The sequence below is a fragment of the Leifsonia sp. Root112D2 genome (genome assembly GCF_001424905.1).
GTDB lineage: Bacteria > Actinomycetota > Actinomycetes > Actinomycetales > Microbacteriaceae > Root112D2.
On the sequence record NZ_LMCU01000001.1, the window covers coordinates 2842418 to 2898635 of the forward strand.

Below are 56218 nucleotides of genomic sequence, written 5' to 3' on the forward strand. Positions count from 1 at the left end.
GTACGCGGGGCGGAAGGTGTCCGCCGCGTTGGCGACGTCCGTCGTCGTGATCTCGAAGACCGCCTCGTCAAGGCTCGCACCGGCTGCCGCCAGCTCACGAACCTGGGCGTCGTACGCCTCACCCTTGGAGAGCGCGTTGGCGAAGATCGTCGGATTCGTCGTCACGCCGACGACGTTGCGGTCGTCGATCAGCTTCTGTAGCCCGCCGGATGCGATGCGCTCACGCGAGAGGTCGTCGAGCCAGATGCTGACGCCTGCGGCAGAGAGCTGGGCGGTCGGAGTGGATTCAGTCATGTTCTTTTCTTCTTTCGTCAAATCAATCAAACGCGTGATGTCGATCGAACCCGCCTAGAGCGCGGCGATCGATTCCCTGGCGGCCGAGACGACGGCATCCGTCGTCAGGCCGAACTCACGGTAGAGCGTCTCGTAATCCGCGGATGCGCCGAAGTGCTCGATCGACACGCTGCGACCTGCGTCACCGACATAGGCGCGCCAGGTGAGGGCGATTCCGGCCTCAACGGAGACCCGCGCCTTCACCGCCGCCGGCAGCACCGACTCGCGATACGCGGCATCCTGCTCCTCAAACCATTCCAGGCTCGGGGCGGAGACGACCCGCGCGTTGACGCCGTCTGCCTTCAGCGCCTCGCGCGCCTCGACGGCGAACTGCACCTCGGAACCGGTGGCGATCAAGATCACGTCCGGCGTGCCGCCGGGCGCCTCGGCGAGCACATACGCTCCCTTGGCAACGTTCGACGCCGCGGCGAAAGTGTCACCGGATGCCGCCCCGTCACCGCGCTCGAACACGGGCAGGTTCTGCCGACTCAGCGCGATTCCCGCCGGGCCCTGGCGGCGCTCGAGGATGGTCTTCCAGGCGTACGCCGTCTCGTTGGCGTCGGCGGGGCGAACCACGTCGAGTCCCGGGATGGCGCGCAGCGAGGCGAGCTGCTCGATCGGCTGGTGCGTCGGGCCGTCTGCGCCGAGCGCCACCGAGTCGTGCGTCCACACGAAGATCGACGGCGCCTTCATGAGCGCCGCGAGACGCACGGCCGGGCGCATGTAGTCGCTGAAGATCAGGAACGTTCCGCCGAACGGGCGCGTGTTGCCGTGCAGCACGATGCCGTTGAGAATCGCGGCCATCGCGTGCTCGCGAATGCCGAAGTGCAGCACGCGACCGTACTTGTTGCCCGTCCACTCGTGCGTGGAGTGTTCGCTCGGTACGAAGGAGGCGGCCGATTCGATGGTCGTGTTGTTCGACTCGGCGAGGTCGGCCGAACCGCCCCACAGCTCGGGAATGACGCCGGCGATGGCGTTGATGACCTTACCGCTCGCCGCGCGGGTGGAGACATCCTTGCCGGGCGCAAAGACCGGCAGCGCCTCCTCGACACCCTCGGGCAACTCGCCCTTGAGCACGCGGTCGAGCAGCGTCTTGCGCTCGGGGTTTGCCGTTGCCCACGCCTCGAACCGCTCGTTCCATTCGGCATGCGCTGCCTGGCCGCGCTCGACGGCCTTGCGCGTGTGCGCCAGCACCTCGGGGGCGACGTCGAAATTCTTCTCGGGGTCGAAGCCGAGCACCTCCTTGACGGCGGCCAGTTCCTCGGCGCCGAGCGCGGATCCGTGGATCTTGCCCGTGTTCTGCTTCTTCGGGCTGGGCCAGCCGATGATCGTCTTGAGAATGATGAGGGAGGGCTTGTCCGTGACGCCCTGGGCTGCCTCGATGGCGTCGTTCAGCGCCTGCACGTCTTCGACGTACTGGCCCGTCTTCTTCCAGTCGACCACCTGCACGTGCCAGTGGTACGCCTCGTAGCGCGCCTTGACATCTTCGGTGAAGGCGATGTTGGTGTCGTCCTCGATGGAGATCTGGTTGCTGTCGTAGATCGCGATCAGGTTGCCGAGCTGCTGGTGGCCGGCGAGCGAGGACGCCTCGCTCGTGATGCCCTCCTGCATGTCGCCGTCGCCGGCGATCACGTAGACGAAGTGGTCGAACACGCTCGTGCCGGCGTCGGCGTCCGGGTCGAACAGGCCGCGCTCGAAGCGCGAGGCGTATGCGAAGCCGACGGAGGAGGAGATGCCCTGGCCCAGTGGGCCGGTCGTGATCTCCACGCCGTCGGTGTGGCCGTATTCGGGGTGGCCCGGAGTCTTCGAACCCCAGGTGCGCAGTGCCTTGAGATCATCGAGCTCGAGGCCGTATCCGCCGAGATAGAACTGCGTGTACTGCGTGAGCGAGCTGTGCCCGGCCGACAGGATGAAGCGGTCGCGGCCGATCCAGGTCGAATCAGACGGGTCGCGTCGCATGACCTTCTGGAACAGCAGGTACGCGGCAGGTGCGAGGCTCATGGCGGTGCCCGGATGCCCGTTGCCCACCTTCTCGACGGCGTCGGCCGCCAGGATTCGTGCCGTGTCTACTGCCTTATTGTCAATGGAGTCCCACTGCAAAGCTGCCACTGGATACTGACCCTTCTGAAAATGTCGAGACGGGCCGTCTTCAACCCGCTCCTTATAGAGGTAGCGCGCGCCGTGAACATCATCGGCACCGTGCACATTCGGCGAGCATCCAGAAGTGGATGCGACACCCAAACGAGCCTCGGCTGGCGAGCACCTCTCAGCATAGTCAACAGTGGGCTCAACCGCGTTGTTCCCCGCACCGAGGCGCCGCCGACTTTCGTTGCAGCACGATGACCTAAGATTGGGCTGGGATTCAAGCGTTAGAGGAGCAATGGACGTCGCCGTAGAGAGCAGGACCACACCGCTGGTCCCTCGATTTTCCCGCAAAGTCAAGGCCTATGTCTCCCTGACCAAGCCGCGCGTCGTGGAACTCCTGCTCGTCGTCACCGTTCCGACGATGATCCTCGCGCAAGGCGGCATCCCGAACCTGTGGCTCGTGCTGGCCACCGTGGTCGGCGGTTTCATGAGCGCCGGCAGCGCCGGGGCGTTCAACTGCTACATCGACCGCGACATCGACCGCGTCATGAAACGCACCAAGGGTCGACCGCTGGTGACGGGGGAGTTGAGCGACCGGGAGGCGCTTGTCTTCTCCTACGCGCTCGGCGTCGCATCGATTCTGGTGCTCGGATTCTTCGCCAACTGGTTCGCCGCGGCGCTGTCCTTCCTCGCCATCCTGCTCTATGTGGTTTTCTACACGATCATCCTCAAGCGCCGCACCTCGCAGAACATCATCTGGGGCGGTATCGCCGGCTGCATGCCCGTGCTCATCGGCTGGGCCGCCGTCACGAACTCGCTCGACTGGGCCCCCTTCATCCTGTTCGGCGTCATCTTCCTCTGGACCCCGCCGCACTACTGGCCCCTGTCGATGAAGTACCGCGAGGACTACAAGCAGGCCGGTGTTCCCATGCTCGCTGTGGTGCGCGGCCGCGCCGTCGTGGGCCTGCAGGTCATCCTGTACGCCTGGGCCACCGTCGCCTGCTCGCTGCTGCTGATTCCCGTCGGCCACATGGGCCTCGCATACACGGCCATAGCTCTTGGCAGCGGCGGCTGGTTCATCTACGAGACGCACCGCCTCTACAACTTGGCCATCCGGCATGAACAGGTCTCCCCGATGCGGGTCTTCCACGGCTCCATCACCTATCTCACCCTGCTGTTCCTCGCGGTGGCGATAGATCCACTGCTGCCGTTCTAGCCGTGTGAACCGAACGACCGTCACCAACGATGCCTCCCGTTCTTCTCACAGCCCGGCTCGTGCTGGATGCGCCGAATGACGGCGATACACAGGCGGTGTTCGAGTTGTGCCAGGATCCCGAGATTCAACATTGGGTACCCATCGCCTCACCGTTCCGTCTCTCCGACGCTGAATTCTTCATCACGAGCTACGTGAGGCACGGCGAGCTCAGCAACAGCTACACCACGTGGGCTTTGCGCGAGGGCGCGGGGGAGCCGCTGGAAGGAACCATCGAACTGCGGCGCGACATGGCGCCGGCATCGGCGTCGATAGGATGCTGGATCGGCGCCCCGTATCGTCGCCGCGGTCTCATGAAGGAGGCCTTGAGCGCAGTGACCGAGCATGCCTTCGCCACAGACGGCCTAGGCCTCAAACGACTGCGCTGGCAGGGACTCGCCGGAAACGCCGGCAGTGCGGCGCTGGCTGGCGCGCTGGGCTTCACCCTCGATGCGGATGCCGGCACGAGCTTCGATTTTCGCGGAGAGCAGCGCGCCGCCTGGACGGCCACCCTGCGGGCCTGAGAGTGTCTCGGGCGAAGTTACCATGGAGTGTGCCCACGCCATTCTCCTTTCTCGCGGAACGCTACAGCCTGAGTAACCGCGCGCTGCGGTGGTCAACGACCGCGGCCCTGGTCGTCAGCATTCTCATCGTGCTCGGCGGCGGCGTCGTGCGCGTCACCGGCTCGGGGCTCGGCTGCCCCACCTGGCCGGTCTGTGAGACCGGTTCTCTCACACCAACACCGGCGCTCGGCATCCACGCGGTCATCGAGTTCAGCAACCGCATGCTCACCGTCGTGCTGTGCGTCGCGGTTGGCTGGGCCATCGTCGCCGCCCGGCTGCAGCGCCCCCGCAATCGCATGATGACCCGACTGGCGTGGTCACAGTTCTGGCTCGTCGTGGCCAACGCCCTCATCGGCGGGGTCACCGTGCTCACCGCCCTCAATCCCTACATCGTCGCGTTCCACTTCGTCGCCGCGATAGCCCTGCTCACGACCTCCGCCCTGACCTGGCATCGCGCCCACCTGGGCCAGCACGCCGAGATCACCGTTCCCCGAGGCGCCCGCACGCTCAGCTACACGCTGCTGGTCGTGACCTTCGTTCTCATCGTCGTCGGCACCCTGGTCTCCGGTTCCGGTCCGCACTCCGGCGACTCGGCCGATGTGCCGCGGATGGCATTCAACTGGGTCGACATCACCGTGCTGCACGGTGTTCTCGGCACTGCGACGCTCGTGATAGCCGTGGCCCTGCTGCTCGTGTTGCGCCGCGTCGCTGGCGCCGCAATAGCCAGGCGTCGCACCGTGGCGTTCGTCGTCATAGTGATGCTGCAGGCGGTTGTCGGACTGGTGCAGTCACTCACCGCTCTGCCCGAAGCCCTCGTCGCGGTGCACCTGCTGGGCGCGGCGCTCGTCTGGGTGGGAGTGCTGCGGGTGCTGCTCGACGTGAACCCGGGTCTGTTCCCCACCGTTTCGGTCGACGCACCGGCGACACGCGAACCCGTCGTCGCATAGAACCCGACCCCGTAGCCGCATCCTGCTGACAATCTCGTGCGACTTCCTCCCACCATCGCGAAGGCACCCTGTAGAATGGTGATGTTCGAGATACGCGCTTCGGTGCGCGTGCCGCTATGTCAGTTCGTCGTCATGCGGCCGGGGCAGCGTCGCCCACGTTTTTGGGCATCTATTAGGTACGCATACCAGCCACTCGCATCATTCGTGGGCTGCCGCCTCGCCGCCCGGTGAGTGCGATGGACCGCGAGCCGGATGATAACCGGTTGCCGTGGCAGGAAACGAGGTAGATATGTCAGACATCCTGATCGACCGTCCCGAACTCGAGAGCCTGGGGCAATACGAGTTCGGCTGGGCGGACTCCGACGCAGCTGGAGCATCCGCGCGTCGCGGAATCTCGCCGGAGGTGGTTGAAGACATCTCGCGGCTGAAGAACGAGCCGGAGTGGATGAAGGCACGCAGGCTCAAGGCGCTGCAGATCTTCGAGCGCAAGCCGATGCCCGCCTGGGGCGCCGACCTCTCTGAGATCGATTTCGACAACATCAAGTACTTCGTGCGGTCCACGGAGAAGCAGGCCCAGACCTGGGAAGACCTGCCCGAAGACATCAAGAACACCTACGAGAAGTTGGGCATCCCCGAGGCCGAGCGCTCGCGCCTGGTGGCCGGCGTGACCGCCCAGTACGAATCCGAGGTCGTCTACCACCAGATTCGCGAAGACCTGGAGGCCCAGGGCGTCATCTTCACCGACACCGACACGGCCCTGCGCGAGCACCCCGAGTTCTTCGAGGAGTACTTCGGCACCATCATTCCGGCCGGCGACAACAAGTTCGCCGCGCTGAACACTGCTGCCTGGTCGGGCGGATCGTTCGTCTACGTGCCGCCCGGCGTGCACGTGGAGATTCCGCTGCAGGCCTACTTCCGCATCAACACCGAGAACATGGGCCAGTTCGAGCGCACGCTGATCATCGCCGACGAAGGCAGCTACGTGCACTACATCGAGGGTTGCACCGCCCCGATCTACACCTCGGACTCCCTGCACTCCGCCGTCGTCGAGATCGTCGTGAAGAAGAACGCCCGGGTGCGCTACACGACGATTCAGAACTGGTCGAACAACGTCTACAACCTGGTCACCAAGCGGGCCATGGCCCACGAGGGCGCGACCATGGAATGGGTCGACGGCAACATCGGCTCCAAGGTCACCATGAAGTACCCGTCGATCTACCTGGTGGGCGAGCACGCCAAGGGCGAGACGCTCTCGGTGGCCTTCGCCGGCCCCGGCCAGCATCAGGATGCCGGCGCCAAGATGATCCACATGGCTCCGTACACGCAGTCCTCGATCGTCTCCAAGTCGATTGCCCGCGGCGGCGGCCGTTCCGGCTACCGCGGCGAGGTGCGGGTGGATGCCACGGCGCACCACTCGGCGAACACCGTGCGCTGTGATGCGCTGCTGGTCGACACGATCTCGCGCTCAGACACCTACCCGTCCATCGACATCCGCGTCGACGACGTGCAGCTCGGTCACGAGGCCACGGTCTCCCGCGTCAGCGAAGAGCAGCTGTTCTACCTCATGAGCCGCGGCATGCCCGAAGACGAGGCCATGGCCATGATTGTGCGTGGTTTCATCGAGCCGATCGCTCGCGAACTGCCCATGGAATACGCACTCGAACTCAACAAGCTCATCGAAATGGGCATGGAAGGATCCGTCGGTTAAATGTCATCCGCAGCCACTGAGACTGTAAAAACTGCGACTGTGACGACGGATTCCACGGCGCAGCACGGACTGAAGAAGCACAGCGACGGCGGATGGGGACTCGTTCCCGTTCAGACCCGTTCCGAGCGATTCCGCTCGCGCGACGTCGCCGACTTCCCCGCCGTCACCGGTCGTGAGGCCGTCTGGAAGCTCACGCCTGTCGCCCGCATCGCCGAACTGCTCTCCGGTGATCTCGACGGATCCCCGTATCCGATCGAGGCACCGGCCGTCGACGGCATATCGCTGTCGTGGGTCGATCGCGACGATTCCCGCGTCGGCAGCGCGGGGGAGCCAGAGGAGCGCGCATCCGCCAACGCCTTCAGTGCCTTCGAGAAGGCACTTCTCGTCTCCGTCACCGGCGAGTCGAGCAGTGAATTCACCGTGACCCGCTCGGCGCTCGGATCCGGCGCACGCGGCGCACACACGATCATCGAGGCCGCCCCGTTCAGCCGAGGCACCGTCGTGATCCGCAACCTGGGCGAGGCACACCTCACCGAGAACGTCGAGATCATCGTCGGCGACTCCGCCGAATTGACGGTCGTCTCGGTGCAGGAGTGGAACGACGCCGCGCTGCACGTCGCCAGCCACTTCGCCACGGTGGGCCGTGACGCCAAACTCAAACACGTTGTCGTCTCCCTCGGCGGCGGCGTGGTGCGCATCAACCCGTCCACGCACCTGGTCGGCTCGGGCAGCGACACGGAGATGTATGGCGTCTACTTCGCGGACGCCGGCCAGCACCTCGAGCAGCAGGTCTACGTCTTCCACGACGCACCGCACAGCCGCAGCAGGGTCTCATACAAGGGCGCGCTGCAGGGCGAGGGCGCGCGCACCGTGTGGATCGGTGACGTGCTCATCGGACGCAATGCGCCGGGCACCGACAGCTACGAACAGAACCGCAACCTCGTGCTCACCGACGGCACCCGTGCCGACTCCGTTCCGAACCTCGAGATCGAGACCGGCGACATCCTCGGTGCGGGTCACGCCAGCGCGACGGGTCGTTTCGACGACGAGCAGTTGTTCTACCTGCAGTCGCGCGGCATCGCCGAAGACGAGGCCCGCCGCCTGGTCGTGCGCGGATTCCTCTCGGAGATCGTGCAGAAGATCGGCGCACCGGCTCTCCAGGAGCATCTGCAGGCCGCCATCGAAGCCGAGCTCACCGTCGGTGCGCCCACGGGAGCACAGTCATCGGGAGCACTGGCATGAGCACGGGAACCCGCATCTGTGCCGTTGACGAACTCGTCACCGACCAGGCCGTGCGCGTGCTCATCGATGAGGTTCCCATCGCCCTGGTGAAGGACTCGGCCGGCGAGGTGCACGCGATAGGCGACACCTGCACCCACGGCGATATCTCACTCTCAGAGGGCTTCGTCGAGGGGGAGACGCTCGAATGCTGGGCACACGGCTCCAAGTTCTCCCTCGTCACGGGCCAGGCCCTCAATCTGCCCGCCTTCGAACCCGTGCCGGTATACCCGGTCGAGGTGGTCGACGGCGACGTTTACATCGACTCGACAACAACGAAAGAATTCTGACATGTCTGTACTTGAAATTCGCGACCTGCACGTCACCGTCCAGGTGGAAGACGGCACCAAAGAGATCCTGCGGGGTGTCGACCTGACGATCCGCGAGGGCGAGATCCACGCCATCATGGGCCCGAACGGCTCGGGCAAGTCCACTCTCGCGTACACCATCGCCGGGCACCCGAAGTACACCGTGACGGGCGGCACCATCACCCTCGACGGCGAAGACGTTCTGACGATGACGGTGGATGCCCGCGCCCGCGCCGGCCTGTTCCTCGCCATGCAGTACCCGGTGGAGATTCCCGGTGTCACGAACACCAACTTCCTGCGCACCGCCAAGACGGCCATCGATGGCGAGGCTCCGGCCATCCGCGGCTGGATCAAGGACATCCGCGAGACCATGGGCAAGCTGCGTATGGACAAGTCCTTCGCCGAGCGCAATGTGAACGAGGGCTTCTCGGGCGGCGAGAAGAAGCGTAACGAGATTCTGCAGCTCGAGCTGCTCAAGCCCAAGTTCGCGGTGCTCGACGAGACCGACTCCGGCCTCGACGTCGACGCGCTCAAGGTCGTCTCAGAGGGTGTGAACCGCGCCCACGAAGCCACCGGGCTCGGCATCATGCTGATCACCCACTACACCCGCATTCTGCGTTACATCACGCCGGACTTCGTGCACGTCTTCGTCGCGGGTCGCGTGGCAGAAGAGGGCGGCCCGGAGCTTGCCGAGCGGCTGGAAGAAGAGGGCTACGATCGCTTTCTCACCGACACGGTCGTAGGCTAAAGCCATGGTTTCCACGCTCGCACCCGCGCGCTTCGACGAAATCGAAGAGGCGCTGAAAGACGTCATGGACCCCGAGCTCGGGGTCAACATCGTTGATCTCGGCCTGATCTACGATCTCGGCTGGGACGACGAGAACGATGCCCTCGTCATCTCGATGACGCTCACCTCGGCCGGCTGCCCGCTGACCGACGTGATCGAGGAGCAGACTGCGCAGGCGCTGGATAGTGTCGTCGACGCCTTCCGCATCAACTGGGTGTGGATGCCGCCGTGGGGTCCCGACAAGATCACCGATGACGGCCGCGAGATGATGCGCGCCATCGGCTTCGCCATCTGAAGACCGGCCTTCCCAGCACAACACAGGGGCGCATCGCCTAGGATGGAAAGGTTGCGCGTCGGCTCGTCTCCTTCAGACGGAGATGACGGCGCACGAAACCCTCCTTCCCCTTCATGATTGGAATAGTGCTGTGCTCTCGGTGCAAGGTCTCTCGATCCGCATCGGTGCGCGCACCCTCATGGAGGACGTCAGTTTTCGTGTCGCTGCCGGCGACAAGATCGGTCTTGTCGGTCGCAACGGCGCTGGCAAGACCACGCTGACCAAGGTGCTGGCAGGGGAGACCCTGCCGACAGAGGGCACCGTCTCCCGCGACGGCGAGATCGGCTACCTGCCGCAGGACCCGCGCTCGGGCAACCCTGAAGACCTGGCACGCACCCGCATCCTGGATGCTCGCGGTCTGGGCTCGACGGTGCTCGGCATGCAAGAGGCGACCCTCGCGATGGCCAGCGACGACGCATCCGTCAGCGCCGCCGCCATGAAGCAGTACGGCGCGCTCGAGGAGCGCTTCCAGATGCTCGGTGGCTATGCCGCCGAGGCGGAGGCGGCATCCATCGCCAGCAACCTCAATCTTCCCGACCGCATTCTCGACCAGCAGCTCAAGACGCTCTCGGGCGGCCAGCGTCGGCGCATCGAGCTCGCACGCATCCTGTTCTCGGATGCCCGCACCATGATTCTCGATGAGCCCACCAACCACCTCGACGCGGACTCCGTGGTGTGGCTGCGCGAGTTTCTCAAAGGGTATTCGGGCGGCTTCATCGTGATCACCCACGATGTGGAACTGGTCGGCGAGACGGTTAACCGGGTCTTTTACCTCGACGCGAACCGCCAGGTGATAGACACGTACAACATGGGCTGGAAGCACTACCAGCGCCAGCGTGCCGCCGACGAGGAGCGCCGCAAGAAGGAGCGCACGAACGTCGAGAAGAAGGCATCCGTTCTGCAGTTGCAGGCGGCGAAGTTCGGTGCAAAGGCGAGCAAGGCCGCGGCGGCCCATCAGATGGTCGCGCGTGCCGAGAAGATGCTCTCCGGCCTCGAAGAGGTGCGCGCCGTCGATCGCGTGGCCAAGCTGCGTTTCCCGACCCCGGCCCCGTGCGGGCGTACGCCATTGACCGCGAGCGACCTGAGCAAAAGCTACGGCTCACTGGAGATCTTCGCCGCCGTCGACCTGGCCATCGACCGTGGTTCCAAGGTCGTGGTGCTGGGCCTCAACGGTGCAGGAAAGACCACTCTGCTGCGCATGCTGGCGGGCGTCGATACGCCGGACACCGGCGTTGTCGAGGCCGGTCACGGACTGCGCATCGGCTACTACGCCCAGGAGCACGAGACGCTCGACGTGAAGCGCTCGGTGCTGCAGAACATGGTGTCGTCGTCACCGAACATCACCGAGACCGAGGCGCGGAGAGTGCTCGGCTCGTTCCTGTTCACCGGCGACGACGCGCACAAGCCTGCTGGCGTGCTTTCGGGCGGCGAGAAGACCCGCCTCGCGCTGGCCATGATTGTGGTCTCCGGCGCCAACGTGCTGCTGCTCGACGAGCCCACGAACAACCTCGACCCCGCCAGCCGCGACGAGATCCTCGACGCCCTGGCTCACTACGAAGGCTCCGTCGTGCTCGTGAGCCACGACGAGGGTGCCGTCGAGGCGCTCAACCCCGAACGCGTGCTGATTCTGCCTGACGGCGTCGAAGACCACTGGAACAAGGACTACCTGGACCTGATAGCGCTGGCCTGACCTCGCTTGCCTCAATGCTGCGGCGGCCTGACGTCAGCGGCGTGAACCGCTTTCGAGCAGTTCGTCCTCGATATCGGCGTCCGTGGGTGCCTTGCGGGACGCCCGCCGCTGGCGCGCTGCCTCCTTGGCCTGCATATCGGGCTCATCCTGGTACCGGTTGCGGTATTCGGTGCGAATCGCGTAACCCAGACCGAAGAATCCAATGAGCGCGAAGATGATCCATTGGATCATGTACGACCAGTGCAGCCCCTCGTCCTGCATCGGCGGCGTCGTCACTATCGCGGTAAGACCGCCGGCACCGGCGGGCGTCTGCGATTCGAGGATGCCGTACGCGCCCGTATAGACCGGCCCACCGATACGCCTCTGCACATCGCCCAACTCAATGGTCGCCACCTGGTTACCGCTCGCCGAGCGCCCCGGCAGCCGGGGTTCGGAAGCCTTCAGCCGCGCGGTCACGCTCACGATTCCACTCGGCGCGGGCGGCACGCGATCGGGCGCGTCCTGCTTCGACCCGGTGGGAACCCAGCCGCGATCGATGATGAAGAAAGAGCCGTCGGAGAGCTTGAGCGGCGTCAGCACCTCGAAGCCGGGGCCGGCATCCGTCGGCCGGTTGCGCACGAGAAGCTCATCGGCGCTCTGGTACGTGCCGGTGGCGGTGACTCGCTTCCACTTCTGCGACGGAGCGTAGGCGGTGAGGCTGTCGAGAGCGTTCGTGAGGGCCACGGCGGGGGCGTTGAAGTTCGCATCGAGCAGCGCATTGGCCGCGGCCGCCTCCTTGCTGCGAGCGAGTTGCCAATTGGACAGGAAACCGCAGGCGATGGCGAAGATGATGGCAAAGGCCAGGTAGCCGAGCCAACGACGAGAGAAGGCGAAGCGCCAGCGGTTCATGCCTGGCTCTCCGCTGTGTTTGTCGCCCCTGTGTTTATCGCCGCTGTGTTTGTCTCCGCTGTGTTTGTCGCCGGCAGGTGAATCTCTGCGACGCGCACCGGAAAGTCGCGAGCGGCGAGAAATTCGCGCAGGTAGTCCACGTGCTCGTCGCAGGCGAGCCAGACCTTCACCCGGTCGGCCGTGTGGATCTTCGGGTTACGCCACTCGACGCGCCAGAGTGCAGGCTCTCCGCATGCGGCCCGTGAGCACGTGAATCGCTCGGGCTCGATGCCGAATACGCTCACGAATGCGCCCTGTCGTGCGTCGCCGACGGTGGTGAGACGATGCTCACGTTGCCGGGGCGCTCAACGCTGTTGCCACCGGGATTGATCGCGGCATTGGCAATGACTACGGCGAAGTAGGGCAGGAAAATCGCCCCGACGGCCGGAATCACCAGCCACCAGCCGTGTACGAACAGCAGGGCGATGATGCACAGCACACGAATGCCCATCGCCACCAGGTACTTGACCATGCGGTGGTGTCTCTCGACGTCTGGCGAGAGGGGGAGTGTGGTGATCGACTGCTGCTTCATATCCGTTACCGGTACCGCGGATCGGACCCGATCCGTCTGAGACAAGCCTACGTCTGATTGACCCCCGTAAACTGAGCTGCCGTTAAACTGAACAGTATGACGACACCACGCACCGTGCTCATTACCGGAGGCAATCGGGGGATCGGCTTCGCCATCGCCGAGGAGTTCGTGGCCCAAGGCCACCGGGTCGCGGTGACCGCGCGCTCGGGCGAGGGGCCCGAGGGCAGCCTGACCGTGCGAGCGGATGTCACGGATTCCGCCGCCGTCGACGCCGCATTCTCCGAGGTGGAGAGCACGCTCGGCCCCGTCGAGGTTCTGATCGCGAATGCCGGCATCACCAGGGACACCCTGTTGATGCGCATGAGCGACGATGACTTCGACAGCGTCATCGACACCAATCTCGGTGGAGCCTTCCGCGTGGTCAAGCGCGCTTCCAAGGGCATGCTCAAGGCCCGCTTCGGTCGTATCGTGCTGATCTCGAGCGTCGTCGGACTCTACGGATCGGCCGGCCAGGTGAATTATGCGGCGTCCAAGAGCGGCCTCGTGGGCATCGCGCGTTCGATCACCCGCGAACTGGGTGCGCGCGGCATCACCGCGAACGTGGTGGCGCCCGGCTTCATTGAGACCGACATGACGGCCGAACTACCCGAGGCCACCCAGTCCGAATACAAGAAGAGCATTCCGGCGGGCCGCTTCGCCACACCGGGCGAGGTCGCGCGCGTGGTGACCTGGATCGCCGGGGACGATGCCGGCTACATCTCCGGAGCCGTGATCCCGGTCGACGGCGGCCTCGGTATGGGCCACTAGCGACTGAGATGGGCTCGTTCAGCCACGCAGGCCGAGCAGCGGCAGCACCTGGCTGAGGTCCTGCCGATCCATCACCACGTCGGCGTGCGCACGCACGCGCGGCTTCGCGTTGAAGGCGACCGAGAGAGCAGCCGCATCCATCATCAGCAGGTCGTTGGCACCGTCGCCGACGGCCACCGTGCGCTCAATCGGGATGCCGGCATCCGCGGCCCATTCCTCAAGCGCCCGCGCCTTGGCCGCGGCATCCACTATCTCGCCGGTGAGTGCGCCCGTAAGAATGCCCTCGCGTGTCTCGAGGCGATTGGCGCGCCAATAGTCGAGGCCGAGTGTTTCGGCCAGCGGGTCGAGAATCTCATGGAACCCGCCGGAGACCACTCCTATGGCGCCACCGGCCGCGCGCACTCCCGCCACGAGCTCGGTCACGCCGTCTGTCACCCGGATGCGCATCCCCACCGCCTCGAAACACGCCACCGGAAGTCCCGCCAGGGTTGCGACCCGCTGCCGCAGGCTGTGCTCGAAGTCGAGTTCCCCCCGCATGGCGCGCTCGGTGATGTCGGCGACCGTGTTCAGCGAGCCGGCTTCCTCGGCCAGCAACTCGATCACCTCGTTGTGGATGAGTGTCGAATCGGCGTCAAGCACAACGAGAAATCGAGCGGACTGGTTCATGGAACGACGTGAACTCCCTTGCCGACAACGGTGATGCCGGATTCGGTGATGGTGAAGCCTCTGGCGAGGTCGCGGGCGGGGTCGACACCGATTTTGGCTCCTGCCTCCACCACGACGTCCTTGTCCAGAATAGCCCGGCCCACATAGGCGTTCGGCTCGATGACGGCACGATCGAACACGACTGAATCGACCAGATGCGAACCCGACTCGATCTTCGCCCAGGGCCCGAGCACACTGCGTTCCAGGTGTGCACCGGAGATGACCGAGCCGAGCGAGACGATCGAATCGATGGTGCTGCCGAGATCCCCTCGGCCATCCCGAACGATCTTGGCCGGCGGGGAGTTCAGCTGTTGGCTGAAGATCGGCCATTCGCGGTTGTAGAGGTTGAAGATCGGCAGTGCCGAGATCAGATCCTGGTGCGCCTCGAAGAACGAGTCGATGGTTCCCACATCCCGCCAGTAGTAGCGGTCGCGGTCGGTCGAACCCGGCACGTCATTGTTCTTGAAGTCGTAGACTCCCGCCTCGCCCCGGGCCACGAAGTCCGGAATGATGTCGCCGCCCATGTCATGGCTCGAATCGGGCTTGTCGCCGTCGCGGATGACGGCGTCGATGAGCGCCTGCGCGTCGAAGACGTAGTTGCCCATCGAGGCGAGCACCTCGTGCGGAGCATCCGCCAGCCCGACGGGATTCTGGGGCTTCTCGAGGAATGCACCGATACGGTTCGGGTCGTTGGCGTCGAGCTCGATCACACCGAACTGGTCGGCGAGGGAAATCGGCTGGCGAATGGCGGCCACCGTTGCCGCTGCACCGGAGGCGATGTGGGACTCGATCATCTGGGCGAAATCCATGCGGTACACGTGATCGGCGCCGACCACGACAACGATGTCGGGCTTCTCGTCACGCAGCAGGTTGAGGCTCTGCAATATCGCATCCGCCGAACCGCTGAACCAGCGTTTGCCGAGTCTCTGCTGGGCGGGCACCGACGCCACATACGAATCGAGCAGACCGGAGAGACGCCACGTCTGCGAGACGTGCCTGTCGAGGCTGTGCGATTTGTACTGCGTGAGCACAACAATCTGCCGCAGTTGCGAGTTGATCAGGTTGGAGAGAGCGAAATCAATGAGGCGATACTGCCCCCCGAACGGCACGGCCGGCTTCGCTCGGTCGCCCGTCAACGGCATCAAACGCTTTCCCTCGCCACCTGCAAGGACGATCCCGAAGATCTTTGTCGATACCATGCCTCCACAGTAGAGCGAACGTGAAGGCTGTACTAGCGTTCACGTCATGCGAGTCGATCTCTTCTCCCGTGAATATCCGCCGGAGGTCTACGGCGGTGCCGGGGTACATGTTGCCGAATTGGTGCGCGCGCTGCGCCGTGATCTCGAGGTACGCGTGCGGTGCTTCGGCTCCGAGCGCCAGGAGAGCGATACCTGGGCATATGGTGTTCCGGCGGAACTGACGAAGGCGAACGGCGCAATCGCCACGCTCGGCGTAGATCTCTCCATGGCCCAGGACGCTGCAGGCACCGATCTGGTGCATTCGCACACGTGGTACGCCAACGGTGCCGGTCATCTCGCCAAGCTGCTGCACGGCGTGCCTCACGTGGTCACGGCGCACAGCCTCGAGCCGTTGCGCCCCTGGAAGGCCGAGCAGCTCGGCGGCGGCTACCGCGTCTCCAGCTGGATCGAGCGCACGGCGTTCGAGGCAGCGGATGCCGTGATCGCCGTCAGTGACGGCATGCGTCGCGACATCCTGCGCAGCTATCCCGAGTTGGATGCCTCGCGCGTACATGTCGTCTACAACGGCATCGACCTTACGAGGTGGACCCGCTCGGAGGACAGGGATCTCGCGCGGTCGCTCGGCGTCGATCCCGACCGCCCTGCCGTCGTCTTCGTCGGCCGCATCACCCGGCAGAAGGGGCTGCCGTACCTGCTGCGGGCCGCCAAACTCCTGCCTCCCGACACGCAACTCGTACTCTGCGCCGGCGCGCCCGACACGCAGGAGATCATGGACGAGGTCACCGGCCTCGTGCGCGAACTGCAGGGTGAGCGCGAGGGTGTCGTGTGGCTGGACCGCCTGCTCTCGCAGGGGGAGCTGACGGCCGTACTGAGCGCATCCACGGTCTTCGTGTGTCCCTCGGTCTACGAGCCGCTGGGCATCGTGAATCTCGAGGCCATGGCCTGCGGACTTCCGGTCGTCGGCACCGCGACGGGCGGCATTCCCGAGGTGGTCGACGACGGCGTCACCGGGCGCCTCGTTCCGATTGAGCAGAGCGATGACGGCACCGGAACCCCGCTCGATGCCGAGCGCTTCGTCACCGATCTTGCTGCCACGCTCACCGAGGTGCTCTCAGACCCCGACAAGGCCAGAATCATGGGCGCTGCGGGGCACCGGCGCGCCGAGAGCGAGTTCAGCTGGGAGAAGATCGCCGCCGAGACACGGTCGATCTATCGGTCAGTAGTGGGCTGACTCGCCCGGGTAGGCTTAGTGTTATGTCCAGCGTTCTCAAGCTCAGTGGTGTGTCGGTCGTTCGCAGTGGGAACACTATTCTCGATTCCGTCGATTGGAGCGTCGACTCCGAACAACGCTGGGTGATCCTCGGGCCGAACGGCGCCGGAAAGACCACGCTTCTGCAGATCGCCTCGGCGAGCATGCACCCCACAAAGGGCTCCGCCGAGATTCTGGATGTTCCGCTCGGCTCCGGCGACGTGTTCGAGCTGCGTCCGCGCATCGGCTACGCCTCGAGCGCGCTCTCCAGGAAGGTGCCGCGCACTGAGACGGTGCTCGACGTCGTGCTCACCGCCGCGTACGCCGTGACCGGCCGCTGGAATGAAGAGTACGAGGAGATCGACACCCGACGGGCCCGCCGTGTTCTTGCCGAGTGGAAGCTCGAACACCTCGCCGACAGGCACTTCGGAACGCTCAGCGACGGGGAGCAGAAACGGGTGCTCATCGCCCGCTCGGTCATGACAGACCCGGAGGTACTGCTGCTCGACGAGCCCGCCGCGAGCCTCGACCTCGGTGGCCGCGAGGAGTTGCTGCAGCTGCTCGGCGGCTACGCCAGCGACCCGAGGTCGCCGGCCATCGTGATGGTGACCCACCACGTGGAGGAAATCCCCCGCGGCTTCACCCACGTGCTGCTGCTCGGCGACGGTGGGGTAGTGGCATCCGGTTCGCTTGAGGAAGCGCTCACGGCCGAACGGCTCAGCGAAACCTTCGGCATCGACATCGACCTCACCGAGAACGACGGCCGGTACACGGCACGCGCGCGGCAGTAGCCTCACCTTCTGCTAAACTCGATAGCTGGCCTTCGTGCCACATCGCCTTCTCGCTCGGCTGCGCATCGATTGTGCAGCACACAGCGAAGAATGAACACACACGACGCAACAAGGAAGTCCTGATGAAGTCTGACATTCACCCCGTATACGCTCCGGTGGTTTTCCGCGACCTGGCCTCGGGCGCGACGTTCCTCACCCGTTCCACGGTGTCGAGCGACAAGACCATCGAGTGGGAAGACGGCACCACCTACCCCGTCATCGACGTGGAGATCTCTTCCGCCTCGCACCCGTTCTACACGGGCAAGCAGCGCATCATGGACTCGGCCGGTCGCGTCGAGAAGTTCAACCAGCGCTTCAAGGGCTTCGGCAAGTAGCAGCTCGCATCCACGAAGGGCGACCGACTTATGTCGGTCGCCCTTCGTGTATGTTTCGGAGTCGTCAGCGCACCGGCCACGCTCCCGATGTCGTGAAGTCCGGGTCTTTCATGCGGCGCATGTACGACTGGAAGTCGGCGGCCTGTTCGCTGCACCAGCCCACCTGGAGTGCGTGCAGCTCACCCGCCTCGATGTCGAGCACGGCCGGGTATGCACGCGCGAGAGCCTGCGCGACGCGACCGGCCGCGATGGCATCCGCCCCCGCATCGTGCGCCCCGGTGAGGCTGACGCCGTAGAACTCGCTCGTGACCTCGAGGGTGCGCTTACCCTTGCGGTACTTGTCGACGGCCTTGTCGATGACGAGCGGGTCGACGACCGGGGACGGGTCGATGAGCGGCGCGATGCCGTGCCGCTGGGCCTCCCGGTTCAGCAGGGTGAGGTCATACGCTGCGTTGTATGCCACGACCGGAATGTCGCGCTCGAGCAGCGTACGAATGGCGGCGACGATCTCCGCCACGCCCTCGGCGGCAGTGCGGCCCTCGGAGCGCGCCCGCTGCGTCGTGATGCCGTGCACGGCGGTGGCCTGCGCCGGAATCTCCACGCCGGGATCGAGCAGCCAGTCGAGACGCGAGAGCACGGCGCCGTCTGCGCCTATCACGCCGACGTGGGCGGAGACGATGCGCGCGCTCTCCACGTCGATTCCCGTCGTCTCGAGATCGAAAACACCGAGTTCATCCTGCCAATTGCTCATGCGGCAAGCCTAGGGGGAGCCGCCGACAGCGCGTGCGATGACGCGCCTCCTCACGCTGCAGGCCTCAGGAACTGGGGGAGATGTGCAGCCAATAGAAGCTCTGCGTGCCGAGCGTCAGCGTGAACCGCCCATCGTCGGCGATAGACGGGAACTGGCCACCGCCGAACAGGTCGAAGAGACTCGAGCCGGCGAATTCGGGGGCGTCGAAGGTGACCGAGATGGGGTTGTGCGCGAAGCTGAACACGCACAGCACATGCTCGGGCTGATCCCCGAACTGGCTGCCGCTGCCCTCATAGGAGCGCACGAACGCCAGCACGGACTCATGATCACTTGAGAGCACCTGGATCGAGCCGAGTCCGAAGACCGGGTGAGCCTTGCGCACGTAGATCACATTGCGAATCCAGTGCAGCAGCGAGCGCGACTGCGCCAGTTGCGACTCCACATTCACCTGGTTGAAGTGATAGACCAGCGACTGCACGACGGGCAGGTAGAGCTTGCCGGGATCGGCACTGGAGAATCCTGCGTTGCGGTCCGGTGTCCACTGCATAGGCGTGCGCGACGAGTCACGATCGGGCAGCCAGATGTTGTCACCCATGCCTATCTCGTCACCGTAGTACAGGAACGGGCTGCCCGGCAGCGAGAAGAGCAGCGCGTGGGCGAGCTCCATCTCGGCGCGGGAGTTGTCGAGCAGGGGGGCGAGACGGCGCCGGATTCCGATGTTGGCACGCATCCGCGGGTCGTAGGCGTACCAGCCGTACATGGCCTGTCGGTATTCCTCGCTGACCATCTCGAGGGTCAGTTCATCGTGGTTGCGCAAAAACACGCCCCAGCCGGCGCCGTGCGGAATGTCCGTGGTCTCGGAGAGCACCCGCACGAGTTCGCCGGCCTGCTGCGAGCGCAGCGAATAGAAAATGCGGGGCATCACGGGAAAGTCGAATGCCATGTGGCACTCGGGCTCTTCCTCGCTGCCGAAGAATGCCGCGACCTCACGCGGCCACTGGTTGGCCTCGGCGATCATCACCCGGCCGGGGTAGTCCTTGTCGACCATGGCGCGCAGAGTCTTGATGAATTCGTGCGTGGGGGGCTCACCCTCGCCGTTGCCCTCGTCGGACTCGTACAGGTACGGAATCGCATCCAGTCGAAAGCCGTCTACGCCCATGTCGAGCCAGAACCGCACGATCTCGAACACCGCCTCGTGCACGGCGGGGTTCTCAAAGTTCAGATCGGGCTGGTGCGAGAAGAAGCGGTGAAAGAAGAACTGCCGGCGTTCCGAATCGAAGGCCCAGTTCGAGTCCTCCGTGTCGGTGAAGATGATGCGGATGTCGGGCCACTTCTCATCCGTGTCGCTCCACACATAGAAATCACCGTATGGACCATCCGGATCCTGACGGGACTGCTGAAACCACTCGTGCTGGTCACTGGTGTGGTTGAGCGGAAGATCGATGATCACGCGCATGTTGCGCTCGTGCGCCTTCGTGACCAGGTCTTTGAATTCGTCGATGGTGCCGAATTCGGGCAGGATCGCGCGGTAGTCGGCAACGTCATAGCCACCGTCGCGCAACGGCGAGGTGAAGAACGGGGGTAGCCAGAGCGCGTCGATGCCGAGCCACTGCAGATAGTCGAGCTTGGAGACCAGGCCCTGCAGATCGCCGGAACCGTCGCCGTTCGAGTCGACGAACGAGCGCACCATCACCTCGTAGAAGACGGCGCGCCTGTACCAATGCGGATCGAGGGTGAGCCCGGGCAGCTGGATGGGTGCGGTGAAACTCACAAATCTCCTCCCGGCCCGCGGGCCGTCGAACTTGGCTGGCCGTCACGGACATGGTTGCAGTGCTTCAAGTCTAGGCGGCACGCGCGGAATGCCTAGACTTGAGCCGATGATCGTTTCCTCGCCGTACGCCGCCGCACTCGACCGCATTCCGGTGCGGGAGTTCAGCCACGACATCCTGGGCTCTCAGACGCACTACTGGCAGTACGGCGATGCGTCCGCTGCCACGACCATCGTCATGGTGCACGGCTTTCGCGGCGACCACCACGGGCTCGAGCCGGTCGTCGCGGCTCTCGGCGACGCCCCAGGCACCCCTCGGTTGCGGATGATCTCTCCCGATCTTCCCGGGTTCGGCGCGTCCGAGCCGCTGGTCGGCATTCGTCACGATATCGAGGGCTACGGGCGCTGGCTGCGCGCATTCGTGGCGAGGCTCGAGATAGGCGGCAGGCTCGTCATCCTCGGGCATTCCTTCGGCTCGATAGTGGTCTCTGCCGCACTGGCGGAGCAGAGCATTGCGGCCGACGATACGGCGCTGCGGCCCGAGCGCGTTGTGCTGGTGAACCCGATAGCGGCGCCGGCGCTGCAGGGGCCGCGCGGCATCCTCACCCGCCTTGCCGTGTTCTACTACTGGCTCGGTGCACGGCTGCCCGAACGCCTCGGCTTCGCCGTGCTGCGCAACAAACTCGTGGTGCGCATCATGAGCGTGGCGATGGCCAAGACGCGCGACAAGGCGCTTCGCCGGTGGATTCACAACCAGCACGACCGCTACTTCAGTGCGTTCTCGGATCGTGACGTGGTGCTCGAGGCGTTTCAGGCATCCGTCAGCAACGATGTGAGCGAGTTCGCGGCGCGCATCGGGCAGAAGACCCTGCTCATTGCCGCCGAGAAAGACGACATCACGCCGGTGGCCGCACAGGAGAAGCTGCTGACGCTGTTCCCGGATGCGACGCTGCACGTGATTGCCGCCGTCGGCCATCTGATCCACTACGAGGTTCCTGCCGAGGCTGCCAGGCTCATCGCCGCGTTCCTCGCGGAGGGGGAACCTGCGTGAGAATCGTCTTCGACGCCCGCTACACCCGCATCGGCAGGCACGACGGCATCAGCCGGTACACGGCCGGGCTGCTCACGGAGCTCGGCAGGCTGCATCCGGTCACCATGCTCGTCAGCGATCATCGGCAGTTGGAGATGCTGCCGGATCTGCCCTGGCAACTCGTCTCGTCGCCCACCAGCGCCCGGGAGCCGCTCGTGGCGCACCAGGTGAACAAGCTACGCCCCGACGTCGTCTTCACTCCCATGCAGACCATGGGATCGTGGGGCCGCAACTATCGGCTCGTGCTCACGGTGCACGACCTCATCTACTACCGCAATCGCACGCCACCGCGTGATCTGCCTGCCCCGATCCGACTGCTCTGGCGCCTTTACCACCTCTCCTGGTGGCCGCAACGCATGCTGCTCAACCGGGCGGATGCCGTCGTGACGGTGTCGCAGACCACCCGCGATCTCATCGCGCGGCACAAGCTCACCCGCCGGCCGGTGCACGTGGTCACCAACGCGGCCGATGCCGTCGCCGCGATTCCGGCGGATGCAGAGCCACGCACGGAGCCGGCCCGCCGCAGCCTGGTCTACATGGGCTCGTTCATGCCGTACAAGAACGTGGACACGCTCGTGAGGGCGGCGGCGCTGCTGCCCGGCTATGAACTGCACCTCATGAGCAGGGCCGGCGAGAAGGAGCAGGCGCGGCTGCAGTCACTGGCTCCGGATGCCCGCCTCGTCTTTCACGAGGGAGCCAGCGACGAGGAGTACGCGCAGACGCTGCGCGAGGCGACCGCGCTGGTCACGCTCTCGCACGACGAGGGCTTCGGCATCCCACTCGTGGAGTCGATGAGTCTCGGTACCCCTGTGATCGTCAGCGACATTCCCATCTTCCGCGAGATCGGGGGAGAGGCGGCACTGTACGTCAGGACCGACGACGCCGAAGCGCTGGCCGCCGCCGTCACGTCCCTCGAAGAACCCGGTGCATGGGCCGCGCGCTCGACCGCCTCGGTGCGCGAGGCGGCGCGCTTCACCTGGGAGGCATCCGCGCGGCATCTGCTCACGGTGCTCACGGCGACAGCCGCCCGCACGAAGCGCCGCCTGCGCTGAGTGGAGCCGGCGCTGAGTGGTGCCGGCGCTACTGCACCGCCGAGGTGAGCAGGTCGCGATCGTCGGGGGACTGGTTGAAGCGGTCGAGCTGAAGGCGCCCGTCGCGGTAGACGAACTCGTGCACGGAGCCGTTCGCTATCAACTGGCCCGGCCCGGGCAGGGCGTGATCGGTGACGTGGCGCACGAGCGAGCTGATCACGCCGCCGTGGCTGACGACGATGAGTGAGCGACCGGGGTTCGCCTGGGCCAGCCGCTCCAGCGCGGGCAGTGCCCGGCTCACGACCTCGGCCCGCGATTCCTGCCCCGGAATCTCGACGCCCTCGGGAAAGCGGGAGAGGATCTCCTCGCTCGTCAGTCCTTCCGCCTCGCCATACGCGCGCTCGGTGACCCCTGCAATCGGCCCGGGTTCGCCCAGTCCTGTCGCCGCCGCTATCACGCGCGCGGTCTCCATGGCCCGGCCGAGCGGACTCGCGTATGCGGCATCCCAGGCTCGCCCGGCAAGCAACGCGCCCGTCGCACGGGCCTGCTCGCGACCCGTGTCGTTCAGCGGAATGTCACTGGACCCCTGAATGCGCTTCTGCAGGTTCCAGTCGGTCTGTCCGTGGCGTACGAGGGCGAGCCTGGTCACACGCGTCCTTCCGTCTGGACGCACACGCACCTTATGCGCGGAGTCGCGCGGCGAGCGCACGAAGCGTCGGGGATGTTCCGGCATCCAGCTTAACCGTCGCCCGCGCATCCGCCCGCGTCGCGCCCCTGTTCACGATGACGATCGGCAGCTTGCGGCGCCGGGCCTGCTCCACCAGCCGGATGCCCGAGTTGACCACGAGCGACGATCCGGCGATGAGCATGGCGTCGGATGCGCGCACCAGCGCCGTCGCCTCCCGAAACTTCTGCTGGGGAATGAACTCGCCGAAGAAGACCACATCCGGCTTCAGCCGTCCGCCGCACACCGTGCACACGGGCAGCACGAAACGCGAGGCGTCCTCGATCTCGGCGTCGCCGTCGGGGGCGATGGTGACGGCATCCGGTCGCTGCAGCCACGGGTTCGCGCCCTCGATGGTCACAGAAATGTCTTCGCGGGCGTAGACCTGCCCACAGTCGAGGCATTGCACGCGATCCATGGAACCGTGCAGGTCGACGATGCGCCCCGAGCCGGCACGGGAGTGCAGACCGTCGACATTCTGGGTGGCGATACCCGTGACGAAGCCCTCCCGCTCGAGCTCGGCGAGTACGAGGTGACCGGCGTTGGGTTCCGCGGCACGAAAACGCCGCCAGCCGAGGTGGCTGCCGGCCCAGTACCGCTTCTGAAACTCGACATCGCCCAGAAACTGCTGAATGGTCATGGGCGTGCGCTTCGGCGCGCCCTCGCCGCGGTAGTCCGGAATGCCCGAGTCGGTGCTGACTCCGGCGCCGGTGAGCACGACAACCCGACGGGCGCGCAGGGCGTCGGCCGCGGCGTCGAGCTCACGCTCGAGCGCGGCCGTGGCCACATCAATCTCTGGCGCAACCGGTGCCATCTGCCCGCCTTCTCGCGAATCGTGCGTCGAGGCGCGCGCTGCGCCGTCGTTCCTTGAGTGTAAACACCGCAGTTTTCCGAATTGTTTCCGATTACTGGCAATGTTGAGCCGTGCAGATCATCAGAATCACCTCGCTCGATGACGACACCGTTGCTGACGGCTCCGGCACCGGTCGCGGCATCGCCGATTACTCCCGGCTGACGGATGTCGCGCTGCGCCGTGTCACCGAGCCGGCTGGCGGGCTCTACATCGCGGAATCCACCAAGGTGATCTCGCGCGCCCTGGCCGCGGGTCACCGGCCACGCTCGGTGCTGCTGCAGGAGCAGTGGCTCGGCGATGTGGAACGGATGCTCGCCGGGGTGCCGGATACCGCACAGTTGCCGGTCTATGTCGGCGATGCCGCGCTGCTCGAACAGCTCACCGGCTACAACCTGCACCGCGGCGCACTCGCCGCCATGCATCGCCCGGCGCTGCCGACCGTACCCGAGTTACTGACCGGCGCCCGTCGCGTGGTGGTGCTGGAGGACATCGTGGATCACACCAATGTGGGAGCCATCTTCCGCGCCGTCGCCGGGCTCGGTGCGGATGCCGTGCTCGTGAGCCCGCGCTGTGCCGATCCGCTCTATCGCCGCAGCGTTCGAGTGAGCATGGGCACGGTGCTGCAGGTGCCATGGACCCGCTTGCCCGAATGGTCTGAGGCGAAGCCCATGCTCGCCGAGGCCGGCTTTCATATCGCGGCCCTGGCGCTGGCAGACGATGCCGTCGATCTCGACGCCTTCGCGGCCCATGCGCCCGAACGTCTGGCCATTGCGTTCGGTGCCGAGGGCGACGGCCTCAGCCGGCACGCCCTGGCCGCCGCAGACACGATCGTGAGAATTCCCATGCTGCACGGCGTCGATTCGCTCAACGTAGCCTCGGCGAGCGCGGTGGCACTCTGGGCGCTCCGGGCGCGCTGACGGCAGGCCGGGGGTGCTCAGCGTTCGCACTGATCCGGCCACCTAGGATGGCGAGGTGCAGGATCTCACCCGGGCGATGAGGCGTCGTCGTCTCTATCGCCGCCGCCGCATCGTGGTCTTCTCGGGCCTCGCGATCTTCCTGCTTCTGGCCGCATACGTGCTGGGCACGCAGGTGGCGTCGGCACCGACATCCACGCTCTCGCTCGTCAAACAGACGACGCTCACCCAGCCCGCCGCGCAACTGGCCTGGCCGGCGCAGGGCTCCGCCGCCGTCAGCGCCGTGGGCTATCGGGGCACACTCGCCGTCAACGGCAGCAATGCCAGCGTTCCCATCGCCAGCATCACCAAGACCATCACCGCGCTCGTGGTGCTCGACGCCAAACCCCTGAAGACCGCGAAGGATGCCGGACCGAAGATCACCTTCACCGATGCCGACGTGAAGATCTTCGACGAGGTGGTGGCGATGGGCGGATCCTGGGCCACCGTGAAGGCGGGCAGCACCATGACGGAGCGGCAGGCGCTGGAGGCGATGCTGTTGCCCTCGGCCAACAACTACGCCATCTCCCTGGCCATCTGGGCGTACGGATCGGTCGACAAATACGTCTCCGCCGCGAATGTGTGGCTCGCCTCGCACAAGCTCACGAGCACCCATGTGGCGGATGCGAGCGGCTACAGCGAGAAGAGCGTCAGCAACCCCACGGACCTGGTGGAGATAGCCAAGCTGGTGATGGCGAACCCTGCGCTGCCCTCCATCGTGGCGACGAAGAAGGCGACCCTGCCCGGTGCGGGCGACGAGACGAACAGGAACTCCCTGCTCGGCACCCTCGGCGTGGACGGCATCAAGACCGGCAACACGAGCTTTGCCGGTTACTGCCTCATGTTCTCCTCGACGCTCACGCTCTCCACCCACACGGTGCACATCGTCGGCGTGGTGATAGGGCAGCGCTCGGGCAGCGATCTCTTTGCGGCATCGAAGGCGCTCGTGAAGAGCATCCGCGCAGGATTCCACGAGGTGCAGCTCACCCGGGCGGGGCAGACATTCGGCAGCTACACGACCCGCTGGGGCACGAAAGTGCCGCTCGTGGCCAGAAAGAACACGTCCATGCTGGTGTGGTCGAACACGCCGGTCGGGGTGAAGCTCAGCGCGCAGCCCGTGCGGGCGGCAGGTGCCGGCGACGCGGTCGGTGCGGCCGTCTTCTCCATGGGCTCGACGACGGTGAAACAGCCGCTGACGCTCCAGCACGATCTCGCCGGTCCCGATATGTGGTGGCGGCTGACGCATCCGAGCGAGCTGGGTTAGTCGGACTGGGTTAGTCAGCCTGAGTTAGTCGGCCTGAGTTAGTCGGCCTGAGTTAGTCGGCCTGGGGTTCTTCCGCGCTCATCACGCGGTACGGCCCTGCCTCGGGCCGCTTCGCGCTCACGTGATCGCCGGATGACTGATGCCGAACCCGGCGCAGAACCCACGGCACCAGGTATTCCCTGGCCCACGAGATGTCGTTGACACGCGCCTGTCGCCAGTTCGTCACCGGCAACGGCTCGGGCACGAGCGGTTGCAGGTCGTTCTCGACGTTGAGCGCGTCGAGCACCATGCGCGCCACCGTGTGATGGCCGAGCGAGTTCATGTGCAGCCGATCGGGGGCGAACATGCGCATGTCCTGCACCTCGGTGAGCGCCCACTGGTCGGCCACGATGCAGTCGTAGCGCTTGGCGATGCGGCGCAGGTTCTCGTTGTAGATCGCCACCTTGCCCCGAATGCCGCGGAACACGGGGGAGAAGCCCACGTCGACACCCGTGAAGATCACTATCGTTGCACCCTCGACGCTGAGCCGGGCGATGGCGGTGTCGAAAAGTGCGGCTATCGCATCCGGATCGGTGCCGGGGCGGATCACGTCGTTGCCGCCGGCCGAAAGAGTGATGAGGTCGGGGTGCAGCGCGAGGGCAGGCTCGATCTGGTCGTCCACGATCTGCCTGATGAGTTTGCCGCGCACGGCGAGGTTCGCGTACGCGAAATCGTCCGTCTGCTCGGCCAGCACCTCGGCCACCCGATCGGCCCAGCCGCGGTTGCCGCCCGGGCTGCGTGGCTCCGGGTCGCCGATTCCCTCCGTGAACGAGTCGCCGAGCGCAACGTAACGAGTCCAGGGATGCTGCATGACCATTGCTCCATTCTGCCCCGTACGGGCCTGCGTGGGCACCGGCGGCACATCCACCGCACCGGCGGCACCCGAGGGTCGGCGGGTGCCGGTACATTGGATGCACGTGGATACCTCGCCTTCGACCAGTCAGCCCGAGCGGCTCGGCGCACCGGTCGGTACCTTCGCGGCGGAGCATCTTTCCCCGGCCTTCCCGGCCCGGGCACCGTGGGGAACGGCCAGCAAACTGCGGGCGTGGCAGGCCGAGGCGCTCGACGCGTACTTCGTGCACCAGCCCCGCGACTTTCTCGCCGCCGCCACGCCGGGCGCGGGAAAGACCACATTCGCGCTGAGGCTCGCGACAGAACTGCTGGCCCGCCGGGTGGTCGAACGCGTCACCGTCGTGGCGCCCACCGAGCACCTCAAACGGCAGTGGGCGGATGCGGCGGAGCGCGTCGGCATCCACATCGACCCCGGCTTCAAGAACAGCGATCAGCGCTACGGCCGGCACTATCGCGGTATCGCGGTCACCTACGCACAGGTCGCCACCCGGGCGAGCCTGCACAAGGAGATCACCGAGTCGTATCGCACCCTCGTCATTCTCGATGAGGTGCACCACGGTGGCGACGCGCTGAGCTGGGGCGACGGCATCCGCGAGGCGTTCGAGGGCGCCACGCGACGGCTGTCGCTGACGGGAACGCCGTTCCGTTCCGACACCTCGCCGATTCCGTTCGTGAGCTACCTGCCCGACAAGGAGGGCATCCGCACCTCGCTCACCGACTACAACTACGGATACGGGCGCGCGCTCGAAGACGGCGTCGTGCGCCCGGTGATGTTCATGGTCTACGCCGGCCATATGCGCTGGCGCACGAGCGCGGGCGACGAGATGGAGGCCCGGCTCGGCGAGGGCAACACCAAAGACATCACCGCCCAGGCGTGGCGCACGGCGCTGGACCCGAAGGGCGAATGGATTCCGGCGGTGCTGCAGGCCGCCAATCGGCGCCTCAGCGAGGTGCGGCAGTCAATTCCGGATGCCGGCGGCCTGATCATCGCAACCGACCGTTACGCTGCCCGCGCCTATGCCGCCATTCTGACGCAGCTCACGGGGGAGCGGGTCACCGTGGTGCTCTCCGACGAGAAGGAGGCGAGCGATCGCATCGAGGCCTTCTCGACCGACGGCTCGCGTTGGATGGTGGCGGTGCGCATGGTGTCCGAGGGTGTGGACGTGCCGCGGCTGGCTGTCGGTGTCTATGCCACGAGCGCCTCTACGCCACTGTTTTTTGCGCAGGCCATCGGTCGTTTCGTGCGCGCACGGCGCCGCGGCGAGACGGCATCCATCTTTCTGCCGAACGTGCCTGCACTGATGGCGCTGGCCAACCAGATGGAACTCGAGCGTGACCACGCGCTCGATCGTGTGCGGCACGACGAAGAGGGGCTGTACAACCCCGAAGACGCCATGATGGCCGAGGCGAACCGTGACGAGAAGGCGTCGGAGCGGCTGCAGTCGGAGTTCGCCTTCGAGGCGCTCGGTTCGCAGGCCACTTTTGATCGCGTGGTCTTCGACGGCACCGAATTCGGCGGATACGCGGAACCCGGCAGCGACGAGGAACTCGACTTCATCGGCATTCCGGGCCTGCTCGAGCCGGACCAGGTGCACGAGCTGCTCAAGCAGCGGCACGCCAGGCAGGCTCGCAGAACCGCATCACGACCCAGGGGGAGCGCGACGGATGGCGGCGCCGGCGACACGGCAGCGCATCCGCCCGCACCGCTGTATCGCACGCTCAAGGAGCAGCGCAGCCTGCTCAACGCCCTCGTGGGCCTCTACGCGAAGAACACGAGCGAGCCGCACGGGCTGATCCACGCGGAGCTCCGTCGCGTCTGCGGCGGTCCTGCCGTGCCCCAGGCCAGCGTGACGCAGCTTCAGTCGCGCATCGATACGCTGCGCAAGCGCCTCGGCCAGTAGCGCACTGCGCCAGGGTGCAGCACGGTGCACCCTGCCAATGTGCGCCGTGCGGCCTCACATGCTTCACTTGTGCAATGGCAACCGCAGACGACGCTCTACAACCGGGCGCACATCCGGATGAGCCCCACCGGGAGGGGCTGGCGCAGCGCCTCAACTGGCTGCGCGCCGGCGTGCTCGGGGCCAACGATGGCATCGTCTCCGTTGCCGCGATAGTCGTGGGTGTCGCCGCGGCGACCCCAGAGTTGCCGCCCATTCTCACCGCCGGTGTCGCGGGGCTTGTCGGCGGCGCCGTCTCCATGGCTCTGGGCGAGTACGTCTCAGTGAGCAGCCAGCGCGACAGTGAACATGCGCTCATCGCCAAGGAGCGCCGCGAGCTGGCCGAGATGCCCGACGAGGAGCTGGAGGAGCTCGCCGGGCTCTACGAGGCGAAGGGCCTTTCGCCCGAAACCGCACGGCAAGTCGCCGTCGAACTGACGGCACACGATGCCCTCGGCGCGCACCTCTCGGCCGAGCTCAACATCGACCAGCACGACGTCGTGAGTCCGTGGCATGCGGCACTGGCCTCTGCCCTCGCATTCGTGCTCGGCGCCATTCTGCCGATGCTCGCGATTCTGTTGCCTCCGGCAGGCTGGCGTTTACCCACCACCTTTGTGGCCGTGCTTATCGCCTTGGCCATCACCGGCACCATCGCCGCCCGCATCGGCGGCAGTTCGCGACTGCGGGCGACAGTGCGCGTCGTTGTGGGCGGAGCGCTCGCCCTGGCCGCGACATTCGGCATCGGCGCACTCCTGGGCGCAACCGGCGTCGTCTGAGCGCTGGGGCGTCTGGGCGCTGAGCGGCCTGAGCGCTGAGGATAGCCGCCGCGCGAATCAAGCCGCGCTGCGCCGATCGGGTCTACTCGCCGTGGCAGCACGGTGCGGTGCGGCAATTCGCCACGTTGCGGATCTGTCCAGCCAGGGCGGAGCCTTGATCTCGGGCCTGCCGCGAATCATGCGAATCTGCCAGCCGCTGCAGTCGATCTCGTGATGATGGAACCAGCAGAGCAGCACACCATTCTCAACATCGGTCGCACCACCAGCATGCCAGGCAACCACGTGATGAACTTCCGCCCATTGCACGGGTGCGGTGCACCCGGGAATCACGCAGCCTCCGTCGCGAGCGGCGATGGCGCGGCGTTGCGCGCCGCTGAAGAAGCGTTCCTTGCGGCCCAGGTGGAGCACCTCGCCGTTTTCACCGAACACCACCTTGCGGTAGCCGCCGGCGCAGATCAGCTGTCGCACCGTGCGCATTGAGACCGGGGCGTCGACACCGTCAACCCACCCCACGCCCACCCCATCGGCCAGATCGCGCGCGTTCACGTGCACCATGACTGTCGGGGCCGCCCCGCCCATCGTCGGCGTCTGCGGATGCCGCACCGCCCAGCCGAAGACGCCGCGAAGAATGTCCGCGCGCTTCTCATCGGCGCCGCGCGTGTCGGCATCCGAGGACCGCGGCCCCGCAGCGGCCTCGGTGAGGTCGACGGAACCACCGCTTCCGTCATCTGCGTGAGAGCGCGTTTCCTGCTCGCCGGGAAAGGACGGCACCGAGCGGGCAGACAGATACGTGTCGAAGATGCCGTTCATGATGCCTCGCAACTCCGGCGTCACGCCTCCACGCAGCGGATAGACACCGTCTTTCAGGCGGCCGAATCCGAAGGTGCTGCGCGGGTGCATGACGATGCTCTCGGGCGCTGCGCCGTCCGGGTCGATGCGCGCCTGCCACAGTTGCGCCTGTGTGCGTACAAGGTCTGCCGCGAACCGGATGCCCGCCCCGGGCAGCTCGGCCGCCTCGTCGATCACCGTGCCGGTCGCCGCGACAACGAGCGCGCGTTCGGCCGCCGTAAACCCGTCGGGATCACAGCGATGCCGGATGGGTACCAGGCCTGCGACGATGTTCTCCGCAGAGTCCATTCCGAGGTCACCCTGAAGAAAACTCTCGGCATCGAGAGGCAACGGAAGCGGTGCGGCACCGAGCAGGTCGCTGCCCTGAATGAGCACGGTACCAAGACGGATGCGTCGAGCTGCTTCCCTGACCGAAATTGCGGTGACGCGGGTAATGACGTCGGAGGCCGTTCGGCATCCGAATTTCACACACAGCGCCTCGCGGCCCAGTCCCGGTCGAGAGCGGTCGGTGACATTCGCGGCCAGACGGACACGCGAGGCATCGACCAGACGCCCGACCTCTTCGGCCGCCCCGAGTAGTTCTACAGACTGCTCATCGCTGAGGTCGTCGAGGTTAACGTCGCCGAACACACTCGCAAGCAGGCCCAACAGCGTGTCGAGCGCCGGGGGATACGTGAGCGTGTGCATGCCTCAATTCTCCCAACATTCGAATCTATATTCGACTGTTTGGGAAAATCTGTGGATAGGTCGCCAGCATCCCGACCTGTGCAGGAGAAGATGACGCCGCGCATCGGCTTCGCAAACGGTTCGACAGCCCGCTGTGTCACAAACCCTTAAACGCACGCAGGCCCCGTCGAAATCGACGGGGCCTGCCTGGTAATGAACGCTTAGAGCGCGCGGATGTTCTCCGCCTGCGGGCCCTTCGGGCCCTGCGTCACCTCGAACTCAACCTTCTGGTTCTCGTCGAGGGACTTGTAGCCGCTGCTCGCGATCGCCGAGTAGTGGGCGAAAACGTCCGCGCTACCGTCGTCGGGGGCGATGAAGCCGAAGCCCTTTTCCGCGTTGAACCATTTGACTGTACCTGTTGCCATGTGCAAACTCCTCCAGGAGCGTATTAGTGACCCCGAATGCCGAGGCCTCGGCCGTGGTGTTGTTAGCCCGCTCCTGAAAGGATCGCCACACCCCGATATTTTCGAGACGCAACCGTTCCATACGTGCGAAACACAACGACTTCCCAGCAAGCCTAGCCAATATCGACGAATTCGCCACCATCTCGGCCCAAGATTGTCATCCAGCCGTTACAAAGTCGATGAGCTGCTCAACCCGGCCGAGCAGTTCGGGCTCCAGATCCGCATAGGAACGCACGGTGCCCAGAATGCGTTTCCAGGCCCGTGCAATGTCGGCCTGGTCGGCGTGCGGCCAGCCGAGTGCCTCGCAGATTCCGTGCTTCCACTCGATGCTACGGGGCACGGTCGGCCACTGGCTCAGTCCCAGGCGCGACGGCTTGACCGACTGCCAGACATCGACATACGGATGCCCCACTATCAGCACGCTGCCCCGATACGGTCCGCGCAGCGCCTGCTCGGCGATGCGGCTCTCCTTCGATCCCGCCACGAGATGGTCGACGAGAACCCCCACGCGACGCCCGGGACCGGGAGAGAAGTCGGCGAGCGCGGCATCCAGGTGATCGACACCCTCGAGATATTCGACAACGACGCCCTCGATACGCAGGTCATCGCCCCAGACCCGCTCCACCAGTTCGGCATCGTGCCGGCCCTCCACGAAGATGCGAGAAGCGCGGGCGACGCGCGCCCGCGCATCCGCCACCGCGAACGAACCTGACGCGGTGCGTGCCGTGCCGGTCGGCTTCGTGCGCCCTGGCGCCACGAGCACAACGGCTTCGCCGTCGATGAGAAAGCCACCGCCGAGCGGGAACACGCGCGTCTTGCCGTGCCGATCCTCGAGCTCAACCGTTTGGTTCTCGACGCGCACGACGGCGCCGCAGTATCCGGATGCCGCCTCCTCCACCACCAAATCGCGCACCGCCTCGTGCGTGGGCACCTCGCGCTTGCCGGCCGCGCGCCAGTCGCCGGCGAGCACGTCAGGTCCATAGTTGTCGAAGGTCACCCTGTCGACGCTAATCGACCACCCGTCACTTGGGGCCTTCGGCACGCTGGGCCCGCGCGCCCCGCTTCGGCGTATCCTGCGGGTGCACGCCCCGGCTGCACAATCGAGAGCGCACCAACGAAAGGATGAGCAGATGTTGCTGAGCGGAAAGACCATGATCGTCACGGGTGGGAACAGCGGCATCGGCGAGGCCGTCGTGCTTGCCGCCGCAGCGGAAGGGGCGAATGTCGTCATCGACTACGTCGCAAACCCCGACGAGACAGACACGATCATCTCCCGGGTCGAGGCCGCGGGTGGGCACGCGGTGGGGATCAAGGCCGATGTGAGCAAGACCGATGACCTGCGAGCCATGATCGACACCGCCGTGCAGAACTTCGGGCAGCTCGACGTCATCGTCAACAATGCCGGCATCGAGACCCGCACCTCGATTCTCGAGACGACGGAAGACGATTACGACCGCGTGCTCGATGTCAACCTGAAGAGCGCGTTCTTCGGCACGCAGCTGGCCGCACAACGGTTCATCGAACAGGGCACGGGCGGGCTCGTCATCAATATCTCCTCCGTGCACGAAGACTGGCCCATGCCCGGCAATGTGGCGTACTGCGTCTCGAAGGGCGGCACCCGCATGCTCACGCGTACGGCCGGCGTCGAGCTTGGCCCGCATGGCGTACGCGTCGTCAACGTCGCCCCAGGCGCCGTGGCGACGCCCATCAACACGGAGACCCTCAACGACCCGGAGAAGCTGAAGGAACTCAACGATTCGATTCCGCTCGGCCGCGTGGCGGAGGCGTCGGAGATCGCCGACGTCGTCGTGTTCCTGGCCTCGGGCAAAGCCGGCTACATGACCGCGACGACGGTTGTCGTCGACGGGGGAATCATGCAGGGCAGCGTCGGCCTCTAGCCGAACCCGTCGCGCTGATGCGGCCCCATAAATTCGCCCGGCGCACCGACCCGAGTCGGCGTACGATGGCCCTGAGGGAGCGGGAGCCTCGGTCTGAAGCACGGGAGCGTTGGGTTTTTCAGGAGAACGCACCGATATGCGCATCCGGACGTCCGCTCGGTGAGGGCGGGGCGATAACCGGCCGCCTCGCCCTCGACCGCGCGACGCACGGCCGTCTTCAGCCGTGTCCTGCGACGCGGAGCTCGCGCCGTCCCGGTGCAGCGTTACTCAGTGCAGCGACACTCAGTCGAGTTCGCGCCCGCGTAACCGTTCGATGTCGCGCCGTTCGCGCTTGGTCGGCCTGCCCGCACCACGATCGCGCCGCGGCGCCAGAGCCATCTCCTCGCGCGGTGGGGGAGGAGGCGTCTTGTCTATGAGGCATTCCGCAGCGACGGATGCCCCCACCCGCTTGACCACGACACGCGACACCTCGACGATGCGCTCCATGCCGGCAATCCGAACGCGCACCTCGTCGCCGATGCGCACGGGCTGGGCCGCCTTCACCCGCTCGCCGTTGACGCGCACATGCCCGCCTCGGCAGGCCGCGGTGGCAGCCGAGCGCGTCTTGAAGAGCCGCACCGCCCAGCTCCAGCTGTCGACGCGCGCCGTCGCCGTCGCATCCGTGGTCATTCATCGACTCTAAAGGTTGAGGGGGAGAATACGGATGAGAGAGACCTGGAGGGCGTCATGGAAGCTATAGAAGAGTTTGATCTGGTCGTCGTGGGCGGAGGCAAGGGCGGCAAGTCCCTGGCCATGGATCGGGCGAAGGCCGGAGCGCGCGTGGCCATGGTGGAGCGCGGCATGATTGGCGGCAGTTGCATCAATGTCGCGTGCATTCCGACAAAGACGCTCGTGACGAGTGCGCGGGCGGTAGGCACCATTGCGCGAGCAGCCAAGCTCGGCATCCGCGTCGACGGCTCTCATGTCGATCTCGATCTGCTGCGCGCTCATAAAGAGGGCGTGGTCGGCGACATGGTCAAAATGAACTACGACCTCTTCATCGCCAGCGGCATGGACTTCATTCTGGGATCCGCCCGCTTCACGGCGCCACGCACGATCGAGGTCACAACGGATGCCGGGCGCACCCGGCTGCTGCGCGGCACCGAGGTGGTCATCAACACGGGCACCCGGCCGATCGTGCCGGCCATCGAGGGAATCGACACGGTGGGCGTGATGACGAGCGAGGATGTCTTGCGCCTGGAGAGCATCCCGGGGCGTGTCGCCGTCATAGGCGGGGGATACATCGGCGCGGAGCTCGCCCAGATGCTGCACCGTTTCGGCAGCGAGCTGACCATGTTGGTGCGTGGCGAACGGCTCCTGGCCCGCGAGGAGCCGGAGATCTCGCAGGCCCTGGCCGAGGTGTTCACCGCCGAGGGCATCGACGTGCGCTTCGGCGCAGAAGCCACCCAGGTCGCCCGCCAAGACGACGGCGCCATCGAGATCACGCTGGGTGACACCTCTCGACTCACCGTCGATGCGCTCGTGGTCGCCACCGGGCGCGAGCCTGTGACAGAAGGGCTGCACCTGCACGAGGCCGGGGTCGAGACCAATGCCGCCGGCTTCGTCATTGTCGACGAAAAACTGGCCACGACGGCGGCGCACACCTGGGCTGCGGGCGACGTGGCGGGGCATCCGCAGTTCACTCACGTCTCCTTCGACGACTTTCGCATTCTCAAAGCCAACATCACCGGCGGCGACCGCAGCACCAGCGGCCGCCTGATCCCGTCCGTGGTCTTCGTCGAACCCGAGATCGCCACGATCGGGCTCACCGAGGCGGATGCGCGCGCCGCCGGCATCGACGTCGTTGTCGCCGCCCAGCCGGTGATCGCCGTGCCGCGCTCACGCACACTGCGCCAGACGAAGGGGCTCTGGAAGATCGTGATAGATCGCGCGAGCGACCGCATCGTGGGTGCGTCGCTCATGGGAGCGGAGTCGGGCGAGGTGCTCGCCGTGATCCAGGTGGCAATGCTCGCCGGCGCACCGTTCACGCTGCTGCGCGACGCGATACTCGCGCATCCGACCATGGCCGAGGGCCTCAACACTGCCTTCGCGGGCGTGACGGCCTCCTCCGCCCCGTGACCCGGACGCGAGGCCGCCGCTAGAGTCCTTCGGCCACGGCGGCCGCCGCCCGGAGCCAGGCTCGTCGAGTGGGGGCAGCGAGGTCGTCATAGCGCAGCTTTCCGCCGTGCATGCTGCGGTCAAACGGTACGGAAACCGCAACGCGGGCCAGCGCTCCAAAACCGTCGGCAACGCCTCGTGCCGCCGACAGGCTGCTCGACTTCTCCGACTGGGAGACGATCACCACCGCGCCGGCCGCGAGCTTCGCCGAGTGCTCGTCCCGCTGGGCCAGCGCCTCCAGCAGGAGCGCCCCGGCCTCCGCGTGCTCGCCCAACGCGGTCGTGGCGATGACGAGCTGGTCGGTGTGGTCGATCATCCGCAGCCAGCGCTCGGCCGATTCGTCATTACCGCTGTCGATGAATACCAGGCGAAAGTACTTGCTGACGACGGCATGCAGGCGATCGAAGTCCTCCGTCGTGATGCGTTGTTCGGTGGCGAGCATCGTGGGGTTGGAACGCAGCACGTCGTATTTGTCGCCGGTCTGATGGTGCACGAACTGGGAAAGATCCGCGACCCGTGCTCCCGGCGACAGCAGCGCTTCGGCACCCGGAAGCAACGACTGCACGGTCGCCGTGTGCGGTCCCTGCTCGGTGCGCCAGCCGAGGGTGCCCCGGGTCTCGTTGTTGTCCCAGGCGAGCACGCCTGACCCACCGTTGCGGGCGAACACCGCGGAAAGCATGGCCGTTGTCGGTGTCTTGTTGGCGCCGCCCTTACCGTTGACCACGGCAATCGTGCGTGGGCCCGGCCAATGCTGGCTGACCGCATGGATGTCGGCCCGCTCCGCCGATTCGCTGGCCGATGGGGGAATTCGGATTCCCGTCCTGGAGATCAGCCCACGCCATCCCGTGCTCGCTGGTTTCGGGCGTGTCTCCTCGTTGAGAAAAGACGCTCGGGCGTTCCTTCGCGTCGGCAGTTCGTCCGTGCCAGCAGGCACGGCATCTGTGGCCGGGGCCGCTGTCGCAGGATCGGATACTGCCGGATCGGATGCCGCAGTATCGGACGCCGCAGTATCGGATGCCGGTGCATTCGCGAGATCGTCAAGGCCGAGCTCGTTCAGGCCGAGCGGAGCACTGCCTGCAGCCGAGGGACTGGCAGCCGCCGAATGCGGCTGGAGGTCGAGTGGCAGTTCGATTCGCGTCGTGGAAGTGGAGAGGAGATCGGCAAAGGGAACCGGGTCGGGCTGGGCCGGAGCCTGGGGCTGCGTCTCCGATTCCAGCAATGCCACACCAGCCGGCTCCGAAACGGATTTGAGGAGCGGCTCACCGCCGGACTCGACATTGCCGCCCGGATGCACGACCAGCGGCCAGCTGCCCTGATCGTCATCCGTGGTCAATCGCACGGGGCGGCCCGCCGCGTCGGCCATGGCCGTCACGCGGCTCAGGATTTCTTCGCTCACCTGGGCGCTGTCATCGGCACGGATCGTGTCGGTCTCGCCGTTCACCGTCAGTTCACCCGTTCCGTCCGATCGAATCACGGCTGTGACCAGCGGAATGATGGGAAGGTCTTGCGTCATCTGGTGCCTCATTTCTACCCTTCTTGGAGGGTACCTGCCGCGCCTCCACGGCGCCCGGGTGACGTCGGCGACGGTACCGTTAGCGGCAGGTGCGCTTGATCGCTTAAGGTAGGTTCGCCTTACCAAGATCAACAGAAAGCCGCCGACCGCGAATGAACGCAGTGCAGATAGCCGTGCTCGGCGTGATCGCCGGAATCACCATCTTTCTGGGATTACCGATCGGTCGTCTTAAAAGGCCCTCGTTCACACTGCGTTCGATCCTCAACGCAATCACGGTCGGTGTTCTGATATTTCTTCTGTGGGATGTTCTCACCCACGCGGTCGAACCCGTCGAGGCAGCATTGACCGCCGCCGCGCTCGACCGCACCCGGTCCTGGTGGCCCTTCATTGGGCTGCTCACGGTGTTCTTCGTCGCTGTCGCGATCGGACTGGTCGGTCTGGTGTTCTATGACCGGTGGCTTGCCCACTCGATCGCTGCGCGGGGGATCTCACCACGCGAGAGCCGTCGGGAGGGCGTTCTGCGCCTGGGGAGGCCGACGAGCAGGCTGGCGTTCCTGATCGCCGTGGGCATCGGCCTGCACAACTTCTCTGAGGGCCTGGCCATAGGGCAGTCAGCGGCGGCGGGACAGATCAGCCTTGCCCTCGTTCTCGTGATCGGATTCGGTTTGCACAATGCCACAGAGGGCTTTGGCATCACCGCGCCTCTCGCGGGCGACGGCGAGCGCCCCAGCTGGGCTCAGCTCGCCATTCTGGGCATCATCGGCGGCGGACCCACCCTCATCGGCACCCTGCTCGGAACGATATTCGTCAACGAGGTCGTCTCGATCCTGTTCCTCGCCCTCGCCGCCGGATCGATACTGTATGTGGTCGTACAGCTTCTGGGCGTTGCCATCAAATTCGCGCGCCCCTTCTCGCTCTACGGAGGCCTGCTCATCGGGCTCTTCGCTGGCTTCGCCACCGACTTCATCGTGACCGCCGCCGGAGTGTAACTCGCGGATGGGCCGGTCGTGCAGGCAGGGCCTATCGTTGAGGCGAGATGGTTACCAGACGAGAAGCCGCGCTGCGGCTGGACATTCCGCTTGAGATGGCGACGCGCCACGACCTCCCGTCCCGCATGAGCGAGGCCGAGTTTGCTCGAATCGAGAGCAATCCGCCCGGATGGCTCCTGCAGTCCCGCGCGAACCGTACGGGCAAGAAGCCCGTGTGGGTGCAGCTCACGTGCGATGTCTGCGGCTTCACCGAGGCCGCGCGCCCGAAGAAATGGTGGCCGGCCTTCAGCTATCTCAGCTGCGACCATCACGGCTACGACGAACTCCCGGATCCGGCGCCGGGCTTGAGCCGCCGCGAGGTCGACGGCATCGGCAGCCGTTTCGTCGGCATCGTCGATGAAACGCACTGACCGCACTGGCGGCGCCGTCCATTCATCTGCCGAGACCTTGGCGGTAGTGGGGTCATGCTGCGACGCCCCGGCACGCACTGGCAGGCGGCGGTGCGCGGTGGTAGCTTGCCCAACATGGCTGTTGCAGCGTTCCCCAGTGTCGTACTCGACTGCCCCGACGCGAGCGCCCTCGCCACCTTCTACAGTGCAGTGCTCGGGTGGACGGTCTCCGTCAACGAGGGCTGGGCGGACATCCGGCCAGACGACGGAAACAACTGCATCTCGTTCCAACAGGTCGAGAATTACCGCGCACCCGAGTGGCCCGGGCAGAGTCTGCCGCAGCAGATGCACCTGGACCTTATGGTGCGCGATCTCGACGCGGCCGAGGCTGCGGTGCTGGAGTTGGGGGCGAGAAAATCCGAGGTACAGCCCGGCACGACATTCCGGGTGTTTCTCGACCCGGCAGGTCATCCGTTCTGCCTTTGCGCCGAGTGACCTGCGGCGGCTCCGTCGGCCACCACCGTTAGGCTGTGCCAATGGCGGATGCGAAGACGATCCTGAAACAGTACCTGCAGCGCGAGCGTGACGCGCTGCTGTGGAAGCTCGACGGACTGGGCGAGCGTGACGCTCGGTGGCCGATGACAGCCACAGGCACCAACATACTCGGGGTGATCAAGCACGTCGCGAGCGTGGAGGCGGGCTATTTCGGTGAGGTGTTCGGCCGGCCGTTCGCCGAGCCGCTGCCCTGGCTCGACGACGAGGCGGAAGATAACGCGGACATGTGGGCGACGACCGAGCAGAACATCGCCTGGGTGAGCGACTTCTATCGCCGGGTCTGGCTGCATTCCGACGCCACCATCGATGCCCTCGACCTCGAGGCTGCCGGCGTCGTTGCCTGGTGGCCGACCGAACGACGTGAGGTCACCCTGCAGCAGATTCTGGTGCACATGATCGACGAGACCGCCCGCCATGCCGGGCATGTGGACATTCTGCGGGAGCTGATCGACGGCCGCGTCGGAAAGCGCGCCGACGACGGCAATCTGCCCGGCGGCGATGCGAGCTGGTGGGCGAACTACGTCGAGCGACTGGAGCAGACGGCGACAGCATCCGAAGAGCAGCGCGTGGTCAGTGCCACCCGCACGATCGACGCGCCGATCGACGTGATCTTCGAGCTCATCGCCGACCCCTCGCAACAGCCGCGCTGGGACGGCAATGACAACCTGGCGCGGGCGGATGCGGGCCAGCGCGTGCAGCAGGTCGGCAACGTTTTCAGCATGGTGCTCACCGGTGACCGCGGCGCCGTGCGCGAGAATCACGTCGTCGAGTTCGAGGAGGGGCGACGGATCGCGTGGATGCCTGCCGAGCCCGGCGGCCAGCCCATCGGCCACCTGTGGCGGTGGGAGCTGCGAGCCGAGGGCGATACTCGCACGGTGGTGACGCACAGCTACGACTGGACGAAACTTGATGATCAGAAGCGTTTCGTTCGGGCACGCGCGACGACCGCAGAACGGCTGATGGCCTCGATCGACCGTCTCGCCACCGTGGCGAGCGGCGGGTCTGCGTAAGAGTCGGCAAGGGTCTCGTACTGGTCGTGGCGGGCGTGGTCGCTATGCACGCTTATGGCGTGCGCGAGCTGCGTCGGTTGCGCAGCAGGCTTATCGCGATCGGCAGCACCGAAACCACCACGATCGCCACCGCGATGAGATCGACGTTGTTCGCGACGAACGGGATCTTGCCGAGCCACATCCCGGCGAACGTGCACACGAGCACCCAGCTCACTCCTCCGACAACGTTCCACAGGACGAAGCGACGATATGGCAGGTGCGACATGCCGACGACCGCAGGCACGAAGGTGCGCACGATGGGCACGAAACGGGCCAACACCAGCGCCTTGGAACCGTACTTCGTGAAAAAGTCGTCGGACCGTTCGAGGTAGCGCGTTTTGAATACGCGAGCATCCGGCTTGAAGATGCGTCGACCGTATCGGTGCCCGAGCAGATAGCCCACCTGATCCCCGGCAACCGCGGCCACGGCCGCGACGAGCACCAGCAAAGGAATCGGCAATGCCAGAGGAACGCTGAGCAGGGCAGCAGTGAACAACAGACTGTCGCCGGGAAGGAACGGGAAGAGCAGACCGGACTCGATGAAAACGAATGCCGCAATGACCACAAGCACGTATGGCCCTGCACCGTTGAGTAGTGCCGAAGGATCCAGCAGGCCTCCACTGAGATGCAGCAGGGAATGCAGGATCATGCGGCGGCGTCCTTTGCGTGGGAGGAAGGGAATGCCCGAAGCATTGCACGGGCTGTCATCACCAATGTCTAATTCACAGGGCTGGGAGCCGGCATAGTCCGAGCGCGCAGGCGAACACACTCGTGAGCTCTCGACCCGTCAGCCGCGCCGTCACGCGTCGGCATCCTGCGACGTTCACCGTGCCTTCTCGAACTCACAGATTGCACCGTTGACGCGACTCCGCGCCAACGGCACCATCGGGCGCCCACGCACAGCACTGGGCCAACTGAAAGGAACACCATGACCAAGCGACCTCTCAAGGTAGCTGCCGTTATCGCTGCATCGCTGATAGCTCTCTCGGGCTGTTCTGCCACGGCGTCATCCGGCTCTGACGGCCCCGCCAATGGCGACAAGAAAGACCTCAACATGGTCGTCATCCAGGGGTGGGCCGAGAATGTGGCCGCGGCCAACGTGTGGAAGATCGTGCTCGAGAAGAAGGGCTACGACGTCACGTTCAAGACCGCAGCCGTCGGCCCCACCTACGCGGGCATGGCCGATGGCGATCTGGATCTGAACTTCGACGCATGGCTGCCGTATGGGCAGAAGGAGTTTTGGGACAAGTACGGCAAAGATCTCATCAACCTCGGCCCCTGGTATAAGGACGCCCCGCTGACGATTGCCGTCAACAAGGATGCCCCCATCGATTCCCTCGAGGAACTCGCGGCGAACGCCGATCTGTTCGATAACAAGATCATCGGCATCGAGGCGGGCACAGGGGAGATGGGACGCGTGGAAAATCACGTCGTGCCCGACTATGGGCTGAAGAACATGGAGATTGTCACATCCTCTTCTCCCGCGATGCTTGCCCAGCTCAAGAAGGCGATGAAGGAGCACAAGAACATCGCGGTGACACTGTGGCGACCGCACTGGGCGTACTCCGCGTACCCGATCAAGGACCTCAAGGATCCGCACGGGAGCATGGGCAAGGCGAACGAGATCGACACCGTCGTGCGCAAGGGATTCGACACGGATTACCCAACGCTGACGAAATGGCTGAAGAAATTCTCATTCAATCCTGAGCTGCTCGCCGACCTCGAGAACGAGCTGTTCAATGTGGGCGGCGGGGCCGACGAGAAGGACTACCCGGCCATCACCGCGAAATGGCTGGCGAAGCACAAAGACTTCGAGAAGTCCCTCACCGCAGCCAGCTAAGTCGCTCAGCCGTTCGGCAACGCCCGCCCCAGCACGGCGAGTCCGAACGTCAGCACCACCATCACGCCGCCGACAACAGCGACCCCAAGCACCGTTCCCCCGGATGATCCGGCGGCCAGCGCCGTGAACACCGACCCCAGCGCTGCTACGCCGAGCGCCAGGGCGGTCTGTTGCACCGTGACGAGAACTCCTCCTCCAACGCCGGCTGACGACGCCGGCACCTGCGACAGCACCAGCCGAAAGAGCGATCCGACGCCGAGCGCCTGGCCGACCCCGATGACGACCAGCGCGAGCATCACGAGCACGACAGGTCCCCACGCGATGGATGGGGCGGGCCCGCCCAGCGCACCCCACCAGGCGACGACGACAGCCACGGCACCGGCCAGGCCAGCTCCCTCGAGCACCAGTCCCGTGATGAGTACACGCTTGCCGAACCGCTCCACAAGCCGTGGTACCTGAAACGAGGTGATGAAGTATGCCACGCACACGGGCGTGATCGCGAGCCCGGCCGCAAGAGAAGACAGCCCGAGCCCGTTCTGTGCAACCAGGGCGAAGACGAACATGAATGCACCGAACACGCCGAAGAACACCGCGAGCACCGGCAGACCTCGACGCATCGATGGTGCCCCAAGCACGAGTGAAAGCGGCAGCAGGGGAGTGACGCCGCGGCCGGCGGCGGCCCGCGACCAGACAGCGAACAGCACAGCGGAGCACCCGAACAGGACGAGCGACGCGAACGTCCACCACGGCCATCCAAGCGCCGGCCCCTGCGTGAGCGGCACGAGCAGCAGCGCAAGCGCCAGCCCGAGCAATACAGTGCCACGCACATCCACGCCGACCCGCTTCGACGATCGCGAGGCAGGCACGCTGAATCGCACCAGCACGAGTGCAAGCAGCCCAACGGGCACGTTCACCAGAAAGATCGACCGCCACCCGAGCCCCGACACGAGCACCCCACCAAGCAACTGTCCGAAGGCCGACGCAAGCCCTCCCGCCGCAGCGTAGCTCGCGATGGCACGGCCGCGCGCCGCACCGGTCAGCGTGCTCTGGAATGTCGCGAGTGTCTGCGGGGTCATCAGCGCCGCAGCCGTGCCCTGCAGCACCCGCGCGGCGATCAGCACAGGCAGTGTGGGAGCGAGTCCGGCCAGTAGCGATGCCGCGATGAACGAGGCGAGTCCGATCACGAACAGTCGCCGTCGCCCGTACTCGTCGCCGAGCCGACCCCCGAGCACCAGGAACACCGCATACGCGATGCCGTACCCGGCGACGATGAGTTCGAGTGAGCCTCCGGATGCCCCGAGCGAGCGTTGGATCGTCGGCAGGGCGACGTTCGTGATGAAGAAGTCCAACCCGGCCAGGAACGGCCCGGCAAGCATCACGAGCACGCCGAGCCGTGAAAGGGGCTGGACGCGCATTGGGCTGTCCGTAACTGTGGTCATGGAGCTATAGTCGAACACATGGCAACCGGGTACCAAGAGCGTGTTTATGCTAGTACTGATGCCACCTCTCAGGCGCTGAACGGGCAGGAACCGAGCGGACAGTCATCGGCATCCGCGAGCCCCGCAGCCAGGCAGCGCCGCTCCGAACTCGCCGAGTTCCTGCGCACCAGGCGCGCGCGGATCACGCCAGACGACGTCGGCCTGCCGTCCGGCGGGCGGCGGCGAACACCGGGGCTGCGCCGCGAGGAGGTCGCTGGTCTCGCGGGCGTTGGCGTCACCTGGTACACGTGGCTCGAGCAGGGCCGCCACATCCGCGCGTCTGAGCAGGTTCTGGAGGCGGTGGCCCGCACGCTGCGCCTCGACCGCCACGAACGCGCGTACCTCTTTACGCTCGCCGGGTCTGCCCCGCCGACCGCCGTGCAGGAGCATGCGGTTAGCGCCGCGACGCTGCGCGTGCTCGACGCGGTCGACCCGTGGCCGGCATCCGTGCAAAATGCGAAATTCGATGTTCTCGCCTACAACCGCGGCTACGCAAGGCTCATCGGCGACCTCGATGCACTGCCGCCGATGGAGCGCAACAGTCTGTGGCTCACCTTCACCGATCCTGATTGGCGCCGCGCCATCGTGGAGTGGGAATCCCTCGCCCGCCGCTCGGTAAGCCGCCTCCGCGCGCAGTGGCCGTCGCACGCCAGCGACCCCTCGTGGCAGTCGCTCGTGAACAGGCTCGTGGCGGCCTCGCCGGACTTTGCCCGCATGTGGCAGTCCCACGACGTTTCAGAGGCGGTACCGGAGTTCAAACAGATCCTCAACCCCGAGGTCGGCCTGATGCGGTTCGACATCTCGACGACCTGGCTCGCCCCGCGTATCGGAGCGCGGCTCGTGGTGCTGACGCCCTCCGACGAGCGGACCCGTGAACGATTCGCCTTACTCGTGCGCGACTGAAACGGTTTCTGCCGGCCGATCGCATGCCTCGACGCAGGCCAGCCGGCGCATCCGTGAAATGCAACAGGCCGGATCTTTCGATCCGGCCTGTTCACTGTCTCAACCAGTGTGAGTGGTTCGGGAAATCCACTTTGGCCCGGAAACACTTGGGTTTTTTCCAAGGCTCCACGTGCCGTTCCAGGCAGGAACCCCCCAGATTCCACCCTGCCCCTTGCCGCCCAATGATTTCGCTGGATTCTCGACGCCCGGCTCGCTACTCGTCGGCAAGGCTCAGTGAGGCAACGAGGGAGCCGGAGCGCGCGTATTCGTCGGCGCACGCAACGATAGAGTCGGCAAATGGCTGAGAATCCGTGGTATCAGACGCTCCGATCCAAGTGGAAGCCCGCGAAGGTCCGGCTCCTGCTTATCGGCGAGTCAGCACCGGCCGATCACGGCGATCCGGCGAACCGACGATTCTTCTACTCAGAACCTCTTTCGCATGCCGATAACCTCTTCAGATCCGTCGTCGCCGCGCTCTACGACAGCGGAAAGCTGACCAAGGGCGATTCAAAACAACCATGGCTCGACCGGCTGCGAACCGACGGCGTTTATCTCATCGATTTAGCGCCAGAGCCCGTGAACGCACTCTCCGGCGCGGCCAGACGCTCGGTACTGAGAGCCAGCGTTGACGACTGCGTCAAGCGTGCTACCGAACTGCAGCCTGAAGGCATCATCATCTGCCATGGACCAAGCTTCGCGCTTCTCGAAAGCCCCTTGAGAACCGCACGCCTTCCGCTTCTCCACGACGCCCCTATTCCGTTCCCGCTCGGCAATACGCGGGCCCAGTTCATCGAGGATGTTCGTTCGGCCATCGCAAAGACAAGGCTGAAAGGACTGCCTCCGGTATTTTCCAAAAGCCGTAGCGATGGCTTCGATACTGTTGCCCAGTGACGATAAGGAAAGATCTCGACGAGCGGTTGGCCGAGCAAATCGACTGGATCTACGCATCGGCTGAGCGTTTCGACGCAGGAATCACATCCGAGGCAAAACGGATCGCCACCGTAATCAGAACACTCGTCCACAACACCGGCGCCTCTATTTCACTCCTGCACCAACTCGGCATACAGGAGTCGATGACCTGGTATTCCATGATCGAGCCTGTCCCCGCCGAGTCCCGACCTGGAAGACCTCGTCCTCCAGACAGTCAATTTCGATGGAGGCGCGCACATCGACCCGAGACTGCCGGATGCATACAAAAGTCTCAGCCGCGACGGCGGTCTGCACCCGCTGAGGATCAACAGCGCCGGGAGCACCTACCCAGATTCCTCCAGCCCCGTGCCCGCCGCAATCAGGACCATCGCTCTCGAACTCGTGCAATCCATCAGAGCCGTGGGATCGTGACTCGGGCACTGCAGTCTGTTAGCTAGTTGTTGAACAGCTCCCGAAACCGGGCATTAACCGCAACAACTTGCGGCTCGGTGAGCAGCCAGCGAGTCCGGTGAGGCCCGAGCTTGCCATATTCCGCCCGAAGAAAATCACGGATTCGCTTCTGTGAGACGCCCAGTTCTCGAGACAAATCTGCAGGCGTCACCGGATCATTCATGCGATCAGCGTATGGGATCGCGGGCGGTCCTGAGCAGATGTCGGCTCGAACTGCGAAGGTGCCTATGCCTCCTACCGTGCAAATTGTTTTGCGTTGGATCGCTATCCTTACCGAGAAGCCTCTGGGCATTCAGCCTTGGATGCCCAAGGGGCTGCGAGAAATGGAGTTTTCACTTGTCGAATGAACCGATCTTGCTGTTCTTGCATGGTGTTGGAGACGGCGACCAGGATGACAACTGGAAGATACATTTCGCAGAGGCCCTGACACGGCTGGGATACCCCGATCTGGACACAGTGCGAGTCATAGCGCCCAAGTACGCACACGCGCTGAAGGGCTGGGATGACAAAGAGCTGCTGCCGAGCGTGACGATCAAGCAGCTTGGCCGGGAGGCGGCCAAGAAGAATCGCCGAGACTTCGAACGGCGTATGGCGGCCATCGAGTTCAGACTCGGACGTCATGATCCCGGCAATGGCCAGCCGGGTGGTGACGCGCTCATCGGCGCGGCCGTCGGGCTTCCGTTCTTCAAGCAAGCGCACAACTACCTCAGGAATCCTCAGATTCGCGCGCAAGTTCTGAACCGTATCCTCGCGAAGCTGCCCGAGTCAGGGAGGCTCGTGATCGTCGGCCATAGCCTAGGCTCTGTGATCGCCGCTGACCTTGTGCGTCGCCTGCCGGTTGGCCTCGAGGTTGCCGGCCTGGTGACCATTGGGAGCCCCTTGGCGAACGGAAGCTTCGACGTCGACAAACTACGGGAGACGTTGAAAGAACCGCCAACGAACCTGGCATGGTGGGTGAACTTCTGGAATGCCTCCGATCCCGTGGCCGCCCACCGGGGGTTGTCCTCTGTCTTCCCTTGGATGATCGATTTTCGGATTGACACGAAGACGGTGGTGCTCAAGGCTCACGCTGCGGTGGAATACCTCAACGATGAGGCCGTTGCCGCGGCCATCGGCTTCGCGCTGTTCGGGTCCAGATCGAAGGAGCTTGCGCGTATCGACAACGGTGTCGACATCTCGTTGGATACCGCGGAACGTCTCACCCTTCTGGCATTGCGGTACGCATACCTGATCAAGTTGAAGCTGGAGGGCGACCAACAGGATCGTTTCGCGGGCGCGCTTCGACAGGTGCAAGCGACTGCCGTTGACGACATCAGGAGACGGAATGCCAGCGATCACAGAGGGATGCCGTCGGCGGTTGCGCGCCTCGCGTTCGACCTCTCCGATCCGCAAGCTACTGTGCCCGAGCCGCTCCCGAGCAGCTATTTCGCGAAGGACGAGGCCGTAGTCCCGTTGACGATCCTCGCGGTAGAGAACCTCATTCGACCATTCGAAATCTTGATCCCGAAGAACAAGCGGCAGGATGCCATGGAGGATCTCACCGCTGAGATGGGATTGGGAAGCCAGTACGGTGCCGATGTGTTTGCCGCCGCCAAAGATGCGCAGGAGGCGCTGAGCGGCGGCCGCGGAGTGAACTGGGTTAAGTGGGTCGCACTTGGTGCCGGTGCGGCCGCGATTGTCGTGGCGACCGGCGGCCTGGCCCTCGCGGCTGCTCCCGGTCTCGTCGGAGCCGCAGTGATCACCAGCGCGCTGGCGAGCTTTGGGCCTGGCGGAATGATCGGCGGCCTGCTGATGGCGGGAACCCTCGTCACCGCGGGCGGCGGCGGCATCGCGCTCGGCCTTGCCGGTCCCGGAACCACCGCTGAAACGCTCGAAGCTGTTGTCGTCCGCCAGTTGGCTGCCGAAATTCTACGGGAACGTCAACACCTTGAGCCCGACCCGGCCGTATGGCGAAACTTGGTTGAGACCGAGATCGAGGTCCGACGTGAACATGAGCGGCTCGACGAGTTCTCGGACGAATCGGCAGGGTCGCTTAAGGAATTGAAGCGGAAGATCGATGCCATCGAGCGCGCGCTGAAGTATCTGAGAGACAACGGCCTCGAGCCAGGCGTCCCGCCCAGTACTTTCGACGAGACGGATTGAAGCACGGTCGCGCGGTGGCGCAATCATCAAACTATCGATAGTTCATAAGGAATGAACGGGGCTGCTGTCAACTTTGTTGAAGTCGCGCTGCCTCAAGAATTCTGTAGTAAATTACAGCTATCGCGCGAGTAGCTGTAGAATACTACGCATAGGAGGTGGTAGTTGTGGTGCGGAAAGCGCAGTCTCTCTCGCCGTGGACGATAGATGCTCTGCGTGTTCTTGGGCGTCAGATTTCATCGGAGCGTCGCCTGCGTCAGTGGACCCAAGAAAGTCTCGCAGAGCGCGCCGGCATCAGCTCTAAGACACTCATCGGAATCGAAAAAGGCGCACCTGGCGCTGCGATCGGCACCGTGTTCGAACTCGCGTCGCTGCTTGGCATCCCCTTGGTCGGTGCCGCCGAACCGACGGCACGCCAAGTAGTCGACACTCGCTTTGCGCTGCTCCCGACCCGTGTCCACGCTCGCGAGAGGGAAGACGACGATGACTTCTGACACTGCATACGTCTGGGTGTGGCTTCCGGAGGAGAGCGAACCGGTGGTCGCCGGACGCCTGCGCGAAGAAGGCACGACACACGCATTCACCTACGGTGCCTCCTATCTGCGCCGAGACAACGCGGTTGCGCTCTACCTGCCCGAACTGCCGCTGCAACGTGGAGTCCAACGGCCGGACCCGAGCTGGGAGGCGCATGGCTGCATCCTCGATGCCGGGCCCGACTATTGGGGCCGCCGCGTCATCCTCGCCAAGCACTTCGGGCGGCTCACCGCGCAAAGCGACACCGATGACCTGACACTGCTCACGTACCTGCTCGAGTCCGGTTCCGACCGGATCGGGGCACTCGACTTCCAAGAATCCGCCACCGAATACCTGCCACGAACTTTCGAGCACCAGGCGTCCCTTGCGGAGCTTTTGACGGCCGCGGACCGGATCCAGTCCGGGGAAGCACTCTCACCCGTCCTGACCGAGGCGATGCTGCGCGGAACCTCCATCGGTGGCGCACGCCCGAAAGCACTGATCGAGGACGGCGAGCGCAAACTGATCGCGAAGTTCTCGAGCACAACCGACAATTACCCGGTCGTGCAGGCTGAGGCCATTGCGATGGACCTCGCCGCGAGCGCAGGTCTGAACGTCGCGCCTACCCAGATGGTCCGGGTAGGCGACCGAGATGTCCTGCTCGTGGAACGGTTCGATAGGCCGCCGGGTGGAACCCGACGGATGATGGTCTCCGCTCTGACAATGCTGCACATGACCCCGATGAACGGTCGATACGCTACCTACCCGGACCTGGCCGACATCATCAGAGCCCGTTTCGAGGAGCCGGATAAGACCTTGCACGAACTGTTCAGCAGGATCGTGTTCAACGTCATCGCGGGCAACACCGACGACCACGCGCGAAACCATGCCGCGTTCTGGGATGGGCGCTCACTGGCCCTGACACCGGCGTACGACGTGTGCCCGCAACCGCGCTCGTTTGGTGAAGCCAACCAGGCGATGGCCATCGACCGTGACGGCGATCGTCGCTCTCGCCTCCAGGTGTGCGAGAACGCTGCCGAGATCTACCACCTGACACGGGGGCGGGCGCGTGAAACTATCGACCGGCTGGTGGCTGTCGTGGAAAGCGGATGGGATGCCGCCGCGGACCGCGTCGGCATGGACGGCCGAGACCGTGAACGCTTACGCGGTGGGGCAGTGCTGAACCCGTCAATCTTCTACACGGATTGAGTGAGCGATGGGACTGCTATCGGTTTGATTGCCTAGGTAAGCGGGACTGCTATTAGTTTGGTTGACTCCGATGCTGTGAGGATTTCGGCTTTTACGCGAGCTAGTGGTCGTTTTGGTAGACCTGCGGTATCCGACGATGTGTTCCAACAATTCCCAAGTGCGTGAAGGCTAACTGAATGAAGCGGCGATGCGGTGGTTCCGCGCCACGACGAAACTCGTGACCTCTTTCCTATAGCTTTGGTATTCCTCCACCGTGGCCGGAAGCGTCGGAGTGGAAAAGTCCTCGAAAGGCAAAAAGAAATTCACGACGCCGTCGCTGCGGATAAGGTCCTCCAGCAAGAAGAAATTCACGTAGCCTTCGAAATCGCCGAAGAGTGAAAAGAACCCCTGGTACAGCGCCAGAGTGGCAGCGAGAGGACTGCTCTCACCGACGTAGTGGCGTCGGATGCATTCGAGAGTTAAGTCAATTCGATCGTCGATTTTGCGACTTCGCCCGCGCGCCATGTTGATAGTTTGGCCACCATCCACCGGGTTGCTCGGGAAGACGAGATATCCGCCAATGGTGCTGCCGATGTCGTTGAAGTCGTCCAAGTCAGCCTGAGGGATCTGTTTGATGAGTTCTTCGGTCCGGAACCAGTAGTCGAAGGGGTGCACGATCGAGTCGCTCGACAGCTCGAACTCGCCCAGCGCCGACTCGTGGTGAAGATAGACCCCGGGTGTGGTCGTATCCAAGGTGAATTCGGCGCCGTTCGGGAGTGGCTTACTCCAGAGCAACTGGTGGTAGCGCCTCAGCGTCGCGCTGTGCCTATCCGGATCCTTGCCACCGGAGTCTGACCTCACATCAAGGCTGATATCGATTCGTTTAGTCATAATCGTCAATCTACAGACGAGGGCCGACATAAGTGCTGTTATCAGCGCCCTTCGAGGAAGCCCGCAAATCAGGAGCCAACCAAACCGACAGCTGAATCGGCCTGACTTTCGTTCCGTTCTTCTAGTAAGGATGGAACACGATGAACAGAAGATATTCCCCGGAGATGCGTGAGCGGGCGCTCAGGATGCTCGCGGAGTCCCGGCCCGACCACCCGACGACGATGAGCGCGATCCGTCACGTTGCCGGGATGCTGGGAATGAGTCCGGAGACGCTGCGGCTATGGCAGCGGCGTTATGAAGTCGACGCTGGTGTGAAACCTGGGGTCACGACTGAGGCGGCTGCGGAGATCAAGCGGCTGCAGAAAGAGGTCTCGGAGTTGCGGAAGGCGAACGAGATACTCAGGGCTGCGAGCATCTTTTTCGCGAAGGAGCTCGACCGCCCCTCGACGAGATGATCCGGTTCATCACTGAGCACCGGGATCGTTTCGGGGTCGAGCTCATCTGCCAGGTCTTGCGACCGGCAGTGAGAGGATTCCTGACCTCGCGCGGCTATCGCTCCGCGGTGGGCAGGGCGCCGTCCGCGCGGCAGCTGCGCGATGAACTGCTCGTGCCAGAGGTCGCGCGCCTGCATGCGGACAACTACGGCGTCTATGGGCGCCGGAAGATGCACGCGCTGATGCTGCGGCAAGGCTGGGCGATCGGCCGCGATCAGACCGAGCGCCTCATGCGGGAGGCCGGTGTTCGCGGGGTGCGCAAGTCGAAGCGGGTCTTCACGACGAAGTCCGATCCGACGCTGCAACGACCGACGGATCTCGTCAAGCGTCGATTCACCGCCGATGGCCCCCGCCGGCTCTGGGTCTGCGATGTGACCTATGTCGCGACATGGTCCGGGTTCGCTTACGTCGCGTTCGTCACCGATGTCTACTCGCGTCGCATTGTCGGCTGGAACGTCGCCGCGACACTGCGGGCCGAGATCCTACCCATGCAGGCTCTCGATATGGCCGCGTGGGACGCGGGCGGAGACCTCACAGGGGTGACGCATCACTCCGACCATGGCTCGAACTATATGGCGATGGTCTACACCGACCGGATCGTCGAACTCGGCGCGGTCCCCTCCACCGGAACTGTCGGCGACAGCTATGACAATGCGATGGCAGAGGCCGTCAACAATCTCTACAAGACGGAGCTGATCCGCCAGCGCGGCCCCTGGCGGACGGTCGAGCAAGTCGAACTCGCCACCCTCGAATACGTGTGGTGGTGGAACAACCAGCGACTCCACGGAGAGCTCGACATGCGAACCCCGATCGAGGTCGAGAATGCATACTACGCTGACAAAGAATCCGCCCAACCGGCACCCGCTGGACAAGGCTCCCGATAGGAACGAAAGTCAGGCCGATTCAACCCACTATTTGGAGTTCACGGGAGTGTGCCGGAACTGTTGCGTCTTGGGTTGATTGACCCTCATCTCGCTTTCATGCGCGAACCTGCGGGCACAGCAGAAGGACCGGACCCTCTGGTGAGCGCCATTGACTCTTGGATAGGTGCAACGAAACCAGTGTCAGTCCTGGACTTCAATGGAGTTCCCGACGTCGCCGCAGAGTTGGCCATAGGCGTGATCCTCAAGCTCCTTTTTGATGTGGCAATACGCACCCCAAGCGGAGTCGACGGCATCGGCCGACCAAGCCCTGTTCTAATCGTCCTTGAAGAGGCTCATCGGTACCTCGGCGATCAGGCCGCTCCAATTGCGCGAGATGCGGCCAACCGGATCGCTCGAGAAGGACGCAAGTACGGCATGGGTCTCATGCTGGTCACTCAGCGCCCCTCAGATCTACCCGACACAGCACTGGCGCAATGCGGAACAATCATTGCGCTGCGCCTCAGCAACAGTTCGGACCAGAGCAAGATCCGGACCGCTCTTCCCGACAGCGTCGCGGGCCTCGCAGAAACGCTTCCTTCGCTAAGGACGGGCGAGGCGATCATCAGCGGAGAGGCTCTTGTCCTTCCAACCCGGGCCCTTCTAACCCGTCCAGAACCGCTTCCGCTGGCCGAAGATCCTTCTCTCGACTCCTGGCGATCAGGAACGGGATCGAGAGATGTACGGCCGGCACTTGCCAAATGGCGCGGTATCTACGAATAGGAGACAGAATGAATTTGGAATGGCGCCCCGTTGAATCGAGCCGGATCGCGGCCGAGGCGTACGACGCAGCAGCCGAGACCATCTACGTCGAGTTCCCAAAGAATTCGGTCCAGTGGTGGTACGCAGCCTGCCCGCCGGATGTGTGGGAGCAGTTCACGTCTCCTGGCCAATCGAGGGGCCAGTTCATCCATCAGGTTTTAGATGCAAAGCCGAACGGTCGCTTTGCTTGAAATCAAAGTCGCGCCCTCCCTCCTTCTTCAACCAGCAGGGGCGTTCAACCTGAAAATTTGTACCCGATTGATCATTTCGCTCGACCGACCATCAAGCCCGACTCTCCGTCAATGAGTCCCCCCTGTCCCTCGCTATAAGAGTGTCTCGAAATCCATGGGTTGCGAGACTTCGAAAGTCAGTTCAGCAATACTTCGCAAGGGCACCCAAGCGCGAATTCTTTGCGGCGGGACAAACGCGACTTCCGGTTCGCTGAACGCCACGAGTAGCCACGACCGCGGGGAAGCACCCGCAGGAGCTCCGGCGAACGCAATTAGTGCTACGTCAACACGATGGCGCGAGAGAATTGACGCATGAGCGATCTCTGCATCCACGGGATGTTGTCTGGAAGCTGTTCCGAGTGCACCCCACGCATGTAACCAGCAGTCCTTGACACGCCTGTCTTGGTCTCTCCACAGCACATGGGGCACCTCGAGGGGTGCGAGCACAAGGGCGACGACCCGGACTACGCCCAATGGGGAACCTGTACCACCCCAGGTGCGTGGCGGAAGCTGGTCAATGGGAGACCCATCACTGCCAACGGCGGCCATATCCTCGGTCTGGTCGCCAACTCGGCGTGTCGCTCCTGCATTGAACGAGCTCTGACGTAACGGCCACGTATGCCTCGACACCGTCTGGATAACGGCTGTTGGTCCATCAAAGCAACGCGATATCGGATACCTACACACGCGCAGGTGACTCCCTAAGCGGCTCTAACGGCACGCCAATATTCATTGGTGTCCCCGTGGGGCGCGCTAGCCGCCGGGGCTCCGCAGGTCGTCGATCGGAGAGGCCCTGTGACGTCTACTGGCTTCCATGATTCTGAGGAAGAGGTGCCGGCCCTCTCGTGTTCGCAGGATTACCGGTGGAGCGCCGGTTGCACGTTTGGCGGGTGCCCACACGACATAGCAGTGAGTGCGAAGCCAAGGGATGAAAGGCCTCTGCCAGTTGACGTCCATGACGAAGCCTCGGTCTGAGCGAACTCCCAACCGCACCTCATTTTCCCTTGGCTCGTCCACGACCTCCACTTGGTCCATGTCATCGATGTGGAGCAAGAATTGTGCGTCGGGATACAGTGCGCTGGTGAGTCCGATCCCTTCGTGCTCGTCTCCGTCTCCGGACCAAGCGACTTCGGCTTCGTCAATGGATGCCCAACTCATACGCAACGATCGGATGGGGGTCATTCCCTTGCGTAGTCGAATCTTTACCATCGCGTCGTTTATGGAGACGGACGGGGTGATCTCGATTCGCGGTCTCGTCATGAACGCCGAGAACAGTCCGAATGCAGTCACGATTGCTGCGATGAGCGTCACGACATCCGCGGCATGACCGATTGCATCCAAGATCACGAATATTCCCTCCCGCGGCCGGACCGATCAGCCACCCAATCGTAGCGGCACCGTTCCGATGTCCAGCTGGCCGTTGCCGCTATGGTCGGCCGGTGCGGACTCGTCGCCGCAGACGGATCGGCTTACGAACGGTCAACATCCCGTTGCGACGTAATGCTCGCAAACTCTTGGCCTCGGCCCATTCTCGACTCGCCCGGAGAACGGCCTTAGTCTTTGCCGGATTACGAGGCGCAGGTCACAAATGGCGAGACACCTGCTTCGCGCAGTTACGGCATCCACTCGATCAGTGGCGCATCGGCAGGCACGTAAAGCGGATGCCGGGGGTGCCCATCCTTTGTGACGCCGAACGCGTGAAGTCGCGGGAGCAACGCCAGCGCCCGGGCCACGCGAGCCGCGTCGGCGTTCGTGCCCCACCCCGCGACGACGGTGCCGGTAACGTCGGCGAGCACGCGATCGTTATCCGGCCCCACCGGGTCGGTCGCGGCCATCATCACTTTCGGATCCTTGGTGCGGAACGCGTACAGGTTGAGAATCACCATGCCGCCGTACCCTTCGCGCTTCGCGAAACCGACGCACCGCCGCAGTGTCGGATCGAGTTGCGCTGCGTCGGCGGTGCTCGGGTTGAGCAGCACGAACGTGATCATCGGCAGCGCCGGATCCCATACGCGGGTCAGCGTGTAACGGTACTCACCACGAATATCTGCGGTGGCAGAAATGAACTCCGACATCAGGCCTCCTCCGACCAGATCATATTGTCATATGGCGACATCGGGTCAGGTGCTGAGCCGACACTGCTCGAAGCCCAGGGCAACCGCGGCGACGCTGGTCGGCCCCACCTTGGGCATCGGCCCCACCTGCCTCGCCGAAGCTCTTGGCCGCCACAAAGTCGTCTCGCGCGATCCCGAGTCACCGATCAAGTACGTGATGGTGCTCGATTCTGCTGGCAGCGGCGTGAGCCGCCCCGTGAGAGTGGCGGCATTGGGAGTTTGAGTATCGAACTACGGTGTTGAAGTCATGCCGCCGGCGGGCTAATTCCCCGGCATCGTCGGGCCGGAGCTCGCGGCGGCCCGGCTCGCGACAGACGCTCGAAATGAGCGGAGTCGGAACTCTGTGGGGGACAACGCCACTTCCTGCCCGCCCAAGGATCGAGATGCGGTCACCGTTCGGGTGATCGTCCGACTATCGATTACCAGCTCCCGCCCGACCGACTCCTGCACGACGATTCAAAAAGCCATGCACTCCGGAAACCGGGACCAGCCTCAGACCGCCGTACGAGCTGCTGTGGTTCGGTGGGTGGTGAGCTTCGTGTGCGCCTTGCTCCGCGAGTCCGCCGCATCGGCGTAGGGGCCTCTGCCATTCTGCTGAGAGGAAGCAGAAGGGGATGCCCATGATCCATGCGGCGCTGGCAGTGATCGCGGTCGTTCAAGCTCGCAACGAAAGCTCCGGTTCAGGTAGTCCCGGCGGCTCAGTAGGTGACTTCGATCCCACCGCATGGATAGCGCTCATTCTCTCGATCGTTGGCATCCTGGTCACGGTCGTTCTCCGGTACCTCGACGGGCCTCGCGTGCGGGTTCGCGTCCGACCGGTCCTGTTCAACGTAGGGCTCGTCGGCCACACGGTCACCTATCACGGTGGACAGTGGCCGATTCCCGCCATGA

59 protein-coding genes (2 of these 59 cut by a window edge) are annotated in these 56218 nt (G+C 64.8%); 37 read left to right on the forward strand and 22 right to left on the reverse strand.

The window, feature by feature from the left end; genetic code table 11:
- Together tal and tkt are read right to left on the reverse strand one after the other, a co-directional pair.
- Window positions 1–294, reverse strand: the 5' portion of a protein-coding gene (tal, locus tag ASC63_RS13270) for a transaldolase (RefSeq protein WP_055814221.1). The gene continues 819 nt to the left of window position 1, outside the view; only the first 294 of its 1113 coding nucleotides appear in the window; its start codon is at window positions 292–294; its stop codon lies beyond the left edge, outside the window.
- Window positions 295–348: 54 nt separating this feature from the next.
- On the reverse strand, window positions 349–2442 hold the full coding sequence (gene tkt, locus ASC63_RS13275) for a transketolase (protein WP_055815547.1): 2094 nt from the start codon (window positions 2440–2442) through the stop codon (window positions 349–351).
- Window positions 2443–2713: 271 nt separating this feature from the next.
- Here tkt and ASC63_RS13280 point away from each other — a divergent pair, with 271 nt between their 5' ends.
- The 9 genes from ASC63_RS13280 (at window position 2714) to ASC63_RS13320 (ending at window position 11285) form a co-directional block, all read left to right on the forward strand.
- Window positions 2714–3634, forward strand: a complete 921-nt coding sequence (locus ASC63_RS13280) for a heme o synthase (protein WP_055814224.1) — start codon at window positions 2714–2716, stop codon at window positions 3632–3634.
- Window positions 3635–3663: 29 nt separating this feature from the next.
- Complete coding sequence (locus ASC63_RS13285; protein ID WP_055814228.1) at window positions 3664–4194, forward strand: GNAT family N-acetyltransferase; 531 nt, start codon at window positions 3664–3666, stop codon at window positions 4192–4194.
- Between the two features lie 29 nt (window positions 4195–4223).
- Entirely contained in the window at window positions 4224–5180 is a 957-nt protein-coding gene (locus tag ASC63_RS13290) for a COX15/CtaA family protein (protein ID WP_082487605.1), read from the forward strand.
- A 289-nt stretch (window positions 5181–5469) separates the two neighbouring features.
- A complete protein-coding gene (sufB, locus tag ASC63_RS13295) occupies window positions 5470–6888 on the forward strand; it encodes a Fe-S cluster assembly protein SufB (RefSeq protein WP_055814233.1) in 1419 nt (472 codons plus the stop codon).
- A 39-nt stretch (window positions 6889–6927) separates the two neighbouring features.
- Entirely contained in the window at window positions 6928–8130 is a 1203-nt protein-coding gene (sufD, locus tag ASC63_RS13300; protein ID WP_235492245.1) for a Fe-S cluster assembly protein SufD, read from the forward strand.
- Complete coding sequence (locus tag ASC63_RS13305) at window positions 8127–8456, forward strand: non-heme iron oxygenase ferredoxin subunit (protein ID WP_055814234.1); 330 nt, start codon at window positions 8127–8129, stop codon at window positions 8454–8456. Before sufD ends, ASC63_RS13305 begins: the two co-directional genes overlap by 4 nt.
- Before the next feature lies 1 nt (window position 8457).
- Window positions 8458–9222 (forward strand): Fe-S cluster assembly ATPase SufC, encoded by a 765-nt coding sequence (gene sufC, locus ASC63_RS13310; RefSeq protein WP_055814237.1) that lies wholly within the window; start codon window positions 8458–8460, stop codon window positions 9220–9222.
- A 4-nt stretch (window positions 9223–9226) separates the two neighbouring features.
- On the forward strand, window positions 9227–9556 hold the full coding sequence (locus ASC63_RS13315) for a metal-sulfur cluster assembly factor (protein ID WP_055814240.1): 330 nt from the start codon (window positions 9227–9229) through the stop codon (window positions 9554–9556).
- Between the two features lie 130 nt (window positions 9557–9686).
- Window positions 9687–11285 (forward strand): ABC-F family ATP-binding cassette domain-containing protein, encoded by a 1599-nt coding sequence (locus ASC63_RS13320; RefSeq protein WP_055814243.1) that lies wholly within the window; start codon window positions 9687–9689, stop codon window positions 11283–11285.
- A gap of 33 nt (window positions 11286–11318) precedes the next feature.
- Here the strand turns inward: ASC63_RS13320 and ASC63_RS13325 are convergent, their stop codons facing one another.
- Genes ASC63_RS13325 through ASC63_RS13335 form a run of 3 tightly spaced genes read right to left on the reverse strand, consistent with a single transcriptional unit; the run spans window position 11319 to window position 12744 of the window.
- Window positions 11319–12173, reverse strand: a complete 855-nt coding sequence (locus tag ASC63_RS13325; protein WP_055814245.1) for an SURF1 family cytochrome oxidase biogenesis protein — start codon at window positions 12171–12173, stop codon at window positions 11319–11321.
- Entirely contained in the window at window positions 12170–12442 is a 273-nt protein-coding gene (locus ASC63_RS13330; RefSeq protein WP_235492329.1) for a hypothetical protein, read from the reverse strand. The genes ASC63_RS13325 and ASC63_RS13330 overlap by 4 nt, the downstream gene beginning before the upstream one ends.
- An 11-nt stretch (window positions 12443–12453) precedes the next feature.
- Window positions 12454–12744, reverse strand: coding sequence for a DUF3099 domain-containing protein (locus ASC63_RS13335; RefSeq protein ID WP_082487609.1), 291 nt, complete (start codon window positions 12742–12744; stop codon window positions 12454–12456).
- A 96-nt stretch (window positions 12745–12840) separates the two neighbouring features.
- Here ASC63_RS13335 and fabG point away from each other — a divergent pair, with 96 nt between their 5' ends.
- Window positions 12841–13551: a 3-oxoacyl-ACP reductase FabG gene (gene fabG / locus ASC63_RS13340; protein ID WP_055814251.1), complete on the forward strand. Its 711-nt coding sequence runs from the start codon at window positions 12841–12843 to the stop codon at window positions 13549–13551.
- Between the two features lie 18 nt (window positions 13552–13569).
- On the opposite strand, the gene serB is transcribed toward fabG, so the two are convergent.
- Window positions 13570–14217, reverse strand: coding sequence for a phosphoserine phosphatase SerB (gene serB / locus ASC63_RS13345; protein WP_055814254.1), 648 nt, complete (start codon window positions 14215–14217; stop codon window positions 13570–13572).
- Complete coding sequence (locus tag ASC63_RS13350) at window positions 14214–15455, reverse strand: glucose-1-phosphate adenylyltransferase (RefSeq protein ID WP_055814256.1); 1242 nt, start codon at window positions 15453–15455, stop codon at window positions 14214–14216. The genes serB and ASC63_RS13350 overlap by 4 nt, the downstream gene beginning before the upstream one ends.
- A gap of 46 nt (window positions 15456–15501) precedes the next feature.
- On the opposite strand from ASC63_RS13350, the gene glgA reads away from it, so the two are divergent.
- The 3 genes from glgA (at window position 15502) to ASC63_RS13365 (ending at window position 17869) form a co-directional block, all read left to right on the forward strand.
- Window positions 15502–16686, forward strand: coding sequence for a glycogen synthase (gene glgA, locus ASC63_RS13355; RefSeq protein ID WP_055814259.1), 1185 nt, complete (start codon window positions 15502–15504; stop codon window positions 16684–16686).
- Window positions 16687–16709: 23 nt separating this feature from the next.
- Window positions 16710–17495 carry an ABC transporter ATP-binding protein gene (locus tag ASC63_RS13360; protein WP_055814262.1) on the forward strand — a complete coding sequence of 262 codons (786 nt, stop codon included), beginning with the start codon at window positions 16710–16712 and terminating at the stop codon, window positions 17493–17495.
- A gap of 122 nt (window positions 17496–17617) precedes the next feature.
- A complete protein-coding gene (locus tag ASC63_RS13365) occupies window positions 17618–17869 on the forward strand; it encodes a type B 50S ribosomal protein L31 (protein ID WP_055814265.1) in 252 nt (83 codons plus the stop codon).
- A gap of 64 nt (window positions 17870–17933) precedes the next feature.
- On the opposite strand, the gene ASC63_RS13370 is transcribed toward ASC63_RS13365, so the two are convergent.
- The gene (locus ASC63_RS13370) at window positions 17934–18620 is read right to left on the reverse strand and encodes a 3'-5' exonuclease (protein ID WP_055814268.1); all 687 of its coding nucleotides are present in this window, start codon (window positions 18618–18620) and stop codon (window positions 17934–17936) included.
- Window positions 18621–18684: 64 nt separating this feature from the next.
- Entirely contained in the window at window positions 18685–20391 is a 1707-nt protein-coding gene (gene treS / locus ASC63_RS13375; protein ID WP_055814270.1) for a maltose alpha-D-glucosyltransferase, read from the reverse strand.
- Window positions 20392–20497: 106 nt separating this feature from the next.
- Here treS and ASC63_RS13380 point away from each other — a divergent pair, with 106 nt between their 5' ends.
- Both ASC63_RS13380 and ASC63_RS13385 read left to right on the forward strand, forming a co-directional pair.
- Window positions 20498–21439 (forward strand): alpha/beta fold hydrolase, encoded by a 942-nt coding sequence (locus ASC63_RS13380; RefSeq protein ID WP_055814273.1) that lies wholly within the window; start codon window positions 20498–20500, stop codon window positions 21437–21439.
- Window positions 21436–22530: a glycosyltransferase family 4 protein gene (locus tag ASC63_RS13385; protein WP_055814276.1), complete on the forward strand. Its 1095-nt coding sequence runs from the start codon at window positions 21436–21438 to the stop codon at window positions 22528–22530. The genes ASC63_RS13380 and ASC63_RS13385 overlap by 4 nt, the downstream gene beginning before the upstream one ends.
- Window positions 22531–22558: 28 nt before the next feature.
- Here the strand turns inward: ASC63_RS13385 and ASC63_RS13390 are convergent, their stop codons facing one another.
- Window positions 22559–23158, reverse strand: coding sequence for a histidine phosphatase family protein (locus ASC63_RS13390; protein ID WP_055814279.1), 600 nt, complete (start codon window positions 23156–23158; stop codon window positions 22559–22561).
- Between the two features lie 31 nt (window positions 23159–23189).
- The gene (locus ASC63_RS13395; RefSeq protein WP_055814282.1) at window positions 23190–24047 is read right to left on the reverse strand and encodes a Sir2 family NAD-dependent protein deacetylase; all 858 of its coding nucleotides are present in this window, start codon (window positions 24045–24047) and stop codon (window positions 23190–23192) included.
- A gap of 119 nt (window positions 24048–24166) precedes the next feature.
- On the opposite strand from ASC63_RS13395, the gene ASC63_RS13400 reads away from it, so the two are divergent.
- On the forward strand, window positions 24167–25003 hold the full coding sequence (locus ASC63_RS13400) for a TrmH family RNA methyltransferase (protein ID WP_082487820.1): 837 nt from the start codon (window positions 24167–24169) through the stop codon (window positions 25001–25003).
- A 55-nt stretch (window positions 25004–25058) separates the two neighbouring features.
- Window positions 25059–26303, forward strand: coding sequence for a D-alanyl-D-alanine carboxypeptidase family protein (locus tag ASC63_RS13405; protein ID WP_235492247.1), 1245 nt, complete (start codon window positions 25059–25061; stop codon window positions 26301–26303).
- A gap of 52 nt (window positions 26304–26355) precedes the next feature.
- Here ASC63_RS13405 and ASC63_RS13410 read toward each other — a convergent pair whose 3' ends face one another.
- Entirely contained in the window at window positions 26356–27159 is an 804-nt protein-coding gene (locus ASC63_RS13410; RefSeq protein ID WP_055814285.1) for an SGNH/GDSL hydrolase family protein, read from the reverse strand.
- A gap of 94 nt (window positions 27160–27253) precedes the next feature.
- On the opposite strand from ASC63_RS13410, the gene ASC63_RS13415 reads away from it, so the two are divergent.
- Both ASC63_RS13415 and ASC63_RS13420 read left to right on the forward strand, forming a co-directional pair.
- Window positions 27254–29095: a DEAD/DEAH box helicase gene (locus tag ASC63_RS13415; RefSeq protein WP_055814288.1), complete on the forward strand. Its 1842-nt coding sequence runs from the start codon at window positions 27254–27256 to the stop codon at window positions 29093–29095.
- Window positions 29096–29169: 74 nt separating this feature from the next.
- Window positions 29170–29907, forward strand: a complete 738-nt coding sequence (locus ASC63_RS13420; protein WP_055814291.1) for a VIT1/CCC1 transporter family protein — start codon at window positions 29170–29172, stop codon at window positions 29905–29907.
- A gap of 57 nt (window positions 29908–29964) precedes the next feature.
- On the opposite strand, the gene ASC63_RS13425 is transcribed toward ASC63_RS13420, so the two are convergent.
- From ASC63_RS13425 to ASC63_RS13435, 3 genes are all read right to left on the reverse strand, one after another.
- Entirely contained in the window at window positions 29965–31443 is a 1479-nt protein-coding gene (locus tag ASC63_RS13425) for an HNH endonuclease signature motif containing protein (RefSeq protein WP_055814294.1), read from the reverse strand.
- 200 nt (window positions 31444–31643) lie between these two features.
- Window positions 31644–31847 (reverse strand): transcription antiterminator/RNA stability regulator CspE, encoded by a 204-nt coding sequence (cspE, locus tag ASC63_RS13430; RefSeq protein WP_055814297.1) that lies wholly within the window; start codon window positions 31845–31847, stop codon window positions 31644–31646.
- Window positions 31848–32043: 196 nt separating this feature from the next.
- The gene (locus ASC63_RS13435) at window positions 32044–32883 is read right to left on the reverse strand and encodes a DUF3097 domain-containing protein (RefSeq protein ID WP_235492249.1); all 840 of its coding nucleotides are present in this window, start codon (window positions 32881–32883) and stop codon (window positions 32044–32046) included.
- Window positions 32884–33016: 133 nt separating this feature from the next.
- Here ASC63_RS13435 and ASC63_RS13440 point away from each other — a divergent pair, with 133 nt between their 5' ends.
- Window positions 33017–33784 (forward strand): glucose 1-dehydrogenase, encoded by a 768-nt coding sequence (locus tag ASC63_RS13440; protein WP_055814302.1) that lies wholly within the window; start codon window positions 33017–33019, stop codon window positions 33782–33784.
- A 282-nt stretch (window positions 33785–34066) separates the two neighbouring features.
- Here the strand turns inward: ASC63_RS13440 and ASC63_RS13445 are convergent, their stop codons facing one another.
- On the reverse strand, window positions 34067–34453 hold the full coding sequence (locus tag ASC63_RS13445; RefSeq protein WP_055814304.1) for an RNA-binding S4 domain-containing protein: 387 nt from the start codon (window positions 34451–34453) through the stop codon (window positions 34067–34069).
- A gap of 57 nt (window positions 34454–34510) precedes the next feature.
- Between ASC63_RS13445 and ASC63_RS13450 the strand changes: the two genes are divergently transcribed.
- Window positions 34511–35902, forward strand: coding sequence for a dihydrolipoyl dehydrogenase family protein (locus ASC63_RS13450; RefSeq protein ID WP_055814307.1), 1392 nt, complete (start codon window positions 34511–34513; stop codon window positions 35900–35902).
- Between the two features lie 19 nt (window positions 35903–35921).
- Here the strand turns inward: ASC63_RS13450 and ASC63_RS13455 are convergent, their stop codons facing one another.
- Complete coding sequence (locus ASC63_RS13455) at window positions 35922–37454, reverse strand: MinD/ParA family ATP-binding protein (RefSeq protein WP_055814310.1); 1533 nt, start codon at window positions 37452–37454, stop codon at window positions 35922–35924.
- A 152-nt stretch (window positions 37455–37606) separates the two neighbouring features.
- Here ASC63_RS13455 and ASC63_RS13460 point away from each other — a divergent pair, with 152 nt between their 5' ends.
- The 4 genes from ASC63_RS13460 to ASC63_RS16825 all read left to right on the forward strand — a co-directional run bounded on the left by ASC63_RS13460 (window position 37607) and on the right by ASC63_RS16825 (window position 40397).
- Window positions 37607–38443: a ZIP family metal transporter gene (locus tag ASC63_RS13460; protein WP_055814313.1), complete on the forward strand. Its 837-nt coding sequence runs from the start codon at window positions 37607–37609 to the stop codon at window positions 38441–38443.
- A 47-nt stretch (window positions 38444–38490) separates the two neighbouring features.
- Complete coding sequence (locus ASC63_RS13465; protein WP_055814316.1) at window positions 38491–38853, forward strand: hypothetical protein; 363 nt, start codon at window positions 38491–38493, stop codon at window positions 38851–38853.
- 114 nt (window positions 38854–38967) lie between these two features.
- Window positions 38968–39327: a VOC family protein gene (locus tag ASC63_RS13470; protein ID WP_055815563.1), complete on the forward strand. Its 360-nt coding sequence runs from the start codon at window positions 38968–38970 to the stop codon at window positions 39325–39327.
- A 41-nt stretch (window positions 39328–39368) separates the two neighbouring features.
- The gene (locus tag ASC63_RS16825; protein ID WP_162242900.1) at window positions 39369–40397 is read left to right on the forward strand and encodes a mycothiol transferase; all 1029 of its coding nucleotides are present in this window, start codon (window positions 39369–39371) and stop codon (window positions 40395–40397) included.
- A 52-nt stretch (window positions 40398–40449) separates the two neighbouring features.
- On the opposite strand, the gene ASC63_RS13480 is transcribed toward ASC63_RS16825, so the two are convergent.
- Entirely contained in the window at window positions 40450–41085 is a 636-nt protein-coding gene (locus tag ASC63_RS13480) for a VTT domain-containing protein (protein ID WP_055814320.1), read from the reverse strand.
- A 279-nt stretch (window positions 41086–41364) separates the two neighbouring features.
- Here ASC63_RS13480 and ASC63_RS13485 point away from each other — a divergent pair, with 279 nt between their 5' ends.
- Entirely contained in the window at window positions 41365–42276 is a 912-nt protein-coding gene (locus ASC63_RS13485; protein ID WP_055814324.1) for a glycine betaine ABC transporter substrate-binding protein, read from the forward strand.
- A 5-nt stretch (window positions 42277–42281) separates the two neighbouring features.
- Here the strand turns inward: ASC63_RS13485 and ASC63_RS13490 are convergent, their stop codons facing one another.
- Window positions 42282–43715, reverse strand: a complete 1434-nt coding sequence (locus ASC63_RS13490) for an MFS transporter (RefSeq protein ID WP_082487611.1) — start codon at window positions 43713–43715, stop codon at window positions 42282–42284.
- Between the two features lie 18 nt (window positions 43716–43733).
- Between ASC63_RS13490 and ASC63_RS13495 the strand changes: the two genes are divergently transcribed.
- Window positions 43734–44657: a helix-turn-helix transcriptional regulator gene (locus ASC63_RS13495; RefSeq protein ID WP_082487613.1), complete on the forward strand. Its 924-nt coding sequence runs from the start codon at window positions 43734–43736 to the stop codon at window positions 44655–44657.
- 336 nt (window positions 44658–44993) lie between these two features.
- Window positions 44994–45587: a hypothetical protein gene (locus tag ASC63_RS13500; protein WP_055814332.1), complete on the forward strand. Its 594-nt coding sequence runs from the start codon at window positions 44994–44996 to the stop codon at window positions 45585–45587.
- Between the two features lie 472 nt (window positions 45588–46059).
- Here ASC63_RS13500 and ASC63_RS16340 read toward each other — a convergent pair whose 3' ends face one another.
- Window positions 46060–46239, reverse strand: a complete 180-nt coding sequence (locus ASC63_RS16340) for a hypothetical protein (RefSeq protein WP_157487677.1) — start codon at window positions 46237–46239, stop codon at window positions 46060–46062.
- Window positions 46240–46412: 173 nt separating this feature from the next.
- Here ASC63_RS16340 and ASC63_RS13505 point away from each other — a divergent pair, with 173 nt between their 5' ends.
- From ASC63_RS13505 to ASC63_RS13515, 3 genes are all read left to right on the forward strand, one after another.
- Complete coding sequence (locus tag ASC63_RS13505) at window positions 46413–48218, forward strand: alpha/beta fold hydrolase (RefSeq protein WP_055814335.1); 1806 nt, start codon at window positions 46413–46415, stop codon at window positions 48216–48218.
- A gap of 155 nt (window positions 48219–48373) precedes the next feature.
- Entirely contained in the window at window positions 48374–48709 is a 336-nt protein-coding gene (locus ASC63_RS13510) for a helix-turn-helix transcriptional regulator (RefSeq protein ID WP_082487615.1), read from the forward strand.
- A 43-nt stretch (window positions 48710–48752) separates the two neighbouring features.
- Window positions 48753–49937, forward strand: coding sequence for a type II toxin-antitoxin system HipA family toxin (locus ASC63_RS13515; RefSeq protein ID WP_235492251.1), 1185 nt, complete (start codon window positions 48753–48755; stop codon window positions 49935–49937).
- Window positions 49938–50105: 168 nt separating this feature from the next.
- On the opposite strand, the gene ASC63_RS13520 is transcribed toward ASC63_RS13515, so the two are convergent.
- Window positions 50106–50807 (reverse strand): DUF6994 family protein, encoded by a 702-nt coding sequence (locus ASC63_RS13520; RefSeq protein WP_055815568.1) that lies wholly within the window; start codon window positions 50805–50807, stop codon window positions 50106–50108.
- A gap of 140 nt (window positions 50808–50947) precedes the next feature.
- On the opposite strand from ASC63_RS13520, the gene ASC63_RS13530 reads away from it, so the two are divergent.
- The 4 genes from ASC63_RS13530 (at window position 50948) to ASC63_RS16350 (ending at window position 54540) form a co-directional block, all read left to right on the forward strand.
- Window positions 50948–52185 (forward strand): IS3 family transposase gene (locus ASC63_RS13530; RefSeq protein ID WP_157487678.1). Its coding sequence is split into 2 segments (ribosomal slippage): window positions 50948–51233 and window positions 51233–52185, totalling 1239 coding nucleotides; the frame shifts between segments, so codons are not numbered across the junction.
- Window positions 52186–52323: 138 nt separating this feature from the next.
- A complete protein-coding gene (locus ASC63_RS16345) occupies window positions 52324–52944 on the forward strand; it encodes an ATP-binding protein (RefSeq protein WP_200936873.1) in 621 nt (206 codons plus the stop codon).
- An 8-nt stretch (window positions 52945–52952) separates the two neighbouring features.
- A complete protein-coding gene (locus ASC63_RS13535) occupies window positions 52953–53174 on the forward strand; it encodes a KTSC domain-containing protein (RefSeq protein WP_055814350.1) in 222 nt (73 codons plus the stop codon).
- A 1180-nt stretch (window positions 53175–54354) separates the two neighbouring features.
- Complete coding sequence (locus ASC63_RS16350; protein ID WP_157487679.1) at window positions 54355–54540, forward strand: hypothetical protein; 186 nt, start codon at window positions 54355–54357, stop codon at window positions 54538–54540.
- A gap of 286 nt (window positions 54541–54826) precedes the next feature.
- On the opposite strand, the gene ASC63_RS13545 is transcribed toward ASC63_RS16350, so the two are convergent.
- Window positions 54827–55288 (reverse strand): DUF1643 domain-containing protein, encoded by a 462-nt coding sequence (locus tag ASC63_RS13545; protein ID WP_055814356.1) that lies wholly within the window; start codon window positions 55286–55288, stop codon window positions 54827–54829.
- A 31-nt stretch (window positions 55289–55319) separates the two neighbouring features.
- Here ASC63_RS13545 and ASC63_RS13550 point away from each other — a divergent pair, with 31 nt between their 5' ends.
- Both ASC63_RS13550 and ASC63_RS13555 read left to right on the forward strand, forming a co-directional pair.
- Window positions 55320–55550 carry a hypothetical protein gene (locus ASC63_RS13550; protein ID WP_055814359.1) on the forward strand — a complete coding sequence of 77 codons (231 nt, stop codon included), beginning with the start codon at window positions 55320–55322 and terminating at the stop codon, window positions 55548–55550.
- Window positions 55551–56214: 664 nt separating this feature from the next.
- A protein-coding gene (locus ASC63_RS13555) for a hypothetical protein (protein WP_157487680.1) crosses the window boundary here: on the forward strand, window positions 56215–56218 show its 5' end (the start). The gene runs 854 nt beyond the window's last position; the window shows 4 of its 858 coding nt (coding positions 1–4); it begins with the start codon at window positions 56215–56217; its stop codon lies off the right edge, out of view.

Excerpts from the sequence above, each read along its gene's own strand:
- ASC63_RS13280 (WP_055814224.1), top strand. The coding sequence starts at position 2,714 with ATGGACGTCGCCGTAGAGAGCAGGACCACACCGCTGGTCCCTCGATTT.
- ASC63_RS13285 (WP_055814228.1), top strand. The coding sequence starts at position 3,664 with ATGCCTCCCGTTCTTCTCACAGCCCGGCTCGTGCTGGATGCGCCGAAT.
- sufB (WP_055814233.1), top strand. The coding sequence starts at position 5,470 with ATGTCAGACATCCTGATCGACCGTCCCGAACTCGAGAGCCTGGGGCAA.
- ASC63_RS13305 (WP_055814234.1), top strand. The coding sequence starts at position 8,127 with ATGAGCACGGGAACCCGCATCTGTGCCGTTGACGAACTCGTCACCGAC.
- sufC (WP_055814237.1), top strand. The coding sequence starts at position 8,458 with ATGTCTGTACTTGAAATTCGCGACCTGCACGTCACCGTCCAGGTGGAA.
- ASC63_RS13315 (WP_055814240.1), top strand. The coding sequence starts at position 9,227 with ATGGTTTCCACGCTCGCACCCGCGCGCTTCGACGAAATCGAAGAGGCG.
- ASC63_RS13325 (WP_055814245.1), bottom strand. The coding sequence starts at position 12,173 with ATGAACCGCTGGCGCTTCGCCTTCTCTCGTCGTTGGCTCGGCTACCTG.
- ASC63_RS13335 (WP_082487609.1), bottom strand. The coding sequence starts at position 12,744 with ATGAAGCAGCAGTCGATCACCACACTCCCCCTCTCGCCAGACGTCGAG.
- fabG (WP_055814251.1), top strand. The coding sequence starts at position 12,841 with ATGACGACACCACGCACCGTGCTCATTACCGGAGGCAATCGGGGGATC.
- serB (WP_055814254.1), bottom strand. The coding sequence starts at position 14,217 with ATGAACCAGTCCGCTCGATTTCTCGTTGTGCTTGACGCCGATTCGACA.
- ASC63_RS13350 (WP_055814256.1), bottom strand. The coding sequence starts at position 15,455 with ATGGTATCGACAAAGATCTTCGGGATCGTCCTTGCAGGTGGCGAGGGA.
- glgA (WP_055814259.1), top strand. The coding sequence starts at position 15,502 with ATGCGAGTCGATCTCTTCTCCCGTGAATATCCGCCGGAGGTCTACGGC.
- ASC63_RS13360 (WP_055814262.1), top strand. The coding sequence starts at position 16,710 with ATGTCCAGCGTTCTCAAGCTCAGTGGTGTGTCGGTCGTTCGCAGTGGG.
- ASC63_RS13365 (WP_055814265.1), top strand. The coding sequence starts at position 17,618 with ATGAAGTCTGACATTCACCCCGTATACGCTCCGGTGGTTTTCCGCGAC.
- ASC63_RS13370 (WP_055814268.1), bottom strand. The coding sequence starts at position 18,620 with ATGAGCAATTGGCAGGATGAACTCGGTGTTTTCGATCTCGAGACGACG.
- ASC63_RS13380 (WP_055814273.1), top strand. The coding sequence starts at position 20,498 with ATGATCGTTTCCTCGCCGTACGCCGCCGCACTCGACCGCATTCCGGTG.
- ASC63_RS13395 (WP_055814282.1), bottom strand. The coding sequence starts at position 24,047 with ATGGCACCGGTTGCGCCAGAGATTGATGTGGCCACGGCCGCGCTCGAG.
- ASC63_RS13410 (WP_055814285.1), bottom strand. The coding sequence starts at position 27,159 with ATGGTCATGCAGCATCCCTGGACTCGTTACGTTGCGCTCGGCGACTCG.
- ASC63_RS13415 (WP_055814288.1), top strand. The coding sequence starts at position 27,254 with ATGCACGTGGATACCTCGCCTTCGACCAGTCAGCCCGAGCGGCTCGGC.
- ASC63_RS13420 (WP_055814291.1), top strand. The coding sequence starts at position 29,170 with ATGGCAACCGCAGACGACGCTCTACAACCGGGCGCACATCCGGATGAG.
- ASC63_RS13425 (WP_055814294.1), bottom strand. The coding sequence starts at position 31,443 with ATGCACACGCTCACGTATCCCCCGGCGCTCGACACGCTGTTGGGCCTG.
- cspE (WP_055814297.1), bottom strand. The coding sequence starts at position 31,847 with ATGGCAACAGGTACAGTCAAATGGTTCAACGCGGAAAAGGGCTTCGGC.
- ASC63_RS13440 (WP_055814302.1), top strand. The coding sequence starts at position 33,017 with ATGTTGCTGAGCGGAAAGACCATGATCGTCACGGGTGGGAACAGCGGC.
- ASC63_RS13445 (WP_055814304.1), bottom strand. The coding sequence starts at position 34,453 with ATGACCACGGATGCGACGGCGACGGCGCGCGTCGACAGCTGGAGCTGG.
- ASC63_RS13450 (WP_055814307.1), top strand. The coding sequence starts at position 34,511 with ATGGAAGCTATAGAAGAGTTTGATCTGGTCGTCGTGGGCGGAGGCAAG.
- ASC63_RS13455 (WP_055814310.1), bottom strand. The coding sequence starts at position 37,454 with ATGACGCAAGACCTTCCCATCATTCCGCTGGTCACAGCCGTGATTCGA.
- ASC63_RS13460 (WP_055814313.1), top strand. The coding sequence starts at position 37,607 with ATGAACGCAGTGCAGATAGCCGTGCTCGGCGTGATCGCCGGAATCACC.
- ASC63_RS13465 (WP_055814316.1), top strand. The coding sequence starts at position 38,491 with ATGGTTACCAGACGAGAAGCCGCGCTGCGGCTGGACATTCCGCTTGAG.
- ASC63_RS13470 (WP_055815563.1), top strand. The coding sequence starts at position 38,968 with ATGGCTGTTGCAGCGTTCCCCAGTGTCGTACTCGACTGCCCCGACGCG.
- ASC63_RS16825 (WP_162242900.1), top strand. The coding sequence starts at position 39,369 with ATGGCGGATGCGAAGACGATCCTGAAACAGTACCTGCAGCGCGAGCGT.
- ASC63_RS13480 (WP_055814320.1), bottom strand. The coding sequence starts at position 41,085 with ATGATCCTGCATTCCCTGCTGCATCTCAGTGGAGGCCTGCTGGATCCT.
- ASC63_RS13485 (WP_055814324.1), top strand. The coding sequence starts at position 41,365 with ATGACCAAGCGACCTCTCAAGGTAGCTGCCGTTATCGCTGCATCGCTG.
- ASC63_RS13490 (WP_082487611.1), bottom strand. The coding sequence starts at position 43,715 with ATGACCACAGTTACGGACAGCCCAATGCGCGTCCAGCCCCTTTCACGG.
- ASC63_RS13495 (WP_082487613.1), top strand. The coding sequence starts at position 43,734 with ATGGCAACCGGGTACCAAGAGCGTGTTTATGCTAGTACTGATGCCACC.
- ASC63_RS13500 (WP_055814332.1), top strand. The coding sequence starts at position 44,994 with ATGGCTGAGAATCCGTGGTATCAGACGCTCCGATCCAAGTGGAAGCCC.
- ASC63_RS16340 (WP_157487677.1), bottom strand. The coding sequence starts at position 46,239 with ATGAATGATCCGGTGACGCCTGCAGATTTGTCTCGAGAACTGGGCGTC.
- ASC63_RS13520 (WP_055815568.1), bottom strand. The coding sequence starts at position 50,807 with ATGACTAAACGAATCGATATCAGCCTTGATGTGAGGTCAGACTCCGGT.
- ASC63_RS13535 (WP_055814350.1), top strand. The coding sequence starts at position 52,953 with ATGAATTTGGAATGGCGCCCCGTTGAATCGAGCCGGATCGCGGCCGAG.
- ASC63_RS16350 (WP_157487679.1), top strand. The coding sequence starts at position 54,355 with ATGGATGCCCAACTCATACGCAACGATCGGATGGGGGTCATTCCCTTG.
- ASC63_RS13545 (WP_055814356.1), bottom strand. The coding sequence starts at position 55,288 with ATGTCGGAGTTCATTTCTGCCACCGCAGATATTCGTGGTGAGTACCGT.
- ASC63_RS13550 (WP_055814359.1), top strand. The coding sequence starts at position 55,320 with ATGGCGACATCGGGTCAGGTGCTGAGCCGACACTGCTCGAAGCCCAGG.